This window comes from Kaistia geumhonensis, assembly GCF_030815145.1.
Lineage (GTDB): Bacteria > Pseudomonadota > Alphaproteobacteria > Rhizobiales > Kaistiaceae > Kaistia > Kaistia geumhonensis.
The window spans coordinates 4,503,824-4,559,957 of the sequence record NZ_JAUSWJ010000001.1 but is presented as its reverse complement, the minus strand read 5'-3'; the positions used below and the strand labels follow the sequence as shown (position 1 = coordinate 4,559,957).

The following is a 56,134-nucleotide window of genomic DNA, read 5'->3' as shown; positions in this document are numbered from 1 at the left end:
GCCGCGCGGACGGCGGCATAGTTCCCCTGGCTGTAGAGCTGCCACATGTTGTCGAGCAGCGCATCCACCACCGGGATGGGCGCGGTCATGTCGGCCGGCGGGTACCAGGTCGGATAGAGCGCACGCAGCCGCGCGATCTCGGCATTCAGGCGGCGGGTATCGCCCTGCCGCGCGAAATAGCGCAGCGCCGTCTCGTCGACGGCGGGAACGCCCGAGGCGGGGGCTGCTGCGTTGCCGGACTGCGGCGCCTCGGAGGTGCCCTGCGCCTGCTGCGGCTGGACTGGCTGCGTCGTTGCAGGAGCCACAGGGGCGGGCTGAACGGCCGGAGCCTGGACCGGTGCTGCAGCGGCGGGCGCCGTCGGCGCCGCCGGAGCGGTGGCACCCGGCCTCACGATGGTGTTGGTGCCGGGAAGCTGGACGCCCCCCGCCCCTGCCGGCGCCTGAGCGCCCGGCAGCACGACCGGTGGCGCGACTTGCACTTGCTGCGCCTGCGCCATGCGGTTGGCGCCGAACACGTCGTCGGCAACGGGAACGGCCGATGCGGCATCGGCCGTCTGCAGGAACATTCCGGCGGTCGCCGCCGAGGAACTTGCGCCGCCCGGCCGCATCACCTGGGAAAGGTCGTCCGTCCGCGTCGCCGCCTGGCGCACGAAGACGGCACCGAGGATGCCGACGATCGCGACCGATCCGATGACGAGAAAGATCCCTCTCACAGGCATTTCGGCTGCCTTTCCGCGAGGTAGGAGACCGCGAGGAGATAAAGCGTCGCGGGATAGTAGTGCGTCGGCGAGAACAGCCTGAGATCGGCGGGGATAGGCGTGCCTTCATCGACGCAGGCGAGGAGCGCGGCCAGCATGCGATAGCCCGGCTCGCTCAGCGTCGCGGCCGTCTGGTTGGTCTCGACATTGATCAGCGGCAGGCCGCGCATCTGTGCACCCCGCCAGGCAGCCTCGAAGGGTCCGAGCCAAGTCTTGTCGGTGAGGCCGGCGCGGATGAGATAGAGCGGAATCCGAATCGCATTGTAGCCGAAAAGAGGATCGAAGCCCGCCGCCGGCTTGGGAGCAGCGGCGTGAAGCGAAATCCACTCGCTCGGAAGCTTGGATTCGCCGAAGCGCGAAGCGGCGGTCAGGTCGAGGCCGGACTTGGCCAGCCTCTGCCAATCGGTCTGCGGCGCCAGTTGCTGCAGAACGGGCAGTGCCTCGAAAACCCAGTAGGACAGGTTGATGACGGGACCGTCCTCCGGGCGATCCTGAACGGTGAATCCGGTAACGCCGGGCAGCAGGATCAGATTGCCGTCGTGCTCGACGACCGACGTCTTGCCGACCGCATCCGCGAGCATCGCCGCGGCGGCGGTGTAGCGGGGGATTTCCCATGCGCGTCCGGCCATTGCCAGCGCATAGGCGATGAGGATGTCGCCGTCGCTCGCATTGTTGATGTCGGGAACATGCGGATTGCCCGGCCGCCACATCCAGACGGACAGTCCGTCGCTTCGAAGCAGCATCTGCGTCTGCGTGAAAGACCAGATGCGCTCGAAACTGGCCCGGTCGTCGCCCGCGAGCGCGAGCAGGAGCCCGTAGCCCTGCCCTTCGCTGTGGCTGATCGAACCGTTTGCATCGTCGATGACGCGGCCGGAGACGTCGACGAAGCGGGCGGCATAGGCCTGCCAGACGGCAGGGCTGATCGTGCCCTGGATGCGCAGCGGCACCGTCTCGGCCGGCGCGGCGGAGACGCCGAACAGCGCCATGCAGGCGGCGAGGATGAAGGCGGCGGCGTTCACGACGGCCTCCCGAGGCGGAACAACAGGCCGGAGGTGATGATGCCGAGCACGAAGCACAGGCCGATCAGGCAGAACGCATAGAAGACGATATTGCTGGAAAACCAGTTGGCGGCGATCAGGCGCAGGTTCTGGATCGAGAGGGGCTGCGTCACGACGAACTGGTAGTTGGCGACCGGCTGGTTCTCCAGCCGCCCGGTCTGCGGACTGAACCAGCTGAACTGGCCGCGAATCTCCGACCAGGTCTCGATCGCGGCGATCGCCGTCGCTCCTTCGGCGAGATCGGACGGCGAAGGTGCCGTCATCATCGTCCAGGTGCCGCCGCCGTCGGGGCTGACCGCTTGAGCGATCAGCAGCGTCGACCGCGCCTTGGGCTCGAAGGCGACCTCCTGCGCAGGGCCGATGCGCAGCGCCGAGAACGAGATGTCGAAGTTGCGCTTCATCCAGTCCTCGAAGGACGAGACCTGGCCGCGCCAGCCGCCGCCGCCGGAGAGCGCGGTTCGCCAACGGTCGAAGACGGCATCGGTGCTCTCCGCCTGACCGTCCGGAGCGACCGTCGTGTCCGGCAGGTTGGTGCCGGGCAGCGTCACGGTGCCGCCTCCGCCGACGTCGCCGGAGGGGATGTTGAGTTCGGACCGCCAGTTGACGCGCACCGATTCCGCGATGCCGAGCCGCGACAGCATGCCGTCGGTGAACTGCGATGCCACACCGACGAAGATCGCGTTTTCGTCGCCGACGCTGGCCGGCGCGGTAAGGGCCAGCGGGACGACGCGGCCGGCCTGCGTGGCGAGGCGGTTCACGAATGTCGCCGCGGCGGAGACCGTCTCCGCATCGCTCCGCCCGAGGACGATCGACGAGGCGGACGGCGCAGTGTTGTAGGGCGCGCCGGTGCCGGCCAGCGCCCCGAGATTGGGTCTCCGGGCGATGCGCGCGAACTGCGGCATCGAGAACTCCGACGTGTCGAACAGAACGAAACGATCCGAGCCTGCGATCGAGCCGCCAGGGGCGCAGGCGGCGTCTGCAGCGGTGTTCAGCACGGCCTCGATCATGATCGTGTTCACGCCGGGCCGGAAATGGCGGAACGGCATCTGCACCGGCAGGTGACGGAAGATGCCGCCCGTCCGGTTGACGATGCGCGTCGTCGCGGCGATCTGGCCGTTAACATAGAGGTCGATATGGCTGGCCGGCTGAACTTCAGACGTATAGGCGGCGTCGAGCAGAATGATCGCCTCGCCATAGGCATCGGCGTAGAAGTCGGACGGTACCGCTACGGAAAAATAGGCACGGAAGCGGCGGCCGGAAAATTGTTGTGTCGTCACGCCGAGGCTCGCCAGCGACACGGATTCGGAGCCGGTGAACAGCCGCACATCCGGCGAGAGCCAGGCGGCGGTGTTCAGCGTGTTGCGCGGCGTGTTGACCGGCCGGTCCGCCTGCGCCGCAATCGCATCGACCGCCGCGCCGACCTGCCCCCAGTTGGCGCCGGTTATCGCGAGTACATTGGTTCCGATCGACGGCTCCTGAAGGAAGTTGACGATCGGCTGCGTCGCGGCCGCCGCGAGCGGCGCCGAGAGCATCGGATTGATGTCCGCGGCCGTTCCCAGCAGGACGGTCAGCGTTCCCGGCGCGTCCTCGGCTTCCGGCCGGTCGAGCACCTGGACGGCCGGGTTGGGATAGGCACCGAGGACGCCCATGGCCTGCGAGAGCTTCAGCACGTTCTCGATCGCCGCGCCCTGCGCTGTCGCAGGCGCGACGATGCGGATTCGCGTGACGCCGTCAGGTCCGTATCCCACGGCCGGCAGGTCCTGAAGCGACTGCAAGAGGCTCGCCGATCCGTCGTTCTGGAAGGTGAGATGCGTCTTCGATGGGTCAATGTCCGTCCAGAGCTCGTAGGTCGACTGCACGGAACAATCGGTGCGATGGCGCTGGAAGGCCTGCATGCGCAGCACATTGCCGCCCGCGCGGAGCAGGCCGGCCGGCAGCGCCATCGAGACGGTCTTGAAGTCGTCGGACGAGGACAGCGGTGTCTCGAGCACGACGGCATTGTTGATGACGACCCGGAGGCGCGAAGCCTCCGGCATCACGACGATCGCATTCTTGTAGGCGACCGAAAGCTCCGCCTGCTGCGCGGCCTCGTTCGCCGTCAGGAAGACCGACCACGAGCGCTGGTCGTTCTCGCCGGCAAGCCGGAGCGTCTTCTGCGGGACGATGTAGCGGACGAGATCGACGCTCGCCGGTTTCGCGGTCGCCGCCGGCGCGGCATCGGGGGTGCCGGCCGGAGCCGGGGCCGACGCGGACGGGGCCGCGGGCGCGACCTGGATGGCATTGGCCGCCGGCGGCGGGGCGACCGGCGTGATCGGGATCGACGGCACGTCGACACCGCCAGCCGTGGACGGTCCGCGGATTGAGGGCACCATGCTTGGAACCGTGAAGCGCGGGGGCTGCGTGGCACCCGGCATCGACGGCATCGGCTGCGCGACCTCGCCGGAGGGCTGGATCTGCAGCGGCGCGACATAACCCTGCGGCATCGGCGCGCTTTGAAGCGTCGGCGCGAAGACATCCGACTGCGCCGGCACCTCGCCCTGCTCCGAGCCCATGTCGAAGGGCTTCGGCGCCTGCGCGACGGCCGGCACCGCCACCATAAGCGCCATGACGAAAGCGAGCGAGGAAGCGGTGGATTTCATGCTGCGCGCTTCTCCGCCGCGACCGCCGCGCCGCGATCCCGGCGCAGGGACTGAAGCAGATAACCGAGGCCACGGCCGGTCTGGTAGACCGAGAGCCCCACGAACCAGATCGTTCCGCGCAGGATTCCGATATTGACGCGGCGGTTCCACTGGAACTTCGACCACTGGTCGGAGCTCGAGAAGATCAGGTCCGATATCAGGCGATAGTGGTCGGCAACGGTCGGTTCGTAGCGGCAGCCGAGAATGACGCCCTTCGAGCCGGGCGCGATCGTGCGCATCGTGATCGGCAGATCCCGCGTCGGGATGTCGACGCTCGTCTTGAAACGCAGCGATGCCGTCATCCCGCGCTCGACATCCTTCGGGGTCAGGCCAGTGATGTTGAGCCGCGCGCCGCCGACCGACGCATCCTCGACCGTCCCTGGAACGATCCGGTCGCCAATGACCAGCTCGCAGCGCCGGCGCACGTCGATGCGGCGGCTCTGGCGGTTCTCCTGGCGCTCAGAGATGACGCCGAGCGCGCATCCGGCGATGAGGATGTTCAGCAGGTTCCAGCCGCCCACGACGAGCGCCACGTCGGCCTTGTATGGCTCGGCATAGATACGCCAGATCGTCATGAACACACCGGCGAGCAGCACGAAGAAGATGATGTAGAACGGACGCGCCAGCTCCGAGAGCCTGGCTTTGTCGAGCGACTCGTTCTTGGCCGTCACCTTGAAGGTCGGCTTGCTGGGGTTGAGGATCACCGAAATGAGCGCGGGCAGCAGATAGACGCCCTGCACGAATTCGTAGAGCTCCGAAATCCATGGCCATCGGAAGCGGCCATAGAGGTAGTTCTGCATCATGAGGTTCACGAGCATGTAGGACGAGGTGTAGGCGACGAACTCGCCGCCCGATGCCGTGAAGATCTCGAGGTCGAGGAACAGATAGCAGAGCGGCGCGAGCAGGAAGATCCAGCGCGTGATCGGGAACAGCCAGAACAGCGTCGACGACATGTAGCAGAGGCGCTGCGGGATCGAGAGGCCGCGCTTGCCCGGCGGGAAGCGGAAGCGGAGGATCTGCATCATGCCCTGCGCCCAGCGGCTGCGCTGGCCGATGAAGGACGTAAAGGTGGCAGGCTGCAGGCCAGCGATCAGCGGCCGGTCGACATAGACGCTGCTCCAGCCGGTCGCGTGCAGTTCGAGTGCCGTCTCGGCGTCCTCGGTGATGCTGATGCCGGAGAAGCCGCCGGTCTGATCGAGCGCTTCGCGCTTGAGCACGGCCGCCGAGCCGCAGAAGAAGGATGCGTCCCACTTGTCGAGGCCGCGCTGGATGATGCCGTAGAACATCTCGTTCTCGGACGGCATCGTCTCGAAGGTGCGGAGGTTGCGCTCGATCGGGTCGGGATTGAGGAAGAAGTGCGGCGTCTGGACGAGGAAGAGCTTCGGGATCTGCTGGAAATAGCCGACCGTGTAGGTGAGGAAGTCGCGCGCCGGCGCATGATCGGCATCGAACACCGCGATCAGATCGCCGGTCGACACCTTCAGGCCGTTGTTCATGTTGCCGGCCTTGGCGTGCTCGTTCTTCTCGCGCGTCAGGTAGCGGCAGCCGAGATCGGCGGCGAGCTTCTGCAGCTCGATATAGCGATCCTCGGCCTCCTGGGCCGCCTCGATATTCTCCGAATTGCGCTTCTGTACGGTGCCGCCGTCGTCGAGCAGCCACACCGTCAGCTTGTCGGCGGGGTAATCCATCGCCTTGGCGGAGGCGAGCGTCGTCGCCAGGAGCGCCGGCTCCTCGTTGTAGGTCGGCACGAAGACGTCGACGGTCGGAAGATCGGGGTCAGACGAGGACACCTTCAGCGTCCGCGGCGCCATCGGCCTCATGACCACGAACAGCGAGAGGAACAGCATGAAAATGCTGTACATCTCCGCAAGATAGACGAGCAGGCCGGGGATGAAATCCTCGGGCTGGTTGATCGGCGGCAGCGTGCTCGTCGTGCGCCAATAGGCGTAGCGCAGCACGATCGAGGTGCCGAGCGCGAGCGCGATCTGGCGCCAGACGCCCTGCCGCGTGAACAGCTTCAGGAGGATCATCGCGCCGACGACGACGGCGCCCGCGACGAGATGCGCCTGCAGGTTGATCGGCAGCGTGATCAGGATCGTCATCACGACGGCCGCGAGTGCCCAGACAAGGGCATAAACTATCCGCGCCATGCGCTTTCCTCAGCCTCGCTCGATCCGCTCGCGGTCCACGTCCCCGGCGCAGTCCGATTCCAGGCGCTCTATCGGAGCCGGATTCGGATGCTCGTAAACCTCGCCTCCTCGTCTTCTCTCAGTTCTTGGTGAACATTCCGTCAGCGCGATCGCTCGGATTGTCACCAATGGTCACGGCGGCGGAACGACCGGATAGCCGTCGAGAGGCGCCGCGCCCCCCGCGGCCGTCGTTGCCGATCCGGCCCCGACAGTCGCCGCCAGATCAGCCGCGGTTACGCCCGTATCGAGCGGAACAACGGCCGCGCCTTCCCTGATCACTTCGACCGGTGGCGGCGTCGCAACCATGGGCTGGACAGCGGCACGCCGCACCGGTCGCGCCGCCGGCTCCACCGAGCCGGTCGTGTAAACGGTTGGAGGCGGCAGGATTGATACGCCTGGACGCCCCAGATCCTGCGGCACCGGCGGGATGCCGTTATAGGGGTTCCACCGGCTCGAAAGGAAATAGGAATTGACGTTGAAGCTCGTCATGAGCGTCAGCAGGTCCGTCTCGCGCGCAGCAGGCGCGCAGAAGCGCAGGCGGATGAGGATGGCACCCTGACGACTGAACCAGTTGCCGTTGACGTTGTTGGCCTGGATTCGCTGCCAGGCATAGATGCAGGTGTCACCGCCGGAGCGGCCCGTGGCGTAGCCGAACGGTCCGTAGCGGTTCTGCGTGTAGTAGTTCGAGACGCTCATCCGCACGCCGGGCAGGTACCAGCCGAATTCGCGGCTGACATTGAGCAGCGTCAGCGGGTCGTTGCCCATACGGTTCTGCGGCGCCGTCGTCTGGACCACAGGCCCGATCATCGTCACCCAGAACTTGTTCTCCCCGACAACCCGCGCATGGTTCTCGAGCGTGATCTCCTGCGTCGTCGCATTCGCATAATTGCGCTCGACGATGCCAAGAATCGCAGGACCGCCGGCCGGCATGTCGATGAAGGAACGCTCCACCGAAGTGCGGCTGGCCTGCGAACTGGTGATGATCTCCTGCGGCTTGGCGGCGCAGCCCGCGAGCACCAGCGCACCGAGACAGGCGGCCGCGACGGCAGCGCGGCGTTCGCCTCGCTCCACCTCCCGCCTCGTCTCGGTCGCCATCCGCTGCATCGCCTTGTCCATTGCCGCCGGAACACCGTTCGGACGTCGTCCGCAGGCCGCGCGGCCGCCGGAATCTGATCGTCCTTATGACGGCAGAGTCGTCGGAGCGTGGTTAACGACGAGTTACCGGACCCGTGGATTGATTCACTAAGCGGTAAGCATGAGACGAAAATGCTACGTTGCACCGATGATGCGGCGACGCAGCAATCCAGCGATCCGCGCGCTCTCGCCAGCGTCGCGGGGCGTCCGCGGCCGATATGTCCAGACAGGATCGGGCCAGGCGACATCGTCCGGGCTGCGCCCGATGACATGGATATGGAGCTGGCTGACGACATTGCCGATAGCGGCGATGTTGAGTTTGGCGAAGGGCAGTTCGGCACGCAGCGCATCGGCGGCGAGGCGAACCTCCTCCATGGCCATCGCGACATCAGGCGCGGCGAGCTCGGTGAGCTCCGTCAGCCCTACCCGGCGCGGCAGCAGCAGCAGCCACGGAAATCGCGCATCGTCCATCAGGCGGACGTGGCAGAGGGCGAGATCTCCGACCGCGACGCTGTCGGCGAGAATGCGGGGATCGACCGCGAATTCCGGCATGATTCTCCTTCGGCGCCCTGCGGGCGCGGCTTTCTTGCCACAGTGCGGCGCAAGGCACACAGCCGGCCGGCTTCGCGGGAGCATCCGCCTTGACGTTGCCGCAATGCGGCAGTCATCGATAGGGAAGACGCCCCGGTCAAGCCGCCGCGTCGCGCTCTCCGCAAGTTCCCTTCCGAGGTCGTCGTGCCTGCTCCCGTCGCCTTGCGCGTCCGCGCCGTCGCCAGACGGATCGCAGCCGCATGCCCGTGCCATTCCGATCGACGGGAGGGCGCACGATGACCGCCGTCATGGATCTCCGCCAGGGCGAGGCCGAGCGGTCGCTACTAGGGCTCGCGGCGGCGCTGACCGGCAACTTCATGTTCGCGTCCAGTGATGCGATCGTGAAGGTGCTCTCGTCGCATTACTCCGTGTTCCAGATCATCGTCACGCAGGCGAGCTTCGCGCTGATCCCGATCATCGCGATGATCCTCTATGAGGGCGGCTTCGCGGGGATGCGCGTCAAAAATCCGAAGCTTATCCTGCTGCGTGGCCTGCTGGCCGGCACGGGAACGATCTTCGGCTTCTTCAGCTTTTCGCAGCTTCCGCTCGCCGAAACCTATTCGATCTTCTTCTGCACCCCGATCCTCGTCACCATCCTCTCGGTGCCGATCCTCGGGGAGAAAGTCGGAATCCACCGCTGGGCGGCGGTGCTTGTCGGGCTGGTCGGCATCATCGTGATGGTCCGTCCGGGCTTCGTCGCGCTGCATCTCGGCCATGCGGCGGCCATGGTATCGGCCATCACCGGCGCCTTCACGGTTTTGCTGATGCGGCGGATTGCCCGCGAGGAGCATCCGGCGGTGATGGTGATCGCCGTCGTCACGGGACTCATCACGGTCAGCCTGCCCGGCATGATCCTGACCTTCCACATGCCGACGCTGCACGACCTGACCCTGTTCGCGACCGGCGGCATGCTGATCGGCGTCGGCCAGTTCCTGATCGTCCGCTCGCTCAAGCTCGCACCGGCGGCCGTCGTCGCACCGATGCAGTATTCCATGATGATCTGGGCGCTGTCCTACGGTTATCTGCTGTTCGGCACATCGATCGATCCGCTGGTCGTGACCGGCGCGGCGATCGTCGTGGCGAGCGGCCTCTACATCATGCAGCGCGAGCGCTTGCGCAGCCGCCGGGCCCCGCGGTTCAGCGGCGGCTAGCGGCCCGCCGAGGACGGCCGGCTGAGGACAAGCAGCACGAGCGTGAGCAGTACCATCACATAGTCGAGAATGGCGCCGGGAGCGGTCGCCGTTGTCTCGATCACGCGGATATGGCCGATCGTGATCCGCCCCGCATATTCAACAAAAATCAACACCAGCAGCAGCGGAATCAACGCGCGATAACGCAGCAGCGCGACGATGTAGACGAGCCCCATCATCAGCTGCGAAAGACCCCAGAACGAGAACAGGAAGACGACCGCGTTCGAGGCAGCGGCGGGATAGGTGTCGAGCGGAATATGCGCGACCGACTGCGCGCCGCCGTCCGGCGCGAACATGTGGACGAGGCTCCGTCCGATTGTCATCGCCGTGATCAGGGCGAACACCGCCACGACCAGACGGCGACCCGGAAAGCGGTTGTCGATCTGCGGCGGCAAGATCCAGCCCAAGGCAATCTCCACCGATAGAGGCGCTTCCGGGCATCCGCTAGCTTGAGGCGGACCGGACCTCAATGGTGATCTTTGACCAGACATGCGCCCGGGCAACCCACCCGCACAACCTCGACAACTCGATCGATCGCGGCGAGAGGATATTCATCTTCACCGGCCCTTAGCCGGCAACCGAATTCGCCGCAGCCGGTTGAAATTTCACCGGCCGCTCCCGCGACCGGGGTGAGCTTTCAGCAAGTTCAGCCTGAAAATGGGAGAAGATCATGAACAGAATCGCTCCAATCGCGGCAATCCTCTGTCTCTCGACAGCATCCGCCTTCGCCATCGACGTGAGCGTGGCAGGCGTCAATGCCAGCGTCGGCCAGGCCCAGAATGGCGGCCTCGGTGTCAGCGCAAACGTCAATACTGTCGCCAACACCAACGTCAACGCCAATGCGACGGTGGGTGGCGGCGGCGGCAATGTCGCAAAGGCCAATGCGAACGCGGCCACCGGCGCGCTCGGCGGCACAACCACGGCGAAAGCGAACGCCAATGTCGGCAGCGGCGGCGCCAATGCCACCGTGAATGCCGCGACTCCGGCACTCGGCGGCACCAATGCCAATGTCACCGCGAGCATCGGCGGCGGCGGCGCCAACGCCGGAGCGAACGCCAATACCGGCGCGCTCGGCGGCAACACCAATGTCAACGCGTCGCTCGGCATCGGCGGTTCTGGTGGCGGCCTCGGCGGCGGGTCCGGCTCGGGCGGCGGCTCCGGCAATGGCGGCGGGTCGGGCAGCGGCACGGCCTCGAATGGCGGGGCCGGCGGCGGCAAGGCTGGCGGCAAGGGCAATGACGGCCGCGGCCCTGGCATCTTCCAACCGACCGTGCCGAAGCAGGTGCTGCTGTATTATTCCGGGCTCGGCTCGTCTCAGCAGGCCGAAATGAAGAAGAAGTGCGGCTCCATCCTCGCCGCGCCGGCCGTCTATGACGACGGGCTGGTCGCGCTCTGCCAGATGCTGCGTCGCATCTGACGACGACGTGTCTAGCGATGTTCAGGGGGCGGGGTCGCCAGAAGTGACCCTGCCCTCTCTTTAGGACCTCGCCCGCCGCTAGAACTGCGGATCAGGCAGGCCGGCGACGCGGCAGGCGGCAGTGAGCGTATTGGCCATCAGCATGGCGATGGTCATCGGGCCGACGCCGCCGGGGACGGGCGTGATCGCACCGGCGCGTGCAGCCGCCTCGCCATAGGCGACATCGCCCACGAGACGCGTCTTGCCTTCGCCGCGCTCGGGTGCCGCAATGCGGTTCATGCCGACATCGATGACGATGGCGCCCTCCTTCACCCAGTCGCCCCGCACCATCTCGGGCCGGCCCACGGCGGCGACGAGAATGTCGGCGCGGCGGGCTATCGCCGGCAGGTCGCGGCTGCGCGAATGGGCGATGGTGACGGTGCAGCTTTCCTGAAGCAGCAGCTGCGCCATCGGCTTGCCGACGATGTTGGAACGGCCGATGACGAGCGCGTCGAGGCCGGCGAGCGGCCGGTCCAGCGCCCGCTTGATCAGCAGCAGCGAGCCGGCCGGCGTGCACGAGACGAGCGCCCGCTCGCGCTCGCCGATGGCGAGGCGGCCGACATTGATCGGATGGAAGCCGTCCACGTCCTTGGCGGGGTCGATCGTCTCGAGAACCTTGGTCGTGTCGATATGCGCCGGCAGCGGCAGCTGCACCAGGATGCCGTGGATCGCCGGATCGGCGTTCAGCGCCGCGACGAGCGCCAGCAGATCGCGCTCGCTGGTCTCGGCCGGCAGCGTGTGCTGCACGGAATGGAAGCCGAGCTCGGCCGCCTTCCTGCCCTTGGCGCCGACATAGACCTGGCTCGCGGCATCGTCTCCAACCAGCACCACCGCGAGGCCCGGCTTCACGCCGCGCGCGGCGACCATCGCGGCGATGGAATCGGTGACCTCGGCGGCGACGGCCTTGCCGTCGATGATCCGCGCGGTGGCAGGCGCAGAAGCGTTCAGGGGCTCGGCGTTCATGGGCTCAGCGGAAGACGACGGTGCGCGATCCATTCAGAAGCACCCGATGTTCGAGATGGAACTTGATGGCCCGCGCCAGCACGGTGTTCTCGATGTCGCGGCCGATGGCGATCATCTCCTCGGCCGACATCGAATGATCGACGCGCCCGACATCCTGCTCGATGATCGGACCCTCGTCGAGTTCGGCGGTCACATAATGGGCGGTGGCGCCGATCAGCTTCACGCCGCGCTCATGGGCGCGGTGATAGGGCTTGGCGCCCTTGAAGCTCGGCAGGAAGGAGTGGTGGATGTTGATCACCCGCCCGGCCAGCTTCGCCGACATGTCATCGGAGAGAACCTGCATGTAGCGTGCGAGCACGACGAGATCGATCCGCTCGCCCTCGATCAGGCCAAGAATCTCCGCTTCCTGCTCCGCCTTGCTGCGCCCCTCGACGGGGACATAGTGGAACGGCAGCCCCTCGTTCTCGACGCGGCGGCGCATGGTCTCGTGATTGGAGGCGACGGAGACCAGCTCCATCGGCAGCTGGCCGATCGAATTGCGGTAAAGCAGATCGTTGAGGCAATGCCCCATCTTGGAGACGAGGATCATCACGCGCGGCTTCACGGCGAGGTCGTGCACCTTCCAGTCGAAGCCGTAGCCGGTCGCGACGGGCGTGAAGCCGCTGACGAAACTCTCGCGGGTGACGCTCGGCGGCGCGGCGAAGGCGACGCGCATGAAGAAGCGGCCGCTGTCCGGATCGCCATATTGCGCGCTCTCGACGATGTTGCAGTCCTGCGAGGCGATCGAGTTCGCCACCGCGGCGACGATGCCGCGGCGGTCGCCGCAGGAAAGAGTGAGCACGAAGCGGGCGGGCTCGGCCGGCATGAAAAGAGCCTCGAATTGGGTGGGTTCGGGCCGACTACCTAGCGGTCGGGGCGACCGGCCGCAAGGCACGGCGCTTGCGACGCGGCCGCGCATCGCACGCCTGCCGCCTTGCATCCACGGCCCGGCTCGCCGAAAGTGCCGCTCCGCCATCCCGGCGCGAGCCCCCGGAACCGCCGATGTCCGCCGAAACATATGTGTTTCCCCCGCCTCCCGTCGTCTCGCTGCCGGTCGAGGGGATTCAGTCGCGCTTTCCGGTGCGCCGCGTCTTCTGCGTCGGGCGCAACTATGCCGCCCACGCCCGCGAGATGGGACATGATCCCGACCGCGACCCGCCCTTCTTCTTCCTCAAGAACCGCGAGGATGTGGTGGACGTCGCCGCGGCGGGCGGCGGCATCGCCTATCCCGCCGGGACGGCCGACCTGCATCACGAGATCGAGCTCGTCGTCGCGCTTGGCGGCGGCGGCACCGACATCCTGGAAGAAGACGCCCTCCCCCTCGTCTATGGCTATGCGGTCGGGCTCGACCTGACCCGCCGCGACGTTCAGGCCGAGGCCAAGAAGCTGTCGCGTCCCTGGTCGACGGCGAAGTCCTTCGCCCAGTCGGCACCGGTCGGGAGCATCCGTCCCGCGAGCCTCATCGGCCATCCGGCGTCGGGCGCCATCCGCGGCGCCGTCGGCGGCACCGTCCGGCAGGAGGGAGACCTCGCCGAGATGATCTGGCCCGTGGCCGGGATCATCGCCCATCTCTCGCGCTGGTTCGATCTTGCCGCCGGCGACCTCATCTTCACCGGAACTCCGGCCGGCGTCGGCACGCTGGTCCGCGGCGATCTCGTCGAAGGCTCCATCGAGTCGGTCGGATCGATCGCGGTCACCATCGTCTGAACCGGGAGCGCCGCATGGTCATCCATCAACCTTCCGGCCTCGCAGAGGCGCTGCGCGGCGGCAGCCTCGCCTTCATCTCGAGCGGCACGCCGGATGCCGTCGCGGCGGAGTCGCGGCTGAAGTCGCTCTACGACAATGTCGATCCCGAGCAGGCGGATGTCGTGGTCGCCCTCGGCGGCGACGGCTTCATGCTGCAGACGCTCCACCGCTTCATGAATTCCGGCAAGCCGATCTACGGCATGAACCGCGGTTCGGTCGGCTTCCTGATGAACGAGTACCGCGAGGACGGGCTGCGCGAACGCGTCGCCGCCTCGCTGGCGACGACCCTGCACCCACTGCAGATGGACGCGCTCGACAAGGCCGGCAACGAGCATCGCGCCTATGCGATCAACGAGGTGTCGCTGTTCCGCCAGTCCTACCAGACGGCGAAGCTGCGCATCTCGATCGACGACCGCGTGCGGCTCGAGGAACTCACCGGCGACGGCGTTCTGGTGGCGACGCCGGCCGGCTCGACGGCCTACAACCTCTCCGCCCATGGACCGATCCTGCCGATCCATGCGCCGCTGCTGGCGCTGACGCCGATCAGCGCCTTCCGGCCGCGCCTCTGGCGCGGGGCGCTCATTCCCGACCGCGTGCGCGTGACGCTCGACGTCATCGAGCCGGAGAAGCGGCCGGTGAACGCGGTCGCCGACTACACCGAGATCAAGTCGGTGCTGCGCATCAGCATCCGCCAGGACCGCCGCGCCCGCAGCCTGATCCTGTTCGACCCCGGCCATAGCTGGGACGAGCGCATCCTCACCGAGCAGTTCCGCTACTAGGACCCGGTCAGACGGCGCAGGCGCAGGAGGAAAGACGATGATCACGCTCGCGAGGGCCGAGCCCGCCCACCTGCCCGCCTTCAAGCGGGAGCTGCAGGACGCGTTCGGCAAGGCGGTGATCGAGACGTTCGGACCGCTGACCGACGGGCCCATCCCCTCCGACGAGGATATCGAACAGTCCTTCGCGGAGCCGGGCGCGGTGATCCTCGAGATCCTGCGCGACGGCCGCCGGATCGGCGGCGCCGTGCTCACCATCGACGAGGAGACGCAGCACAACGAACTGGGCTTCTTCTTCATCGCGGCCGGCGAAGAGGGACGCGGGCAAGGGCTCGAGGCATGGCGCGCCATCGAGGCGATGTTTCCGCAGACCCGCGTCTGGGTGACCCACACGCCCTATTTCGAGAAGCGCAACATCCACTTCTACCTGAACAAATGCGGCTTCAGGATCGTGGCGTTCCATCACGGCCATCACCGTGATCCGGACATGCCGGAGCTCGGCGAGGTTCCGGGCGGGGACGAGATGTTCCGCTTCGAGAAGATCATGCCCGCGCGCTGAGCGGGCCGGGATCAGGCGACCGAGCGCACGTCCCGCGCCGCCGCCCGCGCGCTCTCGCGGGCTTCCTCGGCCGCGAACCTGCGGAGCATGGCGACGAGCTCGTTGGCCTCGCCGTCGGTAATGGCGCTGTAGCGCGACATCACGCGCTCGACCATGCGCCGCGCGAAGGCGTGTCGGCCGGCCGGCGTCTCCTCGCGCTGCCAATCGCGCGCCGTCTCGATCGCGGCGGCGAAAGCGTCGAAGGCGCTCGCCGGCAGTCCGGCCTTCTCGTAGACGGCACGGAGCGCACCGACCCGGCCCGAGCGGACGAGGCCGGCGACACGGCCTTCCGGCATGCGCGCCAGAACGGTCAGCGCCGATTCGAACAGGCTGAGATTGCCGGCGCAGACCGCGCGCAGCAGCAGCGCCGTGGTGAGCTGGCCCGTCACGCGCAGATGCTCGACGAGCGCCGCCAGATCGTCCGTTTCCGATTCGGCCGCGATGGCGATCGTCGCCCGCTCGCAGGCCTCGCGGGTCACGGTGCGCGCCCGCTCCGGCGCCATCCAGGCCTTGGCCGAGACGAAGGCGCCGAGGCGGTCGCCGAGCCGGCGGATCAGCATCTGGCGGATATCGGCGGGGAGATCGTCGCGGCCGAGCAGCCGGTCGCGGATCGCGGCATCCTCGCCGAAACGATCGGCGAGGCGCGCGAGGCTGATCGCCGCGATCGTGGCGTCGGGATTGTCGAGCAGGACGGCGCAGGCCTCCCGCTCGCCCACCTCGGCGATGGCCGCCGCGACGCCGGCGCTGACCGACAGCCGGGCCGCGACGGCCGCCTGGCGGGGACCATCGGCGGCGGCGACGATGTCGACGAGTTCGGGATCGATGAAGACCGGCGAGCAGGTGAGCACGAGGCCGGCGATGTCGAGAAGATCGGCGGCAAGCGCGAGGATGATGTGGCGGGGCGCCTTCGGATCGACCGCGAGCGCATCGGCGAGCGCATGGCGCACCTCGGCGGCGGGATCGTCGAGAAGGACCGTCAGCGACGCTTCCATATCGTCGCGCGCGGCGGCGTCGAGGTCGGAAAAGAGATAGGCCCGCGCCATGGCATGCGCCGCCTCGGCGCGCCGCTCCGGCGGCGCGGTGTCCATCCAGTCCAGAAACTGACGCAGATTCATGAAGGCCCCACGGCGATGCGGCCTTCCCCCAGCCGCATCGCCGATCCCACCATGAATGGATTAACGTTCCGTCAACCCTAACAGATCGTGAAGCACGCCGCCTCAGGCCGGCGGCGTCCAGCGGCTGACGATGTCGGCGAGCGCCGGGCGCGGCCGCTCGAAGGGCGGGATATCCGGCGTCCCCACATGGATGAGGCCGATCAGCCGCTCCTCCGGCGTGAGCCCGAGCAGGGCGCGGGCCTCCGCGTCATAGGTCACCCATTCGGTGAGCCACTGCGTCGCGTAGCCCATGGCGTTGGCCGCGACGATGAGGTTCATCGCCGCCGCGGCGCCCGAGAGGAGCTGCTCCCATTCCTGGATCTTCGGATGCGGCGCCGCGCGGCTGACCACGGCGACGACGAGCGGCGAGCGGCTGAAGCGCTTGCGCTCGTTCTCCAGCGCCTTCTCGTCGATTTCGGGCCTCCGCTCCTTGAGCAGCGCCGCCGTGGCGGCACCGGCCGCGGCGCGCGCCTCGCCCGCGAACAGGATGAACCGCCAGGGCGTGAGCTTGCCGTGATCGGGCACCCGCGCGGCGATGGTCAGCATGTCCTCGATCTCGGCCTCGCTGGGGCCGGGCTCGACGATGTTGACGGCGGGGATCGAGCGGCGGGTCTTGAGCAGCGTGATCGTGTCGGTCATCGTTCGTCCGTCTTCGGCGGCGCCGTCCCGGCGCCATTCAAGGGGGCGTGGTGTGGCCGTCTGATCCGACGAAAGCGCCTCCGACGCAAGCCCGGTGCGCCCGTCACGGCCTCCGGTCTTGAAATCGCCACCCTTTCTCGGCTCTAACCTCATGACCGGCGCGCATGCTTCGTGCCGCCGGCTTCGAGATCGAGGGAACGGTTCGCGACATGCGGGGCATCACGGCATGGTTGCTGGCGGCGGCGCTTCTGGGCGCCTCGCTCTGTGCCCGGCCTGCGGCGGCGCAGGACGCCGAGCCGGTGCCGCCCGCCGACATCCCCTCCCCGCCGGCCGCCGACGCCGCCCCGCTTCCGCTGGCGCCCGTCCTGCCGAGCCCGATCGATCCCGGCACGCTGCTGAAGGGCGGCATCGGCAGTGGCAACACGGCCCCGCCCGCGGCGCGCGCGCCGCAGCCGCGCGGCCTCGAGCTCGAGGCGAAGCTCACCAGCGACGGAAGCCCGATCGCCAGCGGCATGATCTGGCGCGTCTTCTCCGAGAAGCGCGGCTCCGACGGCCGCCTGCCGCTCCTGCGCGAGCAGCGCGGCGGCAGCGTCCGGCTCGATCTGCCGCCCGGCAACTACATCGTCAACGCCGCCTATGGCCGGGCCACCATCTCCCGCCCCCTCTCCGTCACCGGCGAAGGCGGCCGCGACACCTTCGTCCTCAATGCCGGCGGCCTCAAGCTCTCGGCCGTCGTCGGCAAGGACCAGCCGATCGCGACCGGGCTCTGCCGCTTCGACATCTATCCGGGCAGCGACGAGCAGGACGAGGAAACCAATCCGATCGCGACCGATGTCGCACCGGAGGAGATGATCCGCCTTTCGGCCGGCACCTATCACATCGTCAGCCGCTACGGCGACGCCAACGCGGCAGTGCGGGCGGACATCAAGGTCGAGGCGGGCAAGCTGACCGAGGCGACGCTGTTCCAGCAGGCGGCGCGCATCACGCTGAAGCTCGTTTCGGAGACCGGCGGCGAGGCGCTCGCGAACACGTCCTGGTCGGTACTGACGCCGGGCGGCGACAGCGTGTTCGACAGCGTCGGCGCCTTCCCGGACGTCGTGCTCGCGATCGGCGACTACACCGCCGTCGCCAAGCACGACAACCAGATCCACGAGCGCAACTTCACCGTCGAAGCCGGGCGCGACCGCGAGGTCGAGGTTCTGGCGAAGTAGAGGCGCCTTCGCGCGCCGTCCCGGTCAGTCGCGCAGCGCCGGCACCGCCTGCGCGATCCCCTTCAGCGGCACCTTGAAGGCGATGGGCTGGCCGTTGGTCGCGACGATCGTCACGCTCGCCTCCGCCGCGGCGCCGAGCTCGCGGGCCAGCGCATTGTCGAACGGCCCGGCCGCCTCGCAGCCCTGACGATCGCACATGACATAATCGAACTTCCGCGGCTTGCCCGAGCCGATGGTCAGCACCACGCCCGGCCGCGTCAGCACGCCGAGCGGCACGCGCAGCGCCACGGCCGGCTTGCCGGTCGCGTCGTTGCCGATCTCCCAGATGACCAGATTCTGCTGCGTCTTGTTGTTGATGACGCGCAGACTGGCGGAGCAGCTGCGCGCGGCGTTCTTGGTCGCGCCATCGCGACAGGTCACCGTCCAGTTGTCATAGACGACGGTCTCCGTCCGGCGCGGCGCACTGGCTGCGGCCTTTGGCGCCTCCACCGGCTTGGGCGGCGGCGTCTGCGCCTCGGCGGGAGCGCCCGCGAGGAGAACGCCGGCGACGACCGCCGCGGCGGCCGACCGGATGTTGCGAACGGAACGGGGCGCGGCCTGCATCTCGGCGTCTTTCCCTGTGCAGCGCCGAACGCTTCGGCGGCTGCGATATCGAATGAAACGGAAAGGCGGGCCCATCCGGTGAGATGGGTCCGCCTCATGGTCTCGCTGGGCGATTACCAGTTGTAGCGAATGCCGGTCAGCGTCGTGCCCGAGGTGAACTCGTCGCCGAACTTCACATTCGCGTTGAGGAAGCCGCTCCAGCCGCTGTTCCGGCCGAAGACGTTGACGCTGCCGCCAAGTTCGCCGAAGGCACCGCCGAAATCGTCGGTGGCGGTGAACGGCGTGCCGGCATTGAAGATCGTCGCCGCGTTGTCGCCGTCGAACTCGTACCACAGGCGGCCGACGGCCGAGGCCTCGATCCAGTAGCTTTCGGCGTCGTGGACGCGTCCGCCGAAGCGGGCACCGAGCGCGCCGCGCAGGCTCTGCCCGTCCGTGTAGTCGACGAGGCTGCCCGGAACGCTGGCCATGCTGTCGAGGTTCGCGTTGACATAGGCGAGCGTCGCGACCGGCTCGAAATACATCTGCGGCGTCCACTGGATCCGGTAGCCCGTATCGAGCACGAAGCCGACCGAGGTCGCATCGGTGGACTGGCTGGCGCCGCCATAGCCGGCGAGCGTCGGGGCCGTGTAGTCGAGGTTCAGGAAGTCGGCCTTGACGAGGCCGTCCAGGAAGAACCCGCCATTGATGTAGGTGCCGTAGACGCCGACTGTGCCGCCGCTGTAGTCGCCGGAGGTCGGGGACTGGTCGAAGTCGAGCTGCGAGGTGATGTAGCCGCCGAGCACGCCGAAGATCAGCGCCGACTGATCGGTGATGTTGCCGCCGATATCGGCGCCGGCCATGAAGCCATAGGTGTTCTGGCTGTAGGACGTGTCGAAATCGAAGTTCTTGCCGATGACGCTGTAGCCGGCATTGCTGTCACGATCCATCCAGCTGCCGACCGCCTTCGCCCAGACACCCGGCGCGAGGCTCTTCTGGGCCGCCGCCGCCGCCCCGTCGTCGAGCTTGGACGTGCCCGCGCCCGGCGCCGCCGGCGGATTGAGGAAGTAGGAGCGGAGATCAGCCTGGCGATCGAGCCAGAGACCGCTGGTCTCGTACCAGATCGTCTGGGCGCCCGTGATGAAGGACGGGAACTCGAGCGCTTCCTGATCCGGGAGGCCGACCAGGATCTGCGCGCCGCCACTCGAGGTCGGCACGGCCTCGAGGTCGTAGAAGAAGAGGCCCTTGTCGATGACGCCCCCGAAGCGGCTGGAATAATTGGCCGAATTCGGGTCGATCACGAAGTTGCCGCTCGACGTCGTCGTGCCGTTCTCGGTCTGCACCACGGCGATCCCGGTCGGATTGAACGCACCCGGGGCGCTGTTGACGTCGTTCACGAGGATCTTGGTCGTGCCGTAGGTCGACAGGCCGCTGATCGGATTGCCGTTCACGTCCAGGCCGCCGACGACCAGCGTGTCGGAGGTGGAGCCCGGCCCGCCGAGATAGGCATCGACGGCGAGCGTGCTGTTGCCGACGCCGGTGAAGGTGCCGCTCGTATAGGTCACGTCGCGGCTGGCATTGTAGGCCAGCTGCCCGGCGGTCTCGTCGCTCATGCTGACGAGGCCGACGCCGACATTGGACGGATCGCCGTTCACGAAGCTCTCCAGCGCGGAGAGATTGGTGGTTTCCGCGACCGCGCCGTTCAGCGCCGACTGGATGCGGCCGGGATTGTTCAGCGTGTCCGAGCCGCCACCGAAGTCGTTGTCGCCGACGACGATCCAGCTGTTCGAGCTGTAGTTGTCGAAGATGTCGGCATTGTCGGAGAGGCCGATACGGCCAACCAGCGTGCCGTTATTGGTGATCGTCGTGGCGCCGCCGGTCGAGCTGATGGCCATGCTGCTCGCGGCCGCCGCCAGATTGTCGTTTTCCGGCGTGCTGCCGTCATAGGACCAGGCCGTGACCAGCGCGCCGCTGCCGATATCGATCGTCGCGGCGGTGCCGCTGATGACCGAGATGACCGCATTGGCCGAGTCGGTGCCGGCACCGGAGATCACCGCGTCGGAGCCGATCGTCACCGAGGTGACGGCACCGCTCGCGGCAGCGATGGCACTGCCCGTGCCGGTCTCGCCGCTGTCGCCGCGCAGATAGCTGCCGCTGCCGGCGGAGACGCTGGCGCTGTCGGCGCTGGAGATCGAGACCGCGTCGGTACCGGCGGAGACGATCGCATCGTCGCCGACGGCCACCGAGACATCGTCGCTGCCCCCGCCCACGCTGTTGGTCGCCGAGATGCCAACCCCGCCGGCGAGGATCGCGCTGCCCGAGCCGGTCGTGATCGCGACATCGCCCGATCCGCCGGTCTCCTTGGTGGCGCCGATACCGGTCGCCGAGGCCGAGATGGAAACCCCGTCGCCGGTGGTGATGTCGATGTCGCCGTCCTGGTTTTCCGCCGAGACGAGAATGCCGTCGGCAGCGGCGATCGCCCCGTTGGCTGCGACGACGATGTCGCCGGACCCGTCGGACTTGGTCACGTCGATGCCGGCGGCGCCAGCCATGATCGAACCGGATGTCGTCACCTGGACGGTGCCATCGCCCGTGTCCTGTTCGACGGTCACGCCATTGATGCCGGCGTTGATATCACCCGCGGCATTCACGATGACCGCGTTGGTGCCGTCGCCATTGCCGAGCGACTTGATGACCGCGATGCCGTTTTCGCCGGCCGTGATCGTGCCGCTCGCCGTGGTCGATACCTGGACGAGGCCGTCACCGCCCGAATTGATGACCCAGACGCCATCGTCGCCGGTCGCCGAGCCGGTCCGGCCGCCGACAGGACCCTCGATCGAGACGGTCGTGTCGCCCGTTCCGGAATTGACCGCATAAACGCCGAGACCGTCGGACTCCACCGCGCCGAGGACATCGACGGTGACATTTCCGCTGCCGATGCTGAGCGCGGCAATGCCGGTATCATCGGCGGCGACGGTTCCGGTCGTCGTGATGGCGACGGAATTGCCGTCGCCATAGGCGAGGCCGCCGATGCCGAGCAGGCCCGACGCGATCATGCCGCTGTTGTCGATGGTCACCGTGCTGTCGTTGCCGACCGCAACGCCGACGAGACCCGCGACATTCGCCGAAATCGTGCCGCTGTTGGTGGCCGAGACCTGGCTGTCATCGCCAAAGGCGAGTGCCCCCACGCCGACGAGGCCCGCCGTCACGCTTCCATTGTTGGCCGCAGCGACGGTGTTGCCGTTGCCGACGCCGATGCTGATGACACCGGCGAGATCGGGATCGACAACGCCGTAATTGACCGCGTTGACGATGTTGCCGTCGCCGACGACGAGACCGCCGAGGCCGATCTGACCGGCATCCACCGTGCCGCTGTTGCCGATGCCGACCATGTTGTTGTCGCCGACCGCGACGCCGACGAGGCCAGCGAAGCCGGCTTCGACCATCCCGGTGTCGCTGTTGAGGACCTGAACCGCGCCGCCATTGCCGAAGGCGAGCCCGCCGGCACCGATCAGCCCGGACTTCACGGCTCCACTGTTTCTGACGGACAGTTCGCTGCCGTCACCGATCGCGACACCGATCATGCCTGCAAGACCAGCGCTGACCGTGCTGCCTGCGCCGCCGTTGAAGACGTTGACGCGGTTGCCGTCACCGATGGCCAGCGTCCCGAGGCCGATCGCTCCGGCGGCGACGGTGCCGCTGTTGTCGGCGGTGACCGCGATGCCGTCGCCGATGCCCACGCCGACAACGCCTGCGGTGCCCGCGTCCACGGTCCCGTAATTGTTGGCCATGGTGGGACCGCCATCACCCACGCCTACGGCAGCGATGCCGACGAGTCCGGCCTGCACGTCACCGTAGTTGGACGCGGAAACGAAGGCCATGTCGCCGACGCCCACCGCGACCATTCCGGCCACGTCCGCATCGATCGAGCCCGTGACGCTGTTGCTGGCCAGCACGGAGCCATCATCGCCGACAGCGACGCCGCCCATTCCGACAAAGCCGGCCGTCACGACGCCGTTGTTGGTCGCGCGCACCGAAGCCCCGGTTCCGAAACCAAGGCCGAGCATGCCGGCGCCATCCGTCTCGACGACGCCGGAATTGGTCAGAGTGGTCCAGGTGCCGTCCCCGACAGTGAGCCCGCCCATCCCGACAAGTCCGGCCGTCACGTCGCCATTGTTCGTCAGGGACACCTTGTCACCCTCGCCGATACCGACGCCGACGAGACCGGCGAGGCCGGCAGTCACCGTGCCACCGGTACCCTCGTTGAGGATGGTCACGTTGCTCCCGTCGCCGACGACGAGGCCGCCGACACCGACGAGGCCGGCGGAGACGCTGCCCTCATTGGTCGCGGAGACCGTGTTGCCGTCGCCGATCCCGACACCGATCAGGCCGGCAAAGCCGGCGCCAACAGCTCCGTCGGCGCCGTTCGACAGGGCCACCGAGCCATTGTCACCAACGACGAGTCCGCCCATGCCGATAAGGGCCGACGAAACGTCGCCGTCATTCGCCACCGTGACGCTGTTGGCGTCGCCGATGCCGATGCCGAGAAGGCCGGCGAGCCCGCCACCCACACTGCCGGTGCTGCTGTTCTCGATGGTGACTTCATTGTCGATGCCGTAGGCGAGCCCACCGACGCCGATCACACCCGCATTGACCACGCCGCTGTTGCCGGCCGAAACCGAATTGAGATCGCCGATGCCGACGACGACGACGCCCGCGACGGTCGCATCGACCAGCCCGGCATTCGTCACGTCGACCGTGTTGTTGTCGCCGACCGCGAGGCCGCCGGCACCGATGATGCCCGCGATGACGTCGCCATTGTTCGTGACGGAGATCGCGCTGTCGTCGCCGACGCCAACGCCGAGAAGGCCGGCGAGGCCGGCATTGACCGTGCCGCCGGTGCCGTCGTTGAGGACCGTGACCGAATTGTCGTTGCCGACCGCAAGTCCGCCGACACCGACGAGCCCGGCGGAGACGCTGCCCTCGTTGGTCGCGGAGACCGTGTTGCCGTCGCCGATGCCGACGCCGATCAGGCCGGCGAGTCCGGCGCTGACGGAGCCGTCGGCGCCGTTCGAGACCGCCACGGAGCCGTCGTCGCCGACGACGAGACCGCCGGCACCGATAAGGGCCGACGAAACGTCGCCATCATTCGCAACCGTGACGCTGTTGGCGTCGCCGATGCCGATGCCGAGAAGTCCGGCGAGCCCGCCACCGACGGCGCCGGTGCTGCTGTTCTCGACCGTGACTTCATTGTCGATGCCGTAGGCGAGGCCACCGACGCCGATGACGCCCGCATTGACCACGCCGCTGTTGCCGGCCGAAACCGAATTGAGATCGCCGATGCCGACGCCGACGACGCCCGCGACGGTCGCATCGACCAGCCCGGCATTCGTCACGTCGACGGTATTGTTGTCGCCGACCGCGAGGCCGCCGGCACCGATGAGGCCCGCGATGACGTCGCCATTGTTCGTGACGGAGATGGCGCTGTCGTCGCCGACGCCGACGCCGAGGAGACCGGCGAGGCCGGCATTGACCGTGCCGCCGGTGCCGTCGTTGAGGACCGTGACCGAATTGTCGTTGCCGACCGCAACTCCGCCGACACCGATGAGGCCGGCGGTAACGCTGCCCTCATTGGTCGCGGAAACCGTGTTGCCGTCGCCGATGCCGACGCCGATCAGCCCGGCGAGGCCGGCGCTGACATATCCGTCGGCACCATTCGACACGTCCACCGAGCCGTCGTCGCCATAGACGAGACCGCCCATGCCGATAAGGCCCGACGTGACTTCGCCGTCATTCGTCACCTCGACGTCATTGCCGTCGCCGATGCCGATGCCGAGAAGGCCAGCGACACCGCCATCCACGCTGCCCGGAACATCGTTGAAGACGACGACCGAACTATCGTCGCCATAGGCGAGGCCGCCCATGCCGATCAGTTCCGCCTCGACCACGCCGCCATTGGCGGCACGAACCTCGTTGCGATCACCGACGCCGACGCTGACCAATCCGGCGACGCCGGCCTTGACCACTCCGCCATTGCCGGCGCTGACGGTGTTGTCGTCGCCGACGGCGACCGCGCCGATGCCGACGAGGCCGGAGGTCACGTCACCGTTGTTGCTGACGATCATGGAATTGTCGTCGCCGACGGCGACGCCGAGCATGCCGACAAGGCCGGCATTCACCGTGCCGGTGCCGCTGTTCAGCACCGTCGCCGAGTTGCCGTCGCCGACCGTGACGCCGCCGATCCCGACCAGGCCGGCCGAGACGCTGCCGTCATTGAGGACTGCCATCTCGTTGTCGTCGCCGACAGCGAGCCCGCCCATGCCGATCAGATAGCTGTCAATCGATCCGCCGTTGTAGACATCGACGTCCGGCAGGCCCGAAAGGCTTCCGTCGCCGACCTTCACCGCGCCGACGCCGAGCAGCGCGGCCGGCGAGCCGGACGTGACCGCGCCCTCGTTCTCCGCGACCGCGCGGCCGTCGCCCACATTCACCGCGATGACGCCGATCACGTCGGCATCGACGGAACTTCCCGAATTCGCAGTACTGGTGGCCGTGCCGTTGCCGATCGCCAGCGAGGCAAGCCCGATCAGCGGCGGGTCGATATTGCCGTTGAGGGTCGCCGTCGCGTCGCCCTGGTTGGCAATGGCCGCGACGCCGACGAGGCCGCCCGAGACCTTGCCGTTGGCGGTCACGCTGGCGTCGCCGAAGGTGTTGAAGCCGACGACGCCTCCGATGCTGCCGCTCACATCGCCTGTCGTGACATTGACCGTGCCGGGCGTGCCGCCGGTCGCAAGCGAGCCCGCCAGGACGCCGAAGCCGTTGTTGCCGGTGACGGCGCCGCCGGTCGTGTCGACGCTGACTTCGTTGCCGCCATTGCCGAGACCGAGCGCGATCACGCCGCTGCCGTTGGTGCCGGTGATGTTGCCCGACGTATTGACGTCGACGACTGCCTTGCCGTCGCCGAGCGGCAGGCTCGAGGGATCCGAGAGATCGATCGACGAGAGATCGAACGTGGTCGGGTCGATCGCGAGGCTCCCCGAAACCGCAAGCACGCCGACATCGCCACCAGTGATGTCGGCGGAGCCGGTCACATTGGTCTCGGCGATGCCGGGCGTACCGCCGAGCGAGCCGCTCGCCGCGATGGCGGAAATGCCGATTCCGTTGGTTCCGGTGACCGACTCGCCATCGGCGTTGACAGTCGTCCGCGCATCCATGTTGGCGCCGAGCGACAGGGCACTGATGCCGTTCTCGCTGCCGAGAACGGTGGAGTTGCCTGTCGTCGTGACGGTCGAAGCGGCGCCGAGGCCGAGGGCGCCCGTCGAGGTCGACTTGATACCGTCGCCGGACTGGCCCGTCACAGAGCCGTCATTGACATAGACGATCGCGCCGCCGCCCAACGTCGTCGCGTTGATGCCGTTGTCGCCACCGGTGACGGTGGTCCCATTGGTCGAAATGTCGGCCGAAATGCCATTGACATTGATGCCGTTGCCGGCCGTGCCGGTGACGGATCCGCCGGTCAGGTCGATCGTGTTCGAGCCGCCCGCCGAATTGATGCCGTTGTCGGCGCCGATGACCGTCGTGCCGTCGGTCGTGATCGAGTTGATGCCGCCACTGGCATTGATGCCGTTGGCGCCGTTGCCCGTGACCGTGCCGCCCGTCAGATCGATCGTGTTGGCAGCGCTCTTGGCATTGATGCCGTTCTGGCCGCCGGTGATGTCGGTGCCGTTGGTCGTGATCGAGGTGGAGACATCGAGCGCGCCGCCGTCGGACAGGATGCCGTCGCCATTCGTACCGGTAACGGATCCGCCGGTCAGGTCGGCGACATTGGTCGCGCCATCGAGCCGGATGCCGTTGTTCGAGCCGACGACGACCGTGTTGGTCGTGGTGACCTTGGCAGCGACGGTGGCATCGACGACGATGCCGTCGCCATTGTTGCCGGTGACGGTGGTGGTGCTGCCCGGGGCGCCGTTGATGGTGACGGTCGCATTGCTGCCGACGGCGTTGATGCCGGAATTGGCGCCGGTCACCGTGGAATTGGACGCGCCCGTATAGGTGGCCGAACCGATGCTCACGCCGAGAAGCGTGCTGCCGAGCACGTCGACGCCGTTCTGCCCGGAAATGGTGCTCGTCACGGAGCCGTTGTTCTTGAACACGGCACTGGGGGCGGTACCGCCGCCCTGCACGCCGGCGCCGGCACCGGTCACGCTGACGCCGCTGTTGACCGTGACCGTCACCGGATTGCCCTGCAGGAAGGCAGGCGTGGTGAGGCGGTTGCCGGTCGTCGTGACGGTGTTGCTGCTGTAGGTCTTGTCCGCCCGCGCGGGGGCCGCGACGCCGACGATCAGCGCGAGAGCCAGCGTCGTGGCGATCCCTGTCGAGCACAGGAGTCGGGACCGGGATGCGGACAGGGGATGCCCCGCGGACGCGACGACCCACTCGGCAGACTCGGAACGAGCAAACGACACCACTTCAACCTCCCCTCATGCCGCATCCTGATCGGGCCGCAGCGCGCGCACGAAGCTTCGCCGCGGGCGGATCAAATGTCGGTCACATTGATGGTAAGGATCCCCCCACCATTCGATCAGGCTAGCCCTGCAAATCCGCAGAGCAGAAGTGCCACTTTTATGAGCGGTAGGGGTCTTGTGCTGTTGTCTGACGAGTGTGGCTGGAATGCCACAACCATTGCGTCCAGTCGCTCGTATGGCGGGCCCGCAATTTCAGCATGACTTTAATTCGGATGCCGTGGATTCGGCCCGCGGCATGCAGGGACGATGGGGCATCGCCCGGCATCGACCCGGGATTCGCTTCGTCGGCAAAACGACAGCCATTTCGGGCGTGGTGATTCGGTCTCGATGGGCGTTCGACCGGCGCGCTGGATGCGGCTGCGGACGCGGTCCGGAGCTCGGCGGTCGGAGCGCGGGAGTGCGAAGCGCGACATCGGTCGCGCTTCGCTTTCTCATTGCGGGGCTCAGGCCGCGGCGGCAGCCTGCCGGCGCTTCACGTCAGGCGGTGTCGCCTCCGCAAGGAGATCGGCGAGCGTCGCATCGAGGGTGGCGGAAACCTGATCGCGCGAGCCGAGGCGGCGGATATTGACCGTCCCCTCTTCCGCCTCGCGCTTGCCGCAGACGAGGATCACCGGAACCTTGGCGAGCGAATGTTCGCGCACCTTGTAGTTGATCTTCTCGTTGCGAAGGTCGGTATCGACCCGCATGCCCGCCGCGCGAAGCGTCTCGGCGACCCGCTCGGCATAGGCGTCGGCTTCGGAGGTGATCGTGGCGACGACCACCTGGACCGGCGCCAGCCAGAGCGGGAAATGCCCGGCGAAATGCTCGATCAGGATGCCGAGGAAACGCTCCATCGAGCCGCAGATGGCGCGATGGATCATCACCGGTGTCTTCTTCGCGCCGTCGCTGTCGACATAGAAGGCGCCGAACCGCTCGGGCAGGTTGAAGTCGACCTGCGTGGTGCCGCACTGCCATTCGCGGCCGATCGCGTCGCGCAGCGTGTATTCGAACTTCGGGCCGTAGAAGGCGCCCTCGCCCGGCAGGATGCCGGTCTTAATCCGCCCGCCCGACTGTTCGGCGATGGTCTCCAGCACGCGGGTCATCACCTCTTCGGCGTGGTCCCACACCTCGTCCGAACCGACCCGCTTCTCAGGCCGCGTCGAGAGCTTCACGACGATCTCCTCGAAGCCGAAATCGGCATAGGTCGAGAGGATCAGGTCGTTGATCTTCAGGCACTCGGCGGCCATCTGCTCCTCGGTGCAGAAGATGTGCGCGTCGTCCTGCGTGAAGCCGCGCACGCGCATCAGCCCGTGCAGCGCGCCCGAGGGCTCGTAGCGATGCACCGCGCCGAACTCGGCGAGGCGCAGCGGCAGGTCGCGATAGGACTTGAGGCCGTGCTTGAAGATCTGCACATGGCCGGGGCAGTTCATCGGCTTGATCGCGAAGACGCGCTCGTCCTCGGTATCCTCGCCGGCCGACTGCGCCGCGAACATGTTCTCCTTGTACCAGCCCCAGTGGCCGGAGGTCTCCCACAGCGACTTGTCGAGCAGCTGCGGGGCATTGACCTCCTGGTAGCCGAGCGGGCGCAGGCGCCGCCGCATATAGGCGATCAGCTCCTGGAACATCGACCAGCCCTTGGCGTGCCAGAACACGACGCCCGGCCCCTCCTCCTGGAAATGGAAGAGATCCATCTCGCGGCCGAGCTTGCGATGGTCGCGCTTCTCGGCTTCCTCCAGCATGTGGAGATAGGCGTCGAGCTGCACCTGGTCGTGCCAGGCGGTCCCATAGATGCGGGTCAGCATCGGGTTGTTGCTGTCGCCGCGCCAATAGGCGCCCGCCACCTTCATGAGCTTGAAGGCGGAGCCGATCTGGCCCGTCGAGGCCATGTGCGGCCCGCGGCAGAGGTCGAACCACTGGCCCTGCTTGTAGATGCGGATCGTCTGGTCTTCCGGGATCGCGTCGACGAGCTCGACCTTGAAGGCCTCGCCCTTCGCCGCGAAAACCTGCTTCGCCTCGTCGCGGGTCCAGATCTCCTTGGTGAAGTGGGCGTTGCGCGCGATGATCTCGCGCATCTTCGCCTCGATCTTCGGCAAGTCGTCGGTCGTGAACGGCTCCTCGCGATAGAAGTCGTAATAGAAGCCGTTCTCGATCACCGGGCCGATCGTGACCTGGGTCCCCGGATAGAGCTCCTGCACGGCCTCGGCCATGACATGCGCCGCGTCGTGGCGGATCAGCTCGAGCGCCCGCGGATCCTCGCGGGTCACGATCTCGAGCCGCGCATCGGCGGTGATCGGGTCGGAAAGGTCGGCGAGGGTCCCGTCGAGGGTCATCGCCACGGCCTTCTTGGCCAGCGATTTCGAGATGCCCTCGGCGACTGCCCGTCCGGTCGTGCCGAGGGCGAAATCGCGGACGGAGCCGTCGGGGAAGGTCAGATGGATCATCGTATCTCTCCTGCTCACTCCCGCAGACGAGCGCGGGTAAGCGGTTCGCTGAAAGTAAAGTGAAGCGAGACCGGAAGCTCGCCCCACCGGCCGATCAGGCCGGTGGCAGACGGCTATACGATGGCATCGTGTCGTTCAAGCCGCTCGCCTTCGGCGATCAGCGCGCGGCCAGTGCGGCGAAGTCCTTCATCATCGCGGCGCGGGCGATCATGCCGCCATAGGTTTCGGCGCGCTGGTTGCCGAGATTGAAGCGGGTGAAGGCGATGCGGCGTCCTTCCCTCTCGCCCCAGCCGACGAACCAGCCGAGCGGCCTGCTGCGGTCGATGGCGCCCTTCCCCGTCCGGAGAAAGCCGCTGCCGGTCTTGCCATGCAGGGTCCATCCATTTCCGGCCGGATAGCGCGCCAGACTCGCGGTCGTCGCCTCGTAGGCATGATCGGAGACCCCGAGCTCGCGGCCCAGGAAGCGGCGAACAAAAGCGACCTGCTCGTCCGGGGAGATCGCCAGCGACGACATCAGCCAGGACTGGGTGAGCCCGTCGTCCTTGCCGGGATTGCCGGAAACGTCCTCGTTGCCATAGTCGAAGCGGGCCACATAGTCGCGGAAGCGGGTCGGGCCGAGCGCGCGGGTGAGCTCCTGCGAATACCAGACGATCGAATCCGCCAGCCAGATCGTCGGATCGGCTGCCTTCTTCTGCGTCTCCATCGTCGTCTGGAACTCCGGCCGGTAGTCCCAGCGCGGATGATGCGGATCGACCAGGACTCCGGAATCGAAACCCATCACGGCGAGCGGAAACTTGAAGCTGGAGCAGGGGCTGAAGCGGCGCTCCGCCGGTCCCTCGCGGACGATCGTCCGGCCAGTCGCGACATCCGCCATGACCGTACACACGAATTTCTCTGATGGCGCCGCCTCGGCCAGGGCCGGACGGCCGAGCAGACCCGCCCCCATGGCGAGCGCGAAACCCTTCGAAAACTGGCGTCTGTCGATCATCGTCGTCATCCCGGTGTGTTGGAATGCCCTCTGATAGGGCGCTCTCCACCACCCGACAAAAGATGATATCTCCGGGCAACCATGAGAAAATCTAGGGTCTTCGATGGTCCGCCCGCATCTGCCGCTGAACGCACTGAGAGCCTTCGAGGCCTCGGCCCGACATCTGAGTTTCACGCGGGCCGCCATCGAGCTGTCCGTGACGCAGGCCGCCGTCAGCCACCAGGTCAAGTCGCTGGAGGAGCGCCTCGGCTCGACGCTGTTCCGCCGCCTGCCGCGCGGGCTGGCGCTCACCGACGAGGGACAGGCCCTGCTGCCGACGCTTCGGGATGCCTTCGATCGCATCGCGGGCGTGCTGGAGCAGTTCGAGGGCGGCCATGTCCGCGAGGTTCTCAATGTCGGCGGCGTCGGCACCTTCGTCGTCGGCTGGCTGATCGAGCGCCTGCCGGAGTTCCAGCGCGCCAACCCCTTCGTCGATCTTCGCCTCTCGACCAACAACAACCGTGTCGACATCGCTGCCGAGGGGCTGGACTTCGCCATCCGTTTCGGCGACGGCGCATGGCACGGCACCGAGGCGGAGCGCCTGTTCGCGGCGCCGCTCTCCGTCCTATGCGTTCCCGAAATCGCCGAGCGCCTGTCGGAGCCGGTCGATCTTCATCGCGAGACGCTGCTGCGATCCTACCGGGCGGATGAATGGCCAAGCTGGTTCGCCGCGGCCGGCGCGCCGGTCCCGTCCATCAAGGGACCTGTGTTCGATTCCTCGCGCACCATGATCGAGGCCGCGATCCTCGGCGCCGGCGTCGCCCTCGCGCCGCCCCTGATGTTCGAGCGCCAGCTTGCCGCGGGCATCGTTCAACAGCCGTTCGCGACGACGATCACGCAGGGCAGCTACTGGCTGACATGGCTGAAATCCGCGACGATGACGCCCGGCATGCGCTCCTTCCGCGCATGGCTCCACGCCGCGTCGCTGCCGCATGCCGAGGCTTCCGCCGCCCCCTAGTCTAGCGGTCCAGCCGCGTCGCCGGATCGATGTGTCTGCCCGTCCAGCGGCCGTAGCGCCAGGGGAGATACCAGCGCGCATCGGCGCGGAGGGTTTCCGGCACGGGATCGAAGCCCGAGGCTCCGAAAGGGCCGCAGCGGAGAATGCGCGAAAGGGTCATCCAGCCGCCGGCCCACAGGCCATGGCGAGCGATCGCTTCCTCGCCATAGGACGAGCAGGTCGGCAGATAGCGGCAGGACTGTCCGATGAAGGGCGAGAGCAGCAGCTTGTAGACGCGGATCAACGCGATGCCGCCCTGCGCCGGCAGGCTGCGCGGCCCGCCCTTCGGCGGATGGTCATGACGGTGGGCAGTGGAAGTACAGATAGTAGCCGGCCTCCGTGCCTGCCTTGCGCGCGACGTCATGGTCGCCGTTGATCTTCTTCGCCGTCGCCAGAGCGATCGTCGCGCTCGTCACCGCCGCCGTCAGCTTGTCGCGATCCGAGCAGACCGGCTTCAGGTCGGGGATGGTGGTCTTCAGGCGGTCGACGATCGTCTGAGCGTCCTGTGACAGCGCCATCGCGGGCGCGATGCCGGCGAGGACGACAGCGGCCGCCAATGCGGGGATGCTACGGCTTCTCATGGACCACCGCCTCGACATTGTGCCCGTCGGGATCGATCACGAAGGCGGCGTAATAGCCGGGGTGATAGTTCGGCCGGAGGCCGGGCGCGCCGTTGTCGCGGCCGCCGGCTGCCAGTCCCGCGGCGTGGAAGGCGTTCACCGCCGCCCGGTCGCGGGCGCGGAAGGCGAGATGGAGCGGTCCCGGTCGCGCGCCGCCGCCGCCAATCCACAAAAGGCCGTGGCCGCCTTCGCCGAACAGCGCCCATTCCGCCGTCTCGTGCACCACGTCGATATCGAGCGGCGCCAGCAGGCGGATATAGAAATCGCGGCTCGCCAGGAAGTTCGCGACGCTGAACCCGATATGGTCGAATCCCATGCCCGTGCTCCTATTCCGCCGCCTCGGTGCCGGGGGGTCGCCCGCGCTTCGCCTCGATCTGGCCAATCGCATCGACAACCGCGTCGAAGGTCAGCAGGGTCGAAGCATGGCGGGCGCGATAGTCGCGCACCGGCTCCAGATATCTGAGATCGGCAAAGCGGCCGTCCGGCGGCGCACCGTTCTCCTTGAGCATGGCGTACATCGCGCCGCGCACCGCCCGCAGCTCATCCGCCCGCGCGCCAACGACATGCCGCGCCATGATGGAAGAGGTCGCCTGGCCGAGCGCGCAGGCCTTCACGTCATGGGCGAAATCCGTCACGACATCGCCGTCCATCACGATATCGACGGTGACGGTCGAGCCGCAGAGCCGCGAATGGGCCCGGGCGCTCGCATCCGGTTTCTCCAGACGGCCGATCCGCTCGATATTCGCGGCGAGAGCGAGGATGCGCTGGCTGTAGATATCGTCGATCATCGGCGCCTCCGTGACGTCTCTCTATAGAAAGTCGCGCTGCTCCGATCCAGATACAAGGGCCGAGCGCTCCTCCCACCCGAGCCTGGATCGAAGACATGGATGCCAAGACCCCGCCCCATCTCAAATATGCGCCCCGTCCGCTCGAGCGGCCGAGCGCTGCCGAAGCCGAGGCGGCCGTGCGCACCCTCATCGCCTATGCCGGCGACGATCCGGACCGCGAGGGCCTGATCGAGACGCCGGCCCGCGTGACGAAGGCCTTTCGCGAATTCTATGCCGGTTACGAGGAGGATCCCGCCGCGATCCTTGACCGCGTGTTCGACGAGGCCGGCGGCTACGACGACCTCGTGCTGCTGCGTGACATCCCGTTCCATTCGCATTGCGAGCACCACATGGTGCCGTTCATCGGCAAGGCGCATATCGCCTATTACCCGAAGGATGGCGTGGTCGGGCTCTCCAAGCTGGCGCGGCTCGTAGACGCCTATGCGCGGCGGCTGCAGATGCAGGAGCGGCTCACCCAGCAGATCGCCGACGCGATCCAGCAGGGGCTCGATGCCCGCGGCGTCGCGGTCATGCTGGAGGCCGAGCATCACTGCGTCTCGATGCGCGGCACGCGCAAGGCCGGGGTCTCGACCGTCACCACCGCCTTCACCGGCCTCTTCAAGGCGGACCGCGACGAGCGCGCCCGCTTCATCGCCCTCGCGGAGGGCCGGCGCTGACCGCGCCGCCCTTCTCACCGCGCGACCCTTGTCGCGGGCGCCCACATTGACTAAGCCGCTCTCCTCACCTTGCGAGAGCCGAGCCCGACCATGACCGATGCCCGTCCGAACATGAAAGCCGTCACGATCACGCCGGTGGACGGTCCGCTCTACGGTCATGTCGCGCCGCCCGGCTCGAAGTCGATCACCAACCGCGTGCTGCTGCTCGCGGCGCTGGCGAAGGGCACGAGCCGCATCACCGGCGCGCTGAAGAGCCTCGACACCAAGCTGATGGCCGAGGCGCTGCGTGCCATGGGCGTCACCGTGGACGAGCCGGACGCGACGAGCTTCGTCGTGACATCGACCGGCCGCCTGATGCCGCCGGCCGGGCCGCTCTATCTCGGCAATGCCGGCACGGCGATGCGCTTCCTGACGGCGGCCGTGACGCTGGTCGAGGGCACGGTCGTCGTCGATGGCGACGAACACATGCGCAAGCGGCCGATCGGCCCGCTCGTCGCCGCGCTGCGCTCGGTCGGCATCGACTGCTCGGATGCCGGCGGCTATCCGCCGGTGAAGGTGCATGGCACGGGCCGCTTCGGCAGCGGCCGCATCGAGATCGATGGCAGCCTTTCAAGCCAGTATGTCTCGGCCCTCCTGATGGCGGCGGCCTGCGGCTCCGGCCCGGTCGAGGTCGCGCTCACGGGGACCGAGATCGGCGCGCGCGGCTATGTCGACCTGACGGTCGCGGCCATGCGCTCCTTCGGCGCCAAGGTCGAGAAGACGGACGACGCAACCTGGCGGATCGAGCCGACCGGCTATCGAGCCGCCGACATCCATGTCGAGCCGGACGCGTCCGCCGCCACCTATCTCTGGGCGGCCGCGGTGCTGACCGGCGGCGACATCGACCTCGGCACGGCTCCGGACGCGTTCACGCAGCCCGACGCCAAGGCGGCGGCGCTGATCGCGACCTTCCCGCATCTCCCCGCCGAGATCGACGGCTCGCAGATGCAGGACGCGGTGCCGACGCTCGCCGTGCTCGCCGCCTTCAACGAGACGCCGGTGCGCTTCACGGGCATCGCCAATCTGCGCGTCAAGGAATGCGACCGCATCCGCGCGCTCTCGACGGAGCTTTCGCGCATCCGCCCCGGCCTCGCGCATGAGGAGGGCGACGATCTCGTCGTCTCGTCCGATCCGGCGCTCGCCGGCCAGACGCTGCCGACCAGCATCGAGACCTATTCCGACCACCGCATAGCCATGAGCTTCGCGCTGGCCGGGCTCAAGGTCCGCGGCATCACGATCCTCGACCCGGATTGCACCGGCAAGACCTACCCGGCCTATTGGGACGCCCTCGCCTCGCTCGGCGTCGGGCTCGATCTCAGCGAGGGAGCCCCCGCATGACCACCGCCTTTCCCGCGCCCGGCAGCCATGAGGAGATCGAGGAAGGCCTCGTCCTGACGCCGCGCTTCGACGGCGACGGCCTTCTGGCCGCCATCGCCGTCGACGACCAGACCGGCGAGGTCGTGATGGTCGCCTGGATGAACGCCGAGGCGCTGGCGCGGACCATCGCCACCGGCGAGGGCTGGTACTGGAGCCGCTCGCGCAAGGAGCTCTGGCACAAGGGCGCGACGAGCGGCCATGTGCAGACCGTCACCGATCTTCGGATCGACTGCGACCAGGACGCGGTGGTGCTCAGGGTCAGGACGGCCGGAACCGGCGCCAACTGCCATACCGGGCGCAAGAGCTGCTTCTATCGACGCGTCCCGCTCGGCCAGGCCGAAGGGACGCCGGCCCGTCTGGAGCCGACGGGCGACCAGCCGCTCTTCGATCCGAAGGCGGTCTATGGCGGCTGACGGCCGCCGCCCCCGTCACGCCATCGCGATATAGGCGCGCATCTCGTCGGCCTCGCGCTCGACCTGCTCGATGCGCGCCTTGACGACGTCGCCGATCGAGACGATCCCCGCGAGGCGCCCGTCCTCCACCACCGGCAGGTGGCGGAAGCGGCCATGCGTCATCCGCTCCATGACCTCGTGCAGCGTGTCCTTGTCGGCGCAGGTCACGACCTTCTGCGTCATGATCGTCGCGACCTCGCCCTCGAGCCCGGCGGCGCCCCTGCTGGCGAGCACGCGGACGATGTCCCGCTCCGAGACGATGCCGGTCACGCGCTGAAGATCATCGGCGACGACGACGGCACCGATCCGGCGTTCGCCGAGCAGGCGAACGACATCGGCGATGGGTGTTTCCTTGCGGACGGTCAGCACGTCCCGCCCCTTGTGGGCGAGAATGGCGGCAACGGTCATGGCGTCGGCTCCCTTCAAGCGAGGCGCCAGCCGCTCTCATGAAGGTGGACCGGTCCGGGCACCTCGAACGAGGATGATGAGCCTCGCCCGCCGCCATTGCAAGCCGGGCCGTCGCCGCGTCAGGCGGACCGGCGGGCGACGGGATCGAAGATCGGGAAGAACAGCAGGCCGATCACGAAGCCGCCGAGATGCGCGTCCCAGGCGATCTGGCTCGACTGGACGCCTGGCGGCGTGAAGAACAGGCCGAAGACGAAGTTGAACGCGAACCAGACGAGCAGGAAGCTCATCACCCGGCCGTTGCGTATCATTTCGGGAATGGTCAGCGCGGGCCGGTGATCGGCCTCGGGGTTGAACGCCCCGCCGCCGCCGAGGCGGGCGCCGGGCGAAAACTGGAACCGGGCGGCGGCGGCCATCTGCGCCGAGATGGCGGCAGAGGCGCCGACCAGCGGCGAGATGTCTCCCGGCGCCAGCATCAAATGCGCGGAAGCGCCGGCGGCGGCGCCGAGCAGCGAGAAGCCGGCGAAGCGCAGCGTACCGAAGCGCCGCGCCAGAGGCGCGCCGAAGGCGGTCAGCCAGAGCACGTTGACGCTGACATGCATCCAGTCGGCATGCAGGAACGCATAGGTGAAGAAGGTCCAGACATCGCCGGCAATGCCGCCCGGCCAGTCGAAATCGACCCCGCCGGGCATGGTGATGCGCAGCGGCACGAAGGAGAAGGCGGCGATCACCCAGCCGTTCCAGTCGTCCGAGAGCAGGTAGACGCGGATGGCATGGATGGCGAGGAGCAGCACGACCGATCCCACGATGACCGGCGGCAGATTGAACACGGGCTCGCGCGCCGTCTGGGGAGATCGTTGCAGCATGGGAGGGAGATAGCGGGGCACCGGGGCCGGCACAAGGCGCGCGGACGCCGCGCGGCCGATGGCGACACCTTGCCTCGCCCGGCGCGGCGCCGGACGCGCCTCGGGCGCGGAAAAAACTGAAAACATGGGGCCGTCCGGCGCGACCGCGAGCGGCGCGCACAAACGGCCCCAGTCACGCCCCGTCTTTACCCCCCGGTCAAAGACGCCCCGTGAACGCGACAGGATTGCCATGCGGCAAACGAATTCGCAACCATGTCACCGAGGCGCACGTGAGTCGGTCCTGTTGATCGTCGGGCGCGGGTTGGCACGGCATGTGCAGACCCTGCATTTACCATGTTGGCGGGGGGCCAACTGTCCCGAAACCGCACATATCGGCGCGGTGACGGTCGTTGCCGCCCCGAAGCCGGACGAGACGTCGAAGGGCGGAATGAAGCATCGCAACACCCGTGAACTCTACGACTACTGGTCGCGCCTGCGCGGGCCCAACGCCGCGCCGCAGCGCGGGGCCATCGAGCCGGCGGAGATTCACGGCCTGCTCGGCGACACCTTCATCCTGGAGAGCGCCGGCCCGACCCAGTATCCCTTCCGCCTCGCCGGCACGCGGCTCTGCTCGCATTTCGGCCGCGAGCTCAAGGGGCGCAATTTCCTCTCGCTCTGGGGCGACGAGGACATCGAGGCGATCGACACGCTGCTGACCGCCGTCTGCGTGGACGCGGCGGCGGCAGTGATCGGCGTCGAGACGCTGAACGATCGCGGCCAGACGGCGCCCTGGGAGATGGTGGTGCTGCCGCTTTCGCGCGGCGGCAAGCTTTATGACCGGATCCTCGGCCTGATGGCGCCGCTCGACCGGCCCTACTGGCTCGACATCCACCCGGTCATCCGCCAGTCGATCACCAGCCTCCGCCTGATCTGGCCGGACGAGCGGCCGGTGCTGCTCCACCCGTCCATTCCCGCGCCGGGCGCCCCGATGCTGCGGACGTCGCGGCAGGAGGATGCGCTGCCCGAAATGCCGGCCGGCGCGCTCGCGGGCGGTCGTCGCCATCATCATCTGGTCGTCTTCGACGGCGGCAAGCGCTGACCGCCCGGCGGCGGCATCAGCCCTCGTCGCGCGGCATCCAGCGGTCGGCAGTCCGGTCATAGCCGAGCCGCCTCACCACAGAGGCGATCAGGCCGCGCAGCCACCGATGCTCGGCCGTCTCGTTGTGGCGCAGATGCCAGTAGAGGCTGAGATTGGGCACGCTGATGGGAAGCGGCGGCCGGTAGACGCCGAGCCCGAGCGTCGGCGCGACCCGCTCGGCGAACTGGCACGGAACGACCGCCACGATCCCGCCCTCGGCGACGGCGAGCGCGACCGCATGGAAATGCGGCACCGCCAGCGTGACGCGACGCGCCCGCCCCACGGCGCCGAGCGCGATATCGGTCGCGCCCGAGAGGCTGCCGTCGATCGAGCGCAGCGCATGCGGCAGCGCGCAGAAGAGGTCGAGCGGCATCACGTCCCCGGTCGCGAGGCCGGCCTCGGCGAACATCGGCTCGTCGGGCCGGGCGATGACGGCGAAGGGCGAGCGGAAGAGCACCTCCGAGACCATCCACTCGGCCTGCGGCAGCGGCCGCTCGACGGCGATGTCGATGACGTCTTCCATGAGCAGCCGCCCGACATCGCCCCGCGCGCTGTCGAGCATCCGCAGACGCGCGCGCGGCGCGAGCAATGCCAGCTCGCGGCTCAACGCCGGCGCAAGCTCCGTCGCGAAGAAGTCGGCGCCGAGCAGCGTGAAGGTCCGCTCGATCGCCCCGGGTTCGAAGCCGTGTCCGGAGCCGAAGGCGGCCTCGAGCAGCGCCATGGCCTGTCGCACCTGCTCGCGGAGATCCTCGGCGCGCGGCGTCGGCACCATGTCGTTGCCGACGCGGATGAAGAGCTGGTCCCCGAGCGCATGCCGCAGCCGGTTGAGCGCCGCGCTGACGGCGGGCTGGCTGAGGCCGATGCGTTCTCCGGCGCGGGTGACGCTGCGCTCTTTGAGCAGGGCATCCAGCACGCGCACCAGGTTGAGGTCGAGAGCGCTGAAATTCATCGGGTGGATCGAGCCCATACGATCATTGGATTTCATGCCGGCGACCGGGAGGACTAACACCGCCTCGACGAGATCATCGTCAAACGAGATGAAGGAGAATGATCGTGTCGAGCATCGCGCATCCGCGCCAGCCCAGTCCCCGCCAGTACTTCCTCAATACAAGCATATCCATCCTGGTCTCGCACCGGGACAGCGAGGACGGCGTCGCCGTCATCGATCACCACGCGCCCTTCGGCGACTCGCCGCCGCTGCATTTCCACCGCAACGAGGACGAAACCTTCGTGATCCTGTCCGGCACGGTGCGCTTCGAGGTCGGCGGCAAAATCCGCGTGCTCACGGCGAGCGAGGCGATCGTGGTGCCGAAAGGCGTTCCCCACAGTTTTCGCGTCGAGTCGGTCGACGGAGCGCGCTTCCTCACTGCCACGCGTGGACCGGATTTCGAAGGACTGGTGCGAATGGCGGCCCGGCCGGCGGATAGCGACGCGCTGCCGGCCCCGATGACGGTGACGCCCGAGATGGCGGAGGCGCTGGCGAGCCTTTGCGCCGCGAACGGCATCGACGTCGTCGGACCGCCCCTCGCCTGAGTGTAGAGAAAGCGCACCACTCGTTAAGGGAGATCGGCTAGTCTCTCCCGATAGCGTTCCGCGGGCCCATCCATGATCGAACTGGCGACGGCGCACAGGCCGACCCTCGACAATTACGACCGCCGCCGCTACCGGCGCTACGAAGTCGTGCTTCTGGGCCGCTACATGCTCGAATCGCGGCGGGAATATCCCTGCCGCACCATCGACGTATCGACCGACAGCCTGTCGCTCGCCGCCCCCGTCTCCGGTGCCGTCGGCGAGCGGATCATCGCCTATATCGACCAGCTCGGCCGCATCGAGGGCGAGATCACGCGCCAGACCGACCAGGGTTTCGGCCTCGCGATCACCGCCACCTTGCGCAAGCGCGACAAGCTCGCCGCGACGCTCGACTGGCTCGCCGAGCGGCAGCTTTCGCGCGGCATCGACGAGCGCAACGGCAGCCGCATCGTGCCGCGCAATCCCTTCTCGCAACTGACGCTGCCGAACGGGACGCATCAGCGCTGCCGCGTGGTCGACCTGTCCATCACCGGCGCGGCGCTGACCATCGCGTCGCGGCCACCGGTCGGCACGCCGGTCGCCCTCGGCAGGCTCGGCGGACGCGTCGTCCGCCATACCGAAGACGGCCTCGCGCTCGTCTTCAATACGGTCCAGAGCGAAACCAACCTGCGCGCCCTGTTCTGACCGGAGGCTCGGCGCTAACAGGCGGGCCCCGGTCCATCGCGCCGCCCGCGCGCCAGCCGTCCGCGCCGCCTCCCGACCTTCTCCACCAGACGATAGCCTCGCGATGACGGCTGGCCGCGGTCGCGCCTCTTCGGCACTGCCGACAGGGGCCTGACCGGCCGCCCGCCCCTCCGCCCTTGCCGGTTCGATCCGCTGCGCGCCCGCGTGGATCGCAGCCTCTTGCGCCCTGCAAACTCCATCGCCAGCCGCCTCGAAAATTGCCGCGCGGGTTAACCTTAACAAAAGGTTACGCTTGCCGGCCGAACGCGTTCCCGCCATAGTCTTTAACGAAAGGTTAACACGAAGACTAAACCTTTCGACGAATTCGAATTGTGTTGGATTTGAATTCGCACTCGCTGATTAGACGAACGGAAAAACTCCGGCGTCATGGTCAAATGAGTGTCAGGGGAATTGGCGATTATGTATTGCGTTCGCTATGCGGCCTCTGTTCTGGCGTTTGCTCTTCTCGCAGTCGGCACCATCGCCGCGGCGAACGCCCAGGGCCAGACGGCATTCATGCAGGTTCTTGGTCGGACCACGCAGCCCATTGGTCATCATGACCTCTGCGCCCGCCTCCCCGCCGAGTGCCGCGAGCGCACCGCCGACGCCCGCCCCGTCCAGCTGACCCCGGCACTGTGGAACCAGCTCATCGCGGTCAACGACAACGTCAACACCGCCATCCAGCCCGACACCGACAAGGACATCTACGGCCGCGAGGAAGTCTGGACCTATCCCGACGCCGGCAAGGGCGACTGCGAGGATTTCGTCCTGCTGAAGCGCCGGGAGCTGATGCAGAAAGGCTGGCCGGCCGGCGCGCTGCTGATCACGGTCGTGCGCCAGACCAATGGCGACGGCCATGCGATCCTCACAGTCCGCACGGATCGCGGCGACCTCGTGCTCGACAATCTCGACGGCCGCATCAAGCTCTGGAACCAGACCGACTATCAGTTCGTGAAGCGCCAGTCCGACACCGACAGCGGCCGCTGGGTCTCGATCGAGGACGACCGCGCGCTGATGGTCGGCTCGATCAAGCGCTGATCGTCGCCGAACGCGGTCGGGAACCCCTCAGGCGAAGCCGCGCGCGAAGCGCTTCCAGTTCTCGACATAGCTGCGGGCCGATTGGCTGAGCCGCTCGATCTGCTCGTCCGACAGCGTCCGCACGACACGGCCGGGCGTCCCGATGATCAGCGATCCGTCGGGATATTCCTTCCCTTCCGGTACCAGGGCGCCCGCCCCCACCAGCGAATTGGCGCCGATCCGCGCTCCGTTGAGCACGATCGCCCCCATGCCGATGAGGCTGTTCTCGCCGACCGTGCAGCCATGCAGGATCGCGCGGTGGCCGATCGTGCAGCCGGCGCCGATGGTGAGCGGGAAGCCCATGTCGGTGTGCAGGACGGAATGTTCCTGGATATTGGTCGCGGCGCCGACGACGATCGGCTCGTTGTCGCCGCGCAGCACGGCGCCGAACCATATGCCGACATCCTCGCCGATCTCGACATTGCCGATGACGCGGGCGTCGGGGGCGATCCAGAAGCGGCCCTCGGCAGGCAGCCTCGGCGCGACACCATCGAGCGTGTGAACGGCCATGGCCGCGATCTCCTTCATCAAAGGCCTGCGCGGGCCGCCAGCACGAAATCGAGCAGCAGCAGGCCGGAGCAGGCGCTCCACATCCCCGCGATCAGCGCGCTGCCGAGCAGCCAGACGAGCATGTCGGCTTCCTTGCGCGCCATCGCGATCGCGTTGCGCATGATGATGAACGGTCCGGAGACCGCGCAGAAGAGGAAAGTGAGGAAGACCGCCGGCACGGAGGGGCCGAGCAGCCTGAAGCGCGCCGGCTCGGACGTCACCAGCTGGTAGAGACTGCCTGCGAGGCCCGCGCTGACGAAGCCGGTGGCGATGCAGAAGCCGAGAAGCATGAACTGCACGGAAAGCGGCATCGGCACCCCTGCGAAGCCTCGTGGCCGTAGTCACATCGAGGCTGGCAAGGCAAGGCCCGTGCCGGGACGTCCGATGGGCGGAAAGGCGGGGGTTTCCGCCGTTCCCGCGCGCGGCCGCGGCACAGGGCGCCGCGGCGTTATGGTTACTGTTCCGTTAAGGGACAGGGTTAACGAAATGTGACCGGCTTTGGGACGCCGCTCACACCTCTTCGAGGTCGATGTCGAGGATCGCCATCGTGAAGTTGTAGGAGAGCTCGCCCTCCTCGTCGTCGCGGAACAGCACGCCCACGAACTCCTCGCCGAAATAGACCTCGGCGGAATCGTCCTTGCGCGGACGCTGGCGGACGGTGATGTCCTTCATGTTGAAGCGGCGGCGGAAGAAGCCCTCGAGCTTCTGGATCTCCTTGCGATCCACGATGATCTCCATGATCGGGGAAACGGAACGGCTGCGCCGCGCAGAACGCGACGTCGACCCGGTACGCCGCCCCGTGCGACGCTTCCGGCACCATATGAAGGACTGCTTCTACTCGCCCTGGCCGGACAGAAGTTGGTCCATGCTGCGCGACGGTTCGGCGCAGGGCGCGCGGCCCACCACCTTGGCCGGCACGCCGGCGACCGTCGTGTTGGGCGGAACGGCATGCAGCACGACCGAACCCGCGGCGACGCGCGAGCAATGGCCGATCTCGATATTGCCGAGCACCTTGGCGCCGGCGCCGATCAGGACGCCGTGGCGGACCTTGGGATGACGGTCGCCGATCTCCTTGCCGGTGCCGCCGAGCGTGACGCCCTGCAGGATCGAGACGTCGTCCTCGATCACCGCCGTCTCGCCGATGACGATGTCGGTGGCGTGATCGAAGAAGATGCCCTTGCCCATGGGGACGGCCGGATTGATGTCCACCTGGAACACCGCCGACGACCGGCTCTGCAGGTAGTAGGCGAAATCGCGCCGGCCGCGCCGCCACAGATAATGGGCGAGGCGATGCGTCTGGATGGCGTGGAAGCCCTTGAAATAGAGCACCGGCTCGATGGCGCGGTTGCAGGCCGGGTCGCGGTCGACCACCGCCTGGATGTCGACGCGCACGGCGGCGGCGAGCGCGACATCGCCGCCATAGGCCTCCTCGAAGGCCTGCGCGATCAGGTCGGCGGAGAGATCGGGATGATCGAGACGCCCCGCGATGCGATGGGCGACGGCCGATTCGAGCCGGTCATGCGACAGGATCGAGCCATAGATGAAGGTCGACAGGGCCGGCTCGGCCCGCATGATCTCCTCCGCCTCGGCGCGCATGCGCGACCAGAGGGGATCGAAGCTCGCGAGGCCTTCGCTGCCGAGACGAGAAGTGACGAACGACATGGCGTCTCCCTGCCGGGCTCCTGTCCCGGCTCTTTTCGCGCGGGACCTTATCATGAGGCGTCGATGCCACAAAATGGCGCGATGGGGGTAAATCCGTTCGGAGCGCCCCGGTTGCGATCGGGCGCTCAGTCGCGGCCGCGGCGGGCGAGGAAATCGAGCACGCCTGCCTTGTAGACCTTGTCGCCGACGGCGAGCATGTGGTCGCGCTTGGGGATATCGAGCACCTCGGCGCCAGGAATGAGATCGGCGAGAGCGGTCGCCGAGCCGGCGATATCGTCCTTCTCGCCGACCGCGATCAGCAGCGGCACGCGCAGCGAGGCGAGGTCGTCGGCCGGGATCGGCTGGCGCGTCGCGCGCATGCAGGCGGCGAGCGCCACGCGGTCGCTCTTCGTCTGGTCGGCGAACTTGCGGAACATGATGCCGACGGGATCGGTGAGCGCTTCGGGATGATCGGTCTCGAGCGCGTCCACCACGGGACCCCAGGGGCCGACGCCGGTGACGATGCCGTAGCCGAGGCCGCCGAAGACGAGGGTGCGGATCATCTCGGGATGAGCGAGGGCGAGGAAGGCGGCGATGCGCGCGCCCATCGAATAGCCCATCACGTCGGCGCGCTGGATGCCGAGATGAACGAGGAGATTGCGCGCATCGTCGGCCATCACGGCGGGACGATAGGCGTCGACCATATGCGGCTTGTCGCTCGCGCCATGGCCGCGATTGTCGAGCGCCACCACGCGGCGCCCGGCCTTCACCAGCGTGTCGACCCAGCCCGGATTGACCCAGTTGGTCCGCGCGTTCGACGCAAAGCCGTGGATGAGCAGGATCGGCTTGCCCTCGCCCTCGTCGAGAAAGGCGATGCGTTGACCGTTGGACGTGAAGGAGAGCATGGGGAAAACCGGCGGCAGCGAGAGGTGCGCCCTTATGGCGGAAGCGGATCGCCGCGCCAAGGTGTCGCCATCCGGCGCGGCATCACGGTCTGTTCATCGGCGGCGCGAGGCTCTAGTGTCGCGCCCACTGTCGTCGAACGAGCGGAATCCGCCATGGCCGAGCACGTCATCCCGCATTTCCACAACGATTCCGGCGTTGCGCTGATCGAAATCGGCGTGAAGGAATTCATGTGCGTCGGCGCCAAGCCGCCCTTCGACCACCCGCACATCTTCATCGATCTCGGCGCGGCCGACGAGCGTGTCTGCCCCTATTGCTCGACGCTCTACCGCTACAATCCGAGCCTGCACGGCACCGACACGCTTCCGCCCGGCCATCTTTTCGTCGAGCCCATGGCGGCCTGACGAGCGGCTGTGCCTTCCGACATCGCGATCGCCGGAGGCGGCATCGCCGGACTGACGGCGGCGCTGCTTCTCGCACGCGCTGGCTTTCCCGTCACGATCTTCGAGCGCGCCGCCGGCTTCTCCGAGGTCGGCGCCGGGCTCCAGATCTCGCCGAATGCCGGGCGCATCCTCGACAATCTCGGGCTCGGCCCCGCGCTCGACGCCGTCGCGACGCGCCCGCTCGCGATCGAGATGCGCGGCGCGCACAGCGGCCGGACAATCGTCGCCTTGCCGCTCGCGGCGGCGGCGCAGCGCCATGGCGCGCCCTACCGGCTTCTGCACAGGGCCGACCTGCAGGCAATCCTCGTCGATGCCGCGCGCGCCGATCCTGCCATCACCATCGAGACCGCGACGGATGTCGCGCCGCTCGGCGAGGACGCGGACGGGGTCCGCATCGCCGCGGGTGGCCGGGAGCGCCGCTTCGATGTCCTGATCGGCGCCGACGGCGTGCGCTCGCGAATCCGGGCCCATATCGGCGGCGGCCCGGCCGAGCCGACCGGACGCACCGCCTGGCGCATCACGATTCCCGCCGACGAGGCCCCCGCCGCCATCCCGCGCGACCGTGTCACGGTCTTTCTCGGCGACCGCCAGCATGTCGTGGTCTACCCCGTCAGGGCGGGCAGGGAGATCAACGTCGTCGCGATCATCGAGGAAGGCTGGCGAGGCGAAGGCTGGAGCGAGCCCGGCGACGCACGGATCCTCGCCGGCCATTTCCGCGGCGCGGCCGACGGTCTCGCGGCGCTCATCGCGACGGCCGGCACCTGGACGCGCTGGTGCCTCGCCGGCGTCGATGCCCGCGGCCCCTGGCAACAGGGGCGCGTGGCGCTGATCGGCGATGCCGCGCATGCCATGCTGCCCTTCCTCGCCCAGGGCGCGGCCATGGCGATCGAGGATGCCGCGGTGCTGACGCGCATGCTGCTGCGGCCGGATCTGCCGGCCGAAGTCGCGCTCGCGCGCTATGTAGAGGAACGTCGGCCGCGCGCCGCGCGCGTTGCCGATGCCGCCCGGCAGAGCGGCGCGATCTATCACATGAGCCCCCTCGCCGCCCCGTTCCGCGACGCGACGATGAAGGCGCTCGGCGGCGAAAGGCTGCTCGCCCGATATGACTGGCTCTACGGCTGGCGCCAGAACGGCTGAGGCGGAAGCCGCGCAGGCTCCGGGCAGACAAGGCCAGCGACCGGACGGATGGCATGCGGCCGCGTTCAGATGGAAGTCTTGAAAAACTCTCCCGATGCATAATTCATTAGGAGTGGCCATCGACTATCGCCGTGTTGCGAGTAATAGACGGGAATCGACAGAACATGACGGACACCCTGCCCGAAGACTTTCTCGATCGGGCATTGTCGGCGATGCGTCAGCATCTTGGGATGGATGTCGCCTATATCTCGCAAATGAAAGGTGACCTTACGATTTTCAAGAAAGTCGACGCGCCCGGTCTCGAGCATTTGATCAGGCCCGGCGACATTCGCTCGCTCGACGACGTGTATTGCCGACACATCCTGGAAGGCCGCCTGCCTGAACTCATCCCCGACACGAGCGCGCTGCCGCTGGCCCGCGCCATGCCGATCACCAGCGCGGTCCCGATCGGGTCGCATCTGAGCGTCCCGATCCGCGACGAAGACGGGACCGCCATCGGCATGCTCTGCTGCCTGGGCGTCCGGCCGAGGACCGACCTTTCGGATCGCGACCTCGGCTTCATCCGCATTTTCGCGGATGTCATCGGCCATCAGGTCGCGGACAACGCACGCGAGGAATGGGAGCGCAGCGAGCGGACCGACCAGGTGAGACAAGCGCTGGAGGATCGTGCGTTCTCCTGCGTCTATCAGCCGATCTGGGACCTGCGCACGTTCAAGCCTGTCGGCCTCGAGGCGCTGGTGCGCTTTCTGCCCAGCCCCTACAGACCCCCCAACGAATGGTTCGCCGACGCCGAAGCTGCCGGGATCTCGGTCGATCTCGAAGTGGAGGTATTGCGACGCGAGATGAATGCACTCGAGGTCATGCCGCAGGACCTCTATCTCTCGCTCAACGCCTCGCCGGCCCTCGTGCTGAGCGGCCGCCTCGCCGAGCTTCTGGCGCCGGCACAGCCCGAACGGATCCTCCTCGAGATCACCGAGCACGCGATCATCGACAATTACGACGAACTCGCGGACGCGCTGGCGCCGTTGCGCAAGTCCGGAATCCGGGTCGCCATCGACGATGCCGGCGCCGGCTATTCGACACTGCAGCACATCCTGCGGCTCGCCCCCGACCGCATCAAGCTCGACATGAGCCTGACGCGATCGGTGGATACCGACCCGGCCCGCCGGGCGCTCGTGTCGGCGATGGTGCTGTTCGCGCGCGAAACGCAGGCGATCCTGATCGCCGAGGGTATCGAGACGCGCGGCGAGTTCGAGACACTGGTCGAGCTCGGCGTCGGCAAGGGCCAGGGCTATTTCCTCGGCCGGCCCGACCGGCTGGTCAGGACCATGCAGGTCATCAAGTCGCCGCCCGGCGCCCTGGCTTGAGAGTAGCCGGCTTCAGCGCGCGCCGAAGCCGCCGTCAGCGTCGAGCACGGCGCCGGTGACATAAGACGACTTCTCCGAACCGAGGAACACGATGGCCTGAGCGATTTCCTCCGGCGTGCCGGCGCGCTGCAGGGGGACGGCCGAAATGAAGGCCGATTTGGCGGCGGCATCGCTGCCGACCACCCGGTTCATCATGTCGGTCTCGACCGGTCCGGGCGCAACCGCGTTGACGCGTACGCCCGAGCCCGCCGCCTCCAGCGCGCCCGCCTTGGTGAGGCCTTCGACCGCGTGCTTGCTCGCCGTATAGATCGAGACGCCGCCCATGCCGCGGTGACCGAGCAGCGACGAAACATTGACGATGCTGCCCTTGCCGCGAGGAAGCATCACGCGCAGCGCATGCTTCATGCCGAAGATGGTGCCGAGAACATTCGCGTCGAACACCTCGGCGACACTCTCGTCCGTCTGGTCGGTGAGCGGACCCGGGCGCCCTTCCGTGCCGGCATTGTTCACGACGACATCGACATGGCCGAAGCGCTGCACGGCGACGTCGATGAGGTTGCGCATCTCCTCGTCGCGTCGGACATCGGCGCGGACGAATTCCGCCTCGGCGCCACGATTGCGCAGCTCCTCGGCAAGCGCGCTGCCCGCCTCCTCGCGGCGTCCCGAGACGACGACCTGCGCACCCTCGTCCGCGAAGGCGAGCGCGGTCGCGCGGCCGATGCCGGCGAGAGCACCCGTGATGACGACGACCTGTTGGCTCATGTTGAACTCCTGCGATCTCTCCGGCTGAGGCGCCGGGTCGCCATTGAATATGGACGACCGTATTGCACTGCAAGATGAAATATGGACGTACGTACATTTTTCTCCGGAAGACCGCGGCCGGGCTTGACGGCGCACGATGGACGCACATATTGCGCGCATGGCGAGACCATCGAACCGCGAGAAGATTTTGGCCAGCGGCCTCGAGGTCGTGCATGCGCACGGCTTCGCGGGAGCGAGCGTGCGCGACATCGTGCAGGCGGCCGGCGTTCCACAGGGCTCCTTCACCAACCATTTCGGCTCGAAGGAGGCTTTCGGCCTCGAGATCATCGACCGCTATTGCGAGAGCGGGCGGGACATCGTGGCCGAAACGCTGCTCGACGACACGCGCTCGCCGCTGGCGCGGCTGGCGGAGTTCATCGATCGCGGCAAGGAAAAGCTCGCCTGCAACGAGATGCGCGACGGCTGCCTGCTCGGCAATCTCGCGGCGGAGGCGAGCCACGACAGCGAGCCGATGCGCGAAAAGCTCGACGCCGCCTTCGCCGACATCGCCGGCTCGATCGCCTATTGCCTGAAGGCGGCCGTCGAGGCGGGCGAGGTGCCGCGAGACCTCGATGTCGAGGGCACCGCCGCCTATATCGTCGCCTCGGTCCAGGGGGCCAATCTTCTGGCGAAGATCCGCCGCGACCCCGCCCCGGTCGATCGCTTCAAGACCATCCTGTTCGAGAAGGTGCTGCGTTAGCGCCGCCGCGCCTCACCGCGCCTTCGCGATCTCCGCGATCGCCGGATAGTCCGTCTTGCCGGTTCCGAGCATCGGCAGCGCCTCGACGTGGACGATGCGCCGCGGCAGCATGATCTCCGCGACGCCGTGGAGGCGCGCCGCCTCGACCAGCGCATCGCGGCTCGCCCCTGCCCGCTCGGTCACGAGCACGAGCTGCTCGCCCTTCTTCTCGTCCGGGACCGCGACCATGGCATGCGCCTCGTCGGGCCAGACCTGCGCGACATAGGCCTCGGCCGCGGCGAGCGAGATCATCTCGCCGCCGATCTTGGCGAAGCGCTTGGCGCGGCCGCGGATGGTGATGTAACCCTCGGCATCGACCTCGACGATATCGCCCGTATCGTGCCAGCCGTCGGCCGTCGCTTCGAGCACGCCGGGCTTCTCGACCCGGATATAGCCCATCATGACATTCGGCCCCGTGATCCAGAGCCGCCCGCCCTCGTCAAGCCCCGGCACCGGCTCGAGGCGATAGGACATGCCCGGCAGCAGCCGCCCGACCGTGCCGTCGCGATGATAGAGCGGCGTGTTGGCCGCGATGACGGGGGCCGCTTCCGTGGCGCCGTAACCCTCGAACAGCTCGATGCCGAAGCGGTCGCGCCAGAGCGTGCGCGTCGCCGGCTTGATGCGCTCGGCGCCGAGCACGACGAGGCGGAGGCTGGCGAAATGATCGTCCTCCGCCTGCCGGCCCCAGCCGGCGGCGAAGGTGTCGGTGCCGATCAGGATCGTCGACTGCGATTCCTTGATGAGCGCCGGGATCTGCTTGTAGTGCAGCGGCGTCGGATAGAAGAAGACGCGCATGCCGATCGAGAACGGCGCCACCAGGCCGACGGTCATGCCGTAGGAATGGAAGACCGGCAGCGGATTGAACAGCGAATCCTCCGGCGACAGCGCCAGCGTGCGCAGGAACTGCTCGACATTGCAGAGGATGTTCTCGTGGCTGAGCGCGACGCCCTTCGGCACGCCTTCCGAGCCCGAGGTGAAGAGCAGCACGCCGACATCGTCGGACTTCGCCCCCGTCCGCGCATGGATGGAGCGGGCGAACCAGGACGAGACCACGCCGGCGAGCTTGTCGAAGCGCGATAGGCGCTTGCCGACATCCTCAAGCCAGACGATCGTCACCGTCTTTTCCAGCGCCGCGACGAGCTCCTCGAGCTTGCCCTCGGCAACGAAGCGGCGCGAGGTAACGACGACGCGGATCTCGCCGGTCACGCAGGCCGAGGCGATGTTCTTCGGTCCGGCCGTGAAATTGAGCATGGCCGGCACGCGGCCGAAGGCGGACAGCCCGAAGAACACCGGCGCGACCGTCGCGACATTCGGGAGCAGGATGCCGACCCGCTCGCGCGGCTTCGTCAGCCTGGCGAAGGCGCGGCCGAGCACCATCGCGCCGAGCACGACGCGATCATAGGTGAGCGGCTTTCTCTGCGTATCCTCGATCACCGGCCGGCTGCCGCCGAAGCGGGCGCGCGAATCGAGCAGCATCCCGAACAGAGTCTTCTTCCAGCGACGCGGATCGAGCGGGATGGCGGCCGTCGCAGGGCTGGGCGTGTCGGTCGGCATGTCCATGATGCGGCCTCGCGCGGGATCGGGTGGGCCGGCCGCGACCTCCCTATCGCAGCCGGCGGCGGATCATCGCCACCAAAGGCCACTCTACTATGACGGCGGTCACAGGCGCGACCTCTCAGATTCCGATCCAGATAGCTCGTAAGATATATCTTGACGCTCGCTGATTTCGATCGTACTTACGATATATCGCAACGAGGAACATACCTATGAGACATTGTCACCACGACCATCATTCCCGCCATCACGGCTTCGGCCGCCATGGCTCCCATGGCGGAGGCACCCATGGCGCCGGCCCCCGCGGCCACGAGCGCGGACCGGAGGACTTCGCCGGCTTCCTCGCCTTCATGTCGCGGCGCGGCGGGCCATTCGGCGGCGGCCCCTTCGGCGGCAAGGGCCCGATGGGCGGCCGCGGCGGCGACGGCTTCCGCATCGGCCGCATGGTCGCCGACGGCGACCTGCGCCTGATCGTCCTCGCCCTTCTCGAAACGCAGCCGCGCCACGGCTACGACGTCATCAAGGCGATCGAGGAGCTGACCAGCGGCAGCTACAGCCCGAGCCCCGGCGTCATCTACCCGACCCTCACCTTCCTCGAGGAAGGCGGCCACGTCTCCTCCGCCAGCGAGGGCAACAAGAAGGTCTATTCGATCACTGAGGCCGGCAAGGCGCATCTCGAAGCCAACCGCGCCGGCGTCGACGCGGTGATGGAGCATCTGGAGCGTATCGGCCGCCGCATGGCGGAGGCGCGCGCCTGGCTCGGCCGCGAGGACGGCGACCGCCGCGGCCCGGACCGCGACCTCGAAGGCGCGGTGCCGGAGCTGAACGAGGCGCGCCGCGCCCTGAAGCACGCCATCAAGTCCGCCCTCCACGCCTCCGAGGACGAACAGCGCCGCATCGCCGCCATCCTCCTCGAAGCCGCGAAAAGCGTGCAGCCGAAGGGCGACGACCCGGTCGATATCTGAGGCGCGACTGCGAACGGCTCAGGCTGCGGAGGCGGCCTGGGCCGAAAGCCGCGCCGCCGGGACGCGCCGCGACAGGTTGGGACCAAGCGCATGGCGCGCGGCCTCGAAGGCCTCCCAGTCCGCGACATCGGGCAGCGAGGGGATGGTGACCAGTTCGCCCTGGTCGAGGCCGGCAAGCGCCGCGTCGACCATGGCGCCCGTCTCCATCACGATCTCGGGCGGCAGGTTCGCGAGCGGCAGCCCGGACTTGTCCCAGAGATCGGTCGCCGTCGCGCCGGGCAGGACGGCCTGAACGCGAACACCCTTGCTGCCCAGTTCCGCATGCAGCGACTGGCTGAAATGCAGCAGGAACGCCTTGGTCGAGCCGTAGACGCCGGGGAAGCGCTCCACGATCAGCGGAACGATCGAAGCCACGTTGATGATCGTGCCGCCGCGCGCCGCGAAGCCGGGCGCCGCCGCCAGCGCGAGCCGCATCGGCGCGACGATGTTGAGATCGAGCATCGCCTCCATCTGGTCGGGATCGGCCGAGACCAGCGGACCGCCGCCGGCGATGCCGGCATTGTTGAGGAGAAGCGTGATCGCAGGATCGCTTCTCAGGCGCTCCTCGACCACCGCGAGATCTGCCTTGCGGGTCAGGTCCGCCGCCAGCACCTCGACCGAGCGACCGGTTCCGCCTCTCACCTTCTCGGCCAGCGCCGAGAGCTTCGCCGCATCGCGAGCGACGACAACGAGGTCGAAGCCCCGCGCCGCAAGGCGCTCCGCATAGGCCGCGCCGATCCCCGCCGACGCCCCCGTCACCACCGCGACGCCGCGCCCTTCCACCTTGCTCATCACGATCTCCATCACCCATGCAGCCCGAAGCCGACCATCGGCCGCTGCCGCATTTTAGATGATGATCATCATCTATAAGGTCAAGACGGTTTGGGCGAGCTTTCTGGATCGTCCGGCGCACGGGCAGCGATGAGCGCATCGCGGGTCGCCGACAGGATCTCGTCGGAGAGCGGCGAGCCGGCGGAGGCGCGGGCGAGCAGGACGCCGCCGACCATGCTCGCCAGTGTCGACAACGCCTCGGCGCGCGTGGCGTCCGGCGGCAGCACCGTCGCGATCGCGCCGACCATGCGCTCGACGCTGGCGCGATAGGCATCGTCGACCTCGGGCGCATCGGCCCCGCGTGCGTGATCGACGAGCGCCGCAACCGGGCAGCCATGTCCCGGATCGTCCCGGTGGGCGGCCGAGACATAGGCCGACACGAGATCGTCGAAGGCCTTGCCGCGATCATGCGCGGCCTCGGCGAGCGTCGGGGCCAGCAGGTCTGCGAGCTCGGACGACGCCGCGCCGATCGCCTCCGCCGCCAGCGCCGACTTGGACGCGAACTGGCCATAGAAGCCGCCATGCGTCAGCCCGGCGGCGGCCGTCACTTCCGGCACGCTGACACCGCCGATGCCACGCTCCCGGAACAGCCGCGCCGCGGCGGCAACGATCTCGCGACGATGACGCTCGGCGTCCTTCTTCGATGCACGCGGCATGGCCCGGCCCTCCTTCGCCGGATCATATATGATCACGATCATCAAAGGCTAAGGCGGCGTGTCGAGACATGAATGGCAGAGTCACGCCGCGGGTCGGCAAGAGTGCGGAGCCGCAGGCCTGAACGGAGCGTTGCAGGCGCTGAAGCACGCCATCAAGTCCGCGCTCCACGCCGGCGAGGACGAACAGCGCCGCATCGCCGCCATCCTCCTCGAAGTCGCGAAAAGCGTCACGACGAAGGGCGAGGATCCGGTGGATCTTTGAGCGGATTGCGGCCTTGGCTCAGGCTGCGCGAGTGGCCGGAGCCGAGGCGGGGTGCCGGTTTGCGGCGCGACAGTCCGCAACAGGGGCGATCCCACTTGTCAACTGCCAGTGCGATTGCGCTGAGGCCAAATCCGCTCTCAGCAGGCGCCGTCAGGAGCCGAGAGGCCGCTCCCTAGCGAGCGGGCCGCTTTCTACTGCTGGAAAAGGCCGTTTCATTGTACTGCCTCAACAACATGCCACGGATAGGATTTGGCGTATACTTAAGCATCCTGAACTGCTCGAGAAGCGGTTTCAGCTCGCTTGACGCTGGTATGATCGCCGTAGTCCCCAAGAACGCTGCCTCGCTGCCAGTCAGCTGCCCACGGAGAAGGCGAGCATACTGAAATTTCTCTTCTTCGCTTAAGACACTGTCATCACGAATCCGGCCAAGCATATTTATAATAACCCTTACATAGGGGCCTGCATTCAACTGACTCTGTAAATCAAAGTCTACGGTGAATACCAGCTTAATGGCATCTAGAATCTCCGCCGGATTGCCACCCTTCCGACCCAACCCGTTCCTATCAATGTGCTCTTCAATCATAAGAACTGCTTGATCAATCGCGTGGAAGTCACGAGGCCGGCTATCTCCTTGGGGGTTGCCAAACGGTTCGGCTCTGCCAAAAGCAATTTCAGCTCGCAGTCTTCTCATCAGATCCAAAAGCTGAAAGAAGGAACTTTCGAATCTCTGCCTGTGCTGATCGTCGCTTTGTGATTTTATGGTATATAGAAGCCCCAGGAACGCAAAAGCTGAGAAAAGCGTGTTTAGGACTCCAAAATAGTCTCCAAACTGCGCTGCTTCCGCGAAAGGCCAAATCAAGCCATTCTGTATAATTATAAGCGGTATCGCAGCCCAACAAAAGAATATTACAACGGCCAGGATCGCGACAAACAAAATAAAACGGAATCTATTTATAGTCATCTCCCTAACCCCGTTACAATGAATCTGCGGATTTCGATTCTTATCCATGCTTCAAAATCTTAATATATATCCGAGCCGCTAATTCACTCTGATATCGAATCATGGCTCTTCGTGGCAGATTGCATGCTGGAACAATATTCATGATACAAGCAAAGGCGTCTCTTGGTGCGGGCGGCGGGGATCGAACCCGCATGGCCGAGGCCGAGGGATTTTAAGTCCCTTGCGTCTACCAGTTTCGCCACGCCCGCGACGGCGGCTTTCTGCCATTTTCCGTGGGGTTGCGATAGGGCTGGTGCGCCTCGGCGCAACATGATCCCGACAATTCGACTTCAATCTATCCGCGGAACTCGCCCCCAGCGGCAGACGGCAGGTCAAGAAGTCACGCACGGTAGCTGACGCGCCTTCTGCGCGATCACGCGCAGGCGGGCAGACGGCAGATGAGCCAGCCGCGAGCGGGGTTGACGCTTCTCTGCACCAATCGCGCCCCGGCAGCAGAGAGCGGATCAGGAGCCGCAGATAAGGCGGCCGCGCCCTGCGCCGACTGCTCGCAGGGGCCCAAGCAAACAGCGAAACTGTGGACCCCGTTGCAGATTGCTGCTCGCGGGTCGCGCACGGGGGGGAGGAGAGGCTTTCCTCGCGCCGGCAAAGGCTGCTAGACGGGGCGCGAGTGAATCGTGGCACCACGGCGGCTTGCTCATCGACCCGTCCCGGATCCGGCATCCGGCGCATTTTGCCGACGCGAGCGGACCCCGCTTCGCTCGACAATGCTCCGAAGCCGCCCGCGATCCGCCTTGTGGAGCCACAGCAATGACCAGCCCCGACTCGACGCCCGCCTCCCGCCGCTTCGCCCTGCCGCTCGATCCGCGCGGCATCCTCCTGCGCGCCTCCCGCATGGGCCGCGTGCTCGTCGGCGTGCGCGCGCCCGGCGCGCTGCTGGAGCGGATCGGGCCGCTCGATCCTGTCGCCGAGCGGGCCGATGGCTGGCTGGTCTCGGAAAATGCCAGCGGATACACGGCCATCGATCCCACAGCCGTCGCGTCCATCGTCACCGATGTCAGCGAGACGCCGCACGACACGCTGCTGACCTATGTCGATTTCCTGGATGCGGACGGCGCCTCGATCGTCAAGGTGACGGCGCTGGACGGGCCCGAGCTGCTCGAGGCGGCGCTGGAAGGCCTGCCGCGCGCGCCGCTCCCTTATGTGCCGCCGCTGCCGCGCACGACCATTCCCGTCGACCAGAGCGATCCGGGCGCCCTGCCCTTCCATGGCGCGGTGGCGAGCGGCGAGGCCGTGACGCTTGTCGCGGTACGGCCCGGCGCCGAGCAGAGCCACACCGGCGTCGTCGAAGCCGTCCGGCTCGGCCACTCTTATGTGAACCTCATCCAGAGCGACATGCACCTGCATCTCTCCGCCGGCGCGGTCGCGGCCTGGCGGCGGAAGGCCGAGGGCACGCGCGTCACGCTCGCGGCTGAGGACGCCGAGGGGCGGTCGATCGGCCTCACGGTGTCCGGTCCGGCGACGGCCTTCGCGGATGCCCGCATTCCCGCCTGAGGGCGGAAACGAAAACGGCGCCGGCTGTGACGCCGGCGCCGCTCCATGGCTGTCTTGCTCGCGCGCGGCGATCAGTTCTCTTCTTCGCGCGCCTGCTTGATGTCGGCGATGAATTCCTCGGCGCCCTGCTTCACCTCGCGCACATGATCGCCCGCATCCTTGAGGAAGCGGTCAAGCTCGAGCTTGAGGCCGGTGGCGGAGGGCTTCTCGGTGCCGTCGGCATAGGAGATCATGCGCGCGGTGACGGCGAGGTCGAGCAGCAGCGCGACCAGGAGACCGTCGTCCAGCTCCTGTTCG

General features: G+C 67.5%; 54 protein-coding genes and 1 tRNA gene (2 of these 55 cut by a window edge). 21 read left to right on the top strand and 34 right to left on the bottom strand.

Going from position 1 to position 56,134, the window contains the following annotated elements:
• The 6 genes from QO015_RS21650 to QO015_RS21625 all read right to left on the bottom strand — a co-directional run.
• Positions 1-719, bottom strand: partial view of a hypothetical protein gene (locus QO015_RS21650; RefSeq protein WP_266284315.1) — the 5' end (the start) only. The gene continues 1,825 nt to the left of window position 1, outside the view; only the first 719 of its 2,544 coding nucleotides appear in the window; its start codon is at positions 717-719; the stop codon falls past the left edge of the window.
• Positions 710-1,744 (bottom strand): family 8 glycosyl hydrolase, encoded by a 1,035-nt coding sequence (locus tag QO015_RS21645; protein ID WP_370877479.1) that lies wholly within the window; start codon positions 1,742-1,744, stop codon positions 710-712. The genes QO015_RS21650 and QO015_RS21645 overlap by 10 nt, the downstream gene beginning before the upstream one ends.
• 29 nt (positions 1,745-1,773) lie before the next feature.
• On the bottom strand, positions 1,774-4,455 hold the full coding sequence (locus tag QO015_RS21640; RefSeq protein ID WP_266284313.1) for a cellulose biosynthesis cyclic di-GMP-binding regulatory protein BcsB: 2,682 nt from the start codon (positions 4,453-4,455) through the stop codon (positions 1,774-1,776).
• A complete protein-coding gene (gene bcsA / locus QO015_RS21635; RefSeq protein ID WP_266284312.1) occupies positions 4,452-6,644 on the bottom strand; it encodes a UDP-forming cellulose synthase catalytic subunit in 2,193 nt (730 codons plus the stop codon). Before bcsA ends, QO015_RS21640 begins: the two co-directional genes overlap by 4 nt.
• Positions 6,645-6,815: 171 nt before the next feature.
• Positions 6,816-7,787 carry a cellulose biosynthesis protein BcsN gene (gene bcsN, locus QO015_RS21630; RefSeq protein ID WP_266284311.1) on the bottom strand — a complete coding sequence of 324 codons (972 nt, stop codon included), beginning with the start codon at positions 7,785-7,787 and terminating at the stop codon, positions 6,816-6,818.
• Positions 7,788-7,952: 165 nt separating this feature from the next.
• Positions 7,953-8,369 (bottom strand): HIT domain-containing protein, encoded by a 417-nt coding sequence (locus QO015_RS21625; protein ID WP_266284310.1) that lies wholly within the window; start codon positions 8,367-8,369, stop codon positions 7,953-7,955.
• Between the two features lie 275 nt (positions 8,370-8,644).
• Between QO015_RS21625 and QO015_RS21620 the strand changes: the two genes are divergently transcribed.
• Positions 8,645-9,559, top strand: a complete 915-nt coding sequence (locus QO015_RS21620) for a DMT family transporter (RefSeq protein WP_266284309.1) — start codon at positions 8,645-8,647, stop codon at positions 9,557-9,559.
• Here the strand turns inward: QO015_RS21620 and QO015_RS21615 are convergent.
• Positions 9,556-10,005 carry a hypothetical protein gene (locus QO015_RS21615; protein ID WP_266284308.1) on the bottom strand — a complete coding sequence of 150 codons (450 nt, stop codon included), beginning with the start codon at positions 10,003-10,005 and terminating at the stop codon, positions 9,556-9,558. The genes QO015_RS21620 and QO015_RS21615 overlap by 4 nt on opposite strands.
• 263 nt (positions 10,006-10,268) lie before the next feature.
• On the opposite strand from QO015_RS21615, the gene QO015_RS21610 reads away from it, so the two are divergent.
• Positions 10,269-11,015, top strand: coding sequence for a hypothetical protein (locus QO015_RS21610; protein WP_266284307.1), 747 nt, complete (start codon positions 10,269-10,271; stop codon positions 11,013-11,015).
• A 78-nt stretch (positions 11,016-11,093) separates the two neighbouring features.
• Here QO015_RS21610 and folD read toward each other — a convergent pair whose 3' ends face one another.
• Positions 11,094-12,017, bottom strand: coding sequence for a bifunctional methylenetetrahydrofolate dehydrogenase/methenyltetrahydrofolate cyclohydrolase FolD (gene folD, locus QO015_RS21605; protein WP_266284306.1), 924 nt, complete (start codon positions 12,015-12,017; stop codon positions 11,094-11,096).
• A gap of 4 nt (positions 12,018-12,021) precedes the next feature.
• The gene (gene purU / locus QO015_RS21600; RefSeq protein ID WP_266284305.1) at positions 12,022-12,882 is read right to left on the bottom strand and encodes a formyltetrahydrofolate deformylase; all 861 of its coding nucleotides are present in this window, start codon (positions 12,880-12,882) and stop codon (positions 12,022-12,024) included.
• A 176-nt stretch (positions 12,883-13,058) separates the two neighbouring features.
• Here purU and QO015_RS21595 point away from each other — a divergent pair, with 176 nt between their 5' ends.
• The 3 genes from QO015_RS21595 to QO015_RS21585 are packed head-to-tail and all read left to right on the top strand — an operon-like array spanning position 13,059 to position 15,137.
• Complete coding sequence (locus QO015_RS21595) at positions 13,059-13,763, top strand: fumarylacetoacetate hydrolase family protein (protein ID WP_266284304.1); 705 nt, start codon at positions 13,059-13,061, stop codon at positions 13,761-13,763.
• A gap of 14 nt (positions 13,764-13,777) precedes the next feature.
• Entirely contained in the window at positions 13,778-14,581 is an 804-nt protein-coding gene (locus tag QO015_RS21590) for an NAD kinase (RefSeq protein ID WP_266284303.1), read from the top strand.
• Positions 14,582-14,618: 37 nt separating this feature from the next.
• Complete coding sequence (locus QO015_RS21585) at positions 14,619-15,137, top strand: GNAT family N-acetyltransferase (protein ID WP_266284302.1); 519 nt, start codon at positions 14,619-14,621, stop codon at positions 15,135-15,137.
• 11 nt (positions 15,138-15,148) lie between these two features.
• Here the strand turns inward: QO015_RS21585 and QO015_RS21580 are convergent, their stop codons facing one another.
• Together QO015_RS21580 and QO015_RS21575 are read right to left on the bottom strand one after the other, a co-directional pair.
• The gene (locus QO015_RS21580; RefSeq protein WP_266284301.1) at positions 15,149-16,291 is read right to left on the bottom strand and encodes a DUF2336 domain-containing protein; all 1,143 of its coding nucleotides are present in this window, start codon (positions 16,289-16,291) and stop codon (positions 15,149-15,151) included.
• A 102-nt stretch (positions 16,292-16,393) separates the two neighbouring features.
• Complete coding sequence (locus QO015_RS21575) at positions 16,394-16,969, bottom strand: nitroreductase family protein (RefSeq protein ID WP_266284300.1); 576 nt, start codon at positions 16,967-16,969, stop codon at positions 16,394-16,396.
• A gap of 164 nt (positions 16,970-17,133) precedes the next feature.
• Between QO015_RS21575 and QO015_RS21570 the strand changes: the two genes are divergently transcribed.
• Positions 17,134-18,180: an RgsD C-terminal domain-containing protein gene (locus QO015_RS21570; protein ID WP_266284299.1), complete on the top strand. Its 1,047-nt coding sequence runs from the start codon at positions 17,134-17,136 to the stop codon at positions 18,178-18,180.
• Between the two features lie 24 nt (positions 18,181-18,204).
• Here the strand turns inward: QO015_RS21570 and QO015_RS21565 are convergent, their stop codons facing one another.
• The 4 genes from QO015_RS21565 to blaOXA all read right to left on the bottom strand — a co-directional run bounded on the left by QO015_RS21565 (position 18,205) and on the right by blaOXA (position 30,650).
• Positions 18,205-18,783, bottom strand: a complete 579-nt coding sequence (locus tag QO015_RS21565; protein ID WP_266284298.1) for an invasion associated locus B family protein — start codon at positions 18,781-18,783, stop codon at positions 18,205-18,207.
• Between the two features lie 113 nt (positions 18,784-18,896).
• The gene (locus QO015_RS21560; RefSeq protein ID WP_266284297.1) at positions 18,897-27,224 is read right to left on the bottom strand and encodes a hypothetical protein; all 8,328 of its coding nucleotides are present in this window, start codon (positions 27,222-27,224) and stop codon (positions 18,897-18,899) included.
• 503 nt (positions 27,225-27,727) lie between these two features.
• On the bottom strand, positions 27,728-29,704 hold the full coding sequence (gene thrS / locus QO015_RS21555) for a threonine--tRNA ligase (protein ID WP_266284296.1): 1,977 nt from the start codon (positions 29,702-29,704) through the stop codon (positions 27,728-27,730).
• Between the two features lie 157 nt (positions 29,705-29,861).
• Positions 29,862-30,650, bottom strand: a complete 789-nt coding sequence (gene blaOXA, locus QO015_RS21550; protein WP_370877478.1) for a class D beta-lactamase — start codon at positions 30,648-30,650, stop codon at positions 29,862-29,864.
• A 145-nt stretch (positions 30,651-30,795) separates the two neighbouring features.
• On the opposite strand from blaOXA, the gene QO015_RS21545 reads away from it, so the two are divergent.
• Positions 30,796-31,689, top strand: coding sequence for a LysR family transcriptional regulator (locus tag QO015_RS21545; RefSeq protein ID WP_266284292.1), 894 nt, complete (start codon positions 30,796-30,798; stop codon positions 31,687-31,689).
• A 1-nt stretch (position 31,690) separates the two neighbouring features.
• Here QO015_RS21545 and yidD read toward each other — a convergent pair whose 3' ends face one another.
• Genes yidD through QO015_RS21525 form a run of 4 tightly spaced genes read right to left on the bottom strand, consistent with a single transcriptional unit; the run spans position 31,691 to position 33,136 of the window.
• Positions 31,691-32,092: a membrane protein insertion efficiency factor YidD gene (gene yidD, locus QO015_RS21540; RefSeq protein WP_370877443.1), complete on the bottom strand. Its 402-nt coding sequence runs from the start codon at positions 32,090-32,092 to the stop codon at positions 31,691-31,693.
• Complete coding sequence (locus tag QO015_RS21535; protein ID WP_266284290.1) at positions 32,025-32,309, bottom strand: hypothetical protein; 285 nt, start codon at positions 32,307-32,309, stop codon at positions 32,025-32,027. The genes yidD and QO015_RS21535 overlap by 68 nt, the downstream gene beginning before the upstream one ends.
• Positions 32,296-32,664: a VOC family protein gene (locus QO015_RS21530; protein ID WP_266284289.1), complete on the bottom strand. Its 369-nt coding sequence runs from the start codon at positions 32,662-32,664 to the stop codon at positions 32,296-32,298. The genes QO015_RS21535 and QO015_RS21530 overlap by 14 nt, the downstream gene beginning before the upstream one ends.
• Positions 32,665-32,674: 10 nt before the next feature.
• The gene (locus QO015_RS21525; RefSeq protein WP_266284287.1) at positions 32,675-33,136 is read right to left on the bottom strand and encodes an iron-sulfur cluster assembly scaffold protein; all 462 of its coding nucleotides are present in this window, start codon (positions 33,134-33,136) and stop codon (positions 32,675-32,677) included.
• A gap of 95 nt (positions 33,137-33,231) precedes the next feature.
• On the opposite strand from QO015_RS21525, the gene folE reads away from it, so the two are divergent.
• The 3 genes from folE to hisI all read left to right on the top strand — a co-directional run bounded on the left by folE (position 33,232) and on the right by hisI (position 35,681).
• Entirely contained in the window at positions 33,232-33,852 is a 621-nt protein-coding gene (gene folE, locus QO015_RS21520; protein ID WP_266284286.1) for a GTP cyclohydrolase I FolE, read from the top strand.
• A 90-nt stretch (positions 33,853-33,942) separates the two neighbouring features.
• Positions 33,943-35,229 (top strand): 3-phosphoshikimate 1-carboxyvinyltransferase, encoded by a 1,287-nt coding sequence (locus QO015_RS21515; protein ID WP_370877442.1) that lies wholly within the window; start codon positions 33,943-33,945, stop codon positions 35,227-35,229.
• The gene (gene hisI, locus QO015_RS21510; protein ID WP_266284285.1) at positions 35,226-35,681 is read left to right on the top strand and encodes a phosphoribosyl-AMP cyclohydrolase; all 456 of its coding nucleotides are present in this window, start codon (positions 35,226-35,228) and stop codon (positions 35,679-35,681) included. Before QO015_RS21515 ends, hisI begins: the two co-directional genes overlap by 4 nt.
• Before the next feature lie 15 nt (positions 35,682-35,696).
• Here hisI and QO015_RS21505 read toward each other — a convergent pair whose 3' ends face one another.
• A complete protein-coding gene (locus QO015_RS21505; protein ID WP_266284283.1) occupies positions 35,697-36,128 on the bottom strand; it encodes a CBS domain-containing protein in 432 nt (143 codons plus the stop codon).
• 119 nt (positions 36,129-36,247) lie between these two features.
• Positions 36,248-36,955 (bottom strand): rhomboid family intramembrane serine protease, encoded by a 708-nt coding sequence (locus tag QO015_RS21500; RefSeq protein ID WP_266284281.1) that lies wholly within the window; start codon positions 36,953-36,955, stop codon positions 36,248-36,250.
• 463 nt (positions 36,956-37,418) lie between these two features.
• Between QO015_RS21500 and QO015_RS21495 the strand changes: the two genes are divergently transcribed.
• Positions 37,419-38,069, top strand: a complete 651-nt coding sequence (locus QO015_RS21495; protein WP_266284279.1) for a PAS domain-containing protein — start codon at positions 37,419-37,421, stop codon at positions 38,067-38,069.
• Positions 38,070-38,085: 16 nt separating this feature from the next.
• Here the strand turns inward: QO015_RS21495 and QO015_RS21490 are convergent, their stop codons facing one another.
• On the bottom strand, positions 38,086-39,093 hold the full coding sequence (locus QO015_RS21490; RefSeq protein ID WP_266284277.1) for a LysR family transcriptional regulator: 1,008 nt from the start codon (positions 39,091-39,093) through the stop codon (positions 38,086-38,088).
• A 68-nt stretch (positions 39,094-39,161) separates the two neighbouring features.
• Here QO015_RS21490 and QO015_RS21485 point away from each other — a divergent pair, with 68 nt between their 5' ends.
• The 3 genes from QO015_RS21485 (at position 39,162) to QO015_RS21475 (ending at position 41,399) form a co-directional block, all read left to right on the top strand.
• Positions 39,162-39,641, top strand: coding sequence for a cupin domain-containing protein (locus tag QO015_RS21485; protein WP_266284275.1), 480 nt, complete (start codon positions 39,162-39,164; stop codon positions 39,639-39,641).
• A 72-nt stretch (positions 39,642-39,713) separates the two neighbouring features.
• Positions 39,714-40,322 (top strand): PilZ domain-containing protein, encoded by a 609-nt coding sequence (locus tag QO015_RS21480; protein WP_266284273.1) that lies wholly within the window; start codon positions 39,714-39,716, stop codon positions 40,320-40,322.
• Between the two features lie 459 nt (positions 40,323-40,781).
• Positions 40,782-41,399 (top strand): transglutaminase-like cysteine peptidase, encoded by a 618-nt coding sequence (locus tag QO015_RS21475; protein ID WP_370877441.1) that lies wholly within the window; start codon positions 40,782-40,784, stop codon positions 41,397-41,399.
• A 27-nt stretch (positions 41,400-41,426) separates the two neighbouring features.
• Here QO015_RS21475 and QO015_RS21470 read toward each other — a convergent pair whose 3' ends face one another.
• The 5 genes from QO015_RS21470 to QO015_RS21450 form a co-directional block, all read right to left on the bottom strand.
• A complete protein-coding gene (locus tag QO015_RS21470) occupies positions 41,427-41,948 on the bottom strand; it encodes a gamma carbonic anhydrase family protein (protein ID WP_266284270.1) in 522 nt (173 codons plus the stop codon).
• A 17-nt stretch (positions 41,949-41,965) separates the two neighbouring features.
• Positions 41,966-42,298 carry a DUF6949 family protein gene (locus QO015_RS21465; protein WP_266284269.1) on the bottom strand — a complete coding sequence of 111 codons (333 nt, stop codon included), beginning with the start codon at positions 42,296-42,298 and terminating at the stop codon, positions 41,966-41,968.
• A gap of 199 nt (positions 42,299-42,497) precedes the next feature.
• A complete protein-coding gene (locus QO015_RS21460; protein ID WP_266284267.1) occupies positions 42,498-42,713 on the bottom strand; it encodes a DUF3126 family protein in 216 nt (71 codons plus the stop codon).
• 108 nt (positions 42,714-42,821) lie between these two features.
• A complete protein-coding gene (gene cysE / locus QO015_RS21455; protein ID WP_266284265.1) occupies positions 42,822-43,649 on the bottom strand; it encodes a serine O-acetyltransferase in 828 nt (275 codons plus the stop codon).
• A 125-nt stretch (positions 43,650-43,774) separates the two neighbouring features.
• Complete coding sequence (locus QO015_RS21450; RefSeq protein ID WP_266284263.1) at positions 43,775-44,533, bottom strand: alpha/beta fold hydrolase; 759 nt, start codon at positions 44,531-44,533, stop codon at positions 43,775-43,777.
• Between the two features lie 153 nt (positions 44,534-44,686).
• On the opposite strand from QO015_RS21450, the gene QO015_RS21445 reads away from it, so the two are divergent.
• The 3 genes from QO015_RS21445 to QO015_RS21435 all read left to right on the top strand — a co-directional run bounded on the left by QO015_RS21445 (position 44,687) and on the right by QO015_RS21435 (position 47,478).
• Positions 44,687-44,935: a zinc-finger domain-containing protein gene (locus QO015_RS21445; RefSeq protein WP_266284261.1), complete on the top strand. Its 249-nt coding sequence runs from the start codon at positions 44,687-44,689 to the stop codon at positions 44,933-44,935.
• Positions 44,936-44,944: 9 nt separating this feature from the next.
• Positions 44,945-46,111 carry an FAD-dependent monooxygenase gene (locus QO015_RS21440; protein ID WP_266284260.1) on the top strand — a complete coding sequence of 389 codons (1,167 nt, stop codon included), beginning with the start codon at positions 44,945-44,947 and terminating at the stop codon, positions 46,109-46,111.
• A 164-nt stretch (positions 46,112-46,275) separates the two neighbouring features.
• Entirely contained in the window at positions 46,276-47,478 is a 1,203-nt protein-coding gene (locus QO015_RS21435) for a sensor domain-containing phosphodiesterase (protein ID WP_266284258.1), read from the top strand.
• A gap of 12 nt (positions 47,479-47,490) precedes the next feature.
• Here QO015_RS21435 and QO015_RS21430 read toward each other — a convergent pair whose 3' ends face one another.
• Entirely contained in the window at positions 47,491-48,240 is a 750-nt protein-coding gene (locus tag QO015_RS21430; RefSeq protein ID WP_266284256.1) for an SDR family NAD(P)-dependent oxidoreductase, read from the bottom strand.
• Between the two features lie 136 nt (positions 48,241-48,376).
• Here QO015_RS21430 and QO015_RS21425 point away from each other — a divergent pair, with 136 nt between their 5' ends.
• Complete coding sequence (locus QO015_RS21425) at positions 48,377-48,979, top strand: TetR/AcrR family transcriptional regulator (RefSeq protein WP_266284254.1); 603 nt, start codon at positions 48,377-48,379, stop codon at positions 48,977-48,979.
• Between the two features lie 12 nt (positions 48,980-48,991).
• Here the strand turns inward: QO015_RS21425 and QO015_RS21420 are convergent, their stop codons facing one another.
• Entirely contained in the window at positions 48,992-50,578 is a 1,587-nt protein-coding gene (locus QO015_RS21420; RefSeq protein ID WP_266284252.1) for an AMP-binding protein, read from the bottom strand.
• A 206-nt stretch (positions 50,579-50,784) separates the two neighbouring features.
• Between QO015_RS21420 and QO015_RS21415 the strand changes: the two genes are divergently transcribed.
• On the top strand, positions 50,785-51,537 hold the full coding sequence (locus tag QO015_RS21415; protein ID WP_266284250.1) for a PadR family transcriptional regulator: 753 nt from the start codon (positions 50,785-50,787) through the stop codon (positions 51,535-51,537).
• Between the two features lie 18 nt (positions 51,538-51,555).
• Here QO015_RS21415 and QO015_RS21410 read toward each other — a convergent pair whose 3' ends face one another.
• Positions 51,556-52,368: an SDR family NAD(P)-dependent oxidoreductase gene (locus QO015_RS21410; protein WP_266284249.1), complete on the bottom strand. Its 813-nt coding sequence runs from the start codon at positions 52,366-52,368 to the stop codon at positions 51,556-51,558.
• Positions 52,369-52,448: 80 nt separating this feature from the next.
• On the bottom strand, positions 52,449-53,063 hold the full coding sequence (locus QO015_RS21405; RefSeq protein ID WP_266284248.1) for a TetR/AcrR family transcriptional regulator: 615 nt from the start codon (positions 53,061-53,063) through the stop codon (positions 52,449-52,451).
• A 130-nt stretch (positions 53,064-53,193) separates the two neighbouring features.
• Between QO015_RS21405 and QO015_RS21400 the strand changes: the two genes are divergently transcribed.
• A complete protein-coding gene (locus QO015_RS21400; protein WP_266284246.1) occupies positions 53,194-53,325 on the top strand; it encodes a hypothetical protein in 132 nt (43 codons plus the stop codon).
• A gap of 172 nt (positions 53,326-53,497) precedes the next feature.
• Here the strand turns inward: QO015_RS21400 and QO015_RS21395 are convergent, their stop codons facing one another.
• Entirely contained in the window at positions 53,498-54,334 is an 837-nt protein-coding gene (locus QO015_RS21395; protein ID WP_266284244.1) for a putative phage abortive infection protein, read from the bottom strand.
• Positions 54,335-54,449: 115 nt separating this feature from the next.
• Positions 54,450-54,534, bottom strand: a tRNA-Leu gene (locus QO015_RS21390).
• Positions 54,535-55,093: 559 nt separating this feature from the next.
• Here QO015_RS21390 and QO015_RS21385 point away from each other — a divergent pair.
• Positions 55,094-55,837, top strand: coding sequence for a hypothetical protein (locus tag QO015_RS21385; RefSeq protein WP_266284242.1), 744 nt, complete (start codon positions 55,094-55,096; stop codon positions 55,835-55,837).
• A 71-nt stretch (positions 55,838-55,908) separates the two neighbouring features.
• On the opposite strand, the gene QO015_RS21380 is transcribed toward QO015_RS21385, so the two are convergent.
• Positions 55,909-56,134, bottom strand: the 3' portion of a protein-coding gene (locus QO015_RS21380; RefSeq protein WP_266284240.1) for a hypothetical protein. The gene runs 107 nt beyond the window's last position; the window shows 226 of its 333 coding nt (coding positions 108-333); its start codon lies beyond the right edge, outside the window; it ends in the stop codon at positions 55,909-55,911.

Coding starts and splice junctions, on each gene's coding strand:
- QO015_RS21385 (WP_266284242.1), top strand. CDS start 55,094: ATGACCAGCCCCGACTCGACGCCCGCCTCCCGCCGCTTCGCCCTGCCG.
- QO015_RS21590 (WP_266284303.1), top strand. CDS start 13,778: ATGGTCATCCATCAACCTTCCGGCCTCGCAGAGGCGCTGCGCGGCGGC.
- blaOXA (WP_370877478.1), bottom strand. CDS start 30,650: ATGGGGGCGGGTCTGCTCGGCCGTCCGGCCCTGGCCGAGGCGGCGCCA.
- QO015_RS21530 (WP_266284289.1), bottom strand. CDS start 32,664: ATGGGATTCGACCATATCGGGTTCAGCGTCGCGAACTTCCTGGCGAGC.
- hisI (WP_266284285.1), top strand. CDS start 35,226: ATGACCACCGCCTTTCCCGCGCCCGGCAGCCATGAGGAGATCGAGGAA.
- QO015_RS21580 (WP_266284301.1), bottom strand. CDS start 16,291: ATGAATCTGCGTCAGTTTCTGGACTGGATGGACACCGCGCCGCCGGAG.
- QO015_RS21410 (WP_266284249.1), bottom strand. CDS start 52,368: ATGAGCAAGGTGGAAGGGCGCGGCGTCGCGGTGGTGACGGGGGCGTCG.
- QO015_RS21465 (WP_266284269.1), bottom strand. CDS start 42,298: ATGCCGCTTTCCGTGCAGTTCATGCTTCTCGGCTTCTGCATCGCCACC.
- QO015_RS21625 (WP_266284310.1), bottom strand. CDS start 8,369: ATGCCGGAATTCGCGGTCGATCCCCGCATTCTCGCCGACAGCGTCGCG.
- QO015_RS21415 (WP_266284250.1), top strand. CDS start 50,785: ATGAGACATTGTCACCACGACCATCATTCCCGCCATCACGGCTTCGGC.
- cysE (WP_266284265.1), bottom strand. CDS start 43,649: ATGTCGTTCGTCACTTCTCGTCTCGGCAGCGAAGGCCTCGCGAGCTTC.
- QO015_RS21535 (WP_266284290.1), bottom strand. CDS start 32,309: ATGAGAAGCCGTAGCATCCCCGCATTGGCGGCCGCTGTCGTCCTCGCC.
- QO015_RS21575 (WP_266284300.1), bottom strand. CDS start 16,969: ATGACCGACACGATCACGCTGCTCAAGACCCGCCGCTCGATCCCCGCC.
- QO015_RS21545 (WP_266284292.1), top strand. CDS start 30,796: ATGGTCCGCCCGCATCTGCCGCTGAACGCACTGAGAGCCTTCGAGGCC.
- QO015_RS21645 (WP_370877479.1), bottom strand. CDS start 1,744: ATGGCGCTGTTCGGCGTCTCCGCCGCGCCGGCCGAGACGGTGCCGCTG.
- QO015_RS21495 (WP_266284279.1), top strand. CDS start 37,419: ATGAAGCATCGCAACACCCGTGAACTCTACGACTACTGGTCGCGCCTG.
- QO015_RS21450 (WP_266284263.1), bottom strand. CDS start 44,533: ATGCTCTCCTTCACGTCCAACGGTCAACGCATCGCCTTTCTCGACGAG.
- bcsN (WP_266284311.1), bottom strand. CDS start 7,787: ATGCAGCGGATGGCGACCGAGACGAGGCGGGAGGTGGAGCGAGGCGAA.
- QO015_RS21620 (WP_266284309.1), top strand. CDS start 8,645: ATGACCGCCGTCATGGATCTCCGCCAGGGCGAGGCCGAGCGGTCGCTA.
- QO015_RS21445 (WP_266284261.1), top strand. CDS start 44,687: ATGGCCGAGCACGTCATCCCGCATTTCCACAACGATTCCGGCGTTGCG.
- QO015_RS21490 (WP_266284277.1), bottom strand. CDS start 39,093: ATGAAATCCAATGATCGTATGGGCTCGATCCACCCGATGAATTTCAGC.
- QO015_RS21525 (WP_266284287.1), bottom strand. CDS start 33,136: ATGATCGACGATATCTACAGCCAGCGCATCCTCGCTCTCGCCGCGAAT.
- QO015_RS21475 (WP_370877441.1), top strand. CDS start 40,782: ATGTATTGCGTTCGCTATGCGGCCTCTGTTCTGGCGTTTGCTCTTCTC.
- QO015_RS21570 (WP_266284299.1), top strand. CDS start 17,134: ATGCTTCGTGCCGCCGGCTTCGAGATCGAGGGAACGGTTCGCGACATG.
- purU (WP_266284305.1), bottom strand. CDS start 12,882: ATGCCGGCCGAGCCCGCCCGCTTCGTGCTCACTCTTTCCTGCGGCGAC.
- bcsA (WP_266284312.1), bottom strand. CDS start 6,644: ATGGCGCGGATAGTTTATGCCCTTGTCTGGGCACTCGCGGCCGTCGTG.
- folD (WP_266284306.1), bottom strand. CDS start 12,017: ATGAACGCCGAGCCCCTGAACGCTTCTGCGCCTGCCACCGCGCGGATC.
- QO015_RS21395 (WP_266284244.1), bottom strand. CDS start 54,334: ATGGATAAGAATCGAAATCCGCAGATTCATTGTAACGGGGTTAGGGAG.
- QO015_RS21435 (WP_266284258.1), top strand. CDS start 46,276: ATGACGGACACCCTGCCCGAAGACTTTCTCGATCGGGCATTGTCGGCG.
- QO015_RS21585 (WP_266284302.1), top strand. CDS start 14,619: ATGATCACGCTCGCGAGGGCCGAGCCCGCCCACCTGCCCGCCTTCAAG.
- QO015_RS21515 (WP_370877442.1), top strand. CDS start 33,943: ATGACCGATGCCCGTCCGAACATGAAAGCCGTCACGATCACGCCGGTG.
- QO015_RS21565 (WP_266284298.1), bottom strand. CDS start 18,783: ATGCAGGCCGCGCCCCGTTCCGTTCGCAACATCCGGTCGGCCGCCGCG.
- QO015_RS21430 (WP_266284256.1), bottom strand. CDS start 48,240: ATGAGCCAACAGGTCGTCGTCATCACGGGTGCTCTCGCCGGCATCGGC.
- QO015_RS21595 (WP_266284304.1), top strand. CDS start 13,059: ATGTCCGCCGAAACATATGTGTTTCCCCCGCCTCCCGTCGTCTCGCTG.
- QO015_RS21425 (WP_266284254.1), top strand. CDS start 48,377: ATGGACGCACATATTGCGCGCATGGCGAGACCATCGAACCGCGAGAAG.
- QO015_RS21640 (WP_266284313.1), bottom strand. CDS start 4,455: ATGAAATCCACCGCTTCCTCGCTCGCTTTCGTCATGGCGCTTATGGTG.
- folE (WP_266284286.1), top strand. CDS start 33,232: ATGGATGCCAAGACCCCGCCCCATCTCAAATATGCGCCCCGTCCGCTC.
- QO015_RS21405 (WP_266284248.1), bottom strand. CDS start 53,063: ATGCCGCGTGCATCGAAGAAGGACGCCGAGCGTCATCGTCGCGAGATC.
- QO015_RS21505 (WP_266284283.1), bottom strand. CDS start 36,128: ATGACCGTTGCCGCCATTCTCGCCCACAAGGGGCGGGACGTGCTGACC.
- QO015_RS21480 (WP_266284273.1), top strand. CDS start 39,714: ATGATCGAACTGGCGACGGCGCACAGGCCGACCCTCGACAATTACGAC.
- yidD (WP_370877443.1), bottom strand. CDS start 32,092: ATGACGTCGCGCGCAAGGCAGGCACGGAGGCCGGCTACTATCTGTACT.
- thrS (WP_266284296.1), bottom strand. CDS start 29,704: ATGATCCATCTGACCTTCCCCGACGGCTCCGTCCGCGATTTCGCCCTC.
- QO015_RS21420 (WP_266284252.1), bottom strand. CDS start 50,578: ATGGACATGCCGACCGACACGCCCAGCCCTGCGACGGCCGCCATCCCG.
- QO015_RS21610 (WP_266284307.1), top strand. CDS start 10,269: ATGAACAGAATCGCTCCAATCGCGGCAATCCTCTGTCTCTCGACAGCA.
- QO015_RS21470 (WP_266284270.1), bottom strand. CDS start 41,948: ATGGCCGTTCACACGCTCGATGGTGTCGCGCCGAGGCTGCCTGCCGAG.